This window comes from Paraburkholderia strydomiana (assembly GCF_046030495.1).
GTDB lineage: Bacteria > Pseudomonadota > Gammaproteobacteria > Burkholderiales > Burkholderiaceae > Paraburkholderia > Paraburkholderia strydomiana_A.
On record NZ_JAQQCJ010000010.1, the window covers coordinates 115,344 to 173,014 of the forward strand.

Below are 57,671 nucleotides of genomic sequence, written 5' to 3' on the forward strand. Positions count from 1 at the left end.
GGACATGGGCATCAACTATACGAAGGCCGGTCCATACAGCATCACGCGCGTGCAATCGGGCGGCGCACTGACGTCGAAGTTCGGTTTCTACGGACAGGAATATCTGGGTAATCAATGGACCGTGTTCTTCCGGCTGGAAAACGGATTCCTCGGCAACACCGGCGCGGTTCAGGATACGACGTCGTTCTTTAATCGCGCGTCCTATATCGGGATGCAGAATCCCATCTACGGGCAGCTGACCTTAGGCCGTCAATATACGTCGGCCGGTGCTGCGGCGCTCGGCGCGGATCCGTTCCTCGCCGTCGCGCACGAATCGGTCTATACGTATTTTCTCGGCGTCACGGATCTCGGTCTCGGTGCGAACGGCGACGCGCTCGGCCGCCTGCCCAACACGTTGCGCTATATCTCGCCGCGCTTCGGCCCATTCGGCTTCGACCTGAGCTACTCCCTCAAGGGCGATCAATCGATCGGGCCCGCCGTGCACCAACGCTCGGCAATGGTCTCTTATATCGACAAACGCGCGGTGCTGTCGATCGCTTTCGGCCAAAGCTGGTGCGACCCGTCGATGACGAGCAGTTGTGTCGGCGACACCCGAATCGCGCCGACCAAGCGCACCGACACCTATCTGGTCTCGCTGATGTACGACGTCGGCCCGTTCATCGCGCAAGGCGCCTATATCCGCTATGTGCCGCAAACCGCCGACACGGCTATCGCAATTCTGTATCTGCTCGGTTTGCAAAAATGGTGGGGCGTCAACTTGCTGCGCGCTTCGGTTGCGTATCGCGATACGACGAAAGCTCAGGACTACGCATACGGCTCGACCATCGGTATCGATCATTTTCTGTCGAAGCGAACGTCTGTTTACGGACGCGTCGGTCTGATGCGTAACGGGCCGAACTCCAGCGTCACCTACAACTACGACAGCGGCTCGCCCGCACCCGCTCCCGGACGCACCGTGTCGAGCGTGACGCTGGGTATCAACCATCAATTCTGATCGGATGCGCGGCCCTGTCGCGCATCCATTTTGCGTCACCCTACTGAGGAGATAATCCATGTCGAGCGAACTGGTTCACGATTTCATCGAGAGCAGAAAAGACAAGTACATCCAGCTATCGGACGAAATCTGGCAGTACGCGGAGTTGGGCTACACCGAACAGAAATCGGCTGCCGCGCATATCGCGTTTCTGAAATCGGCGGGCTTCACCGTGCGCGAGGGTGTCGCTGGTATTCCGACGGCGTTCGTCGCCGAAGCCGGCTCGGGTGGCCCGGTGATCGGCATTCTCGGCGAATTCGATGCGCTGTCCGGCCTTAGCCAGGAGAGCCTCGCGCTCAGTTGCTGCCCGTCGAACGAGATCGTCAACGGTAACGGCCACGGCTGTGGCCACCATCTGCTCGGGACAAGCGCGCATCTGGCGGCCGTCGCGGTCAAAAACGCGCTGGAGCGCAGCGGCATCGAAGGCACGGTTCGCTTCTACGGTTGTCCCGCGGAGGAAGGCGGCTGGGGCAAGACCTTCATGACCCGCGCGGGTCTGTTCGACGATGTGTCCGCCGCGATCACGTGGCACCCCGGCGTCGCGAACACGATCATGAATATCGAGAGTCTCGCGGTCAAACAGGCGTACTTCCGCTTCAAGGGTGTCGCCGCGCACGCCGGCGCGTCGCCGCACCTCGGACGCAGCGCGCTCGACGCGCTCGAACTGATGAACATCGGCACGAACTTCCTGCGCGAACACATGATCCCTGATGCCCGTGTTCACTACGCGATCACCGACGCGGGCGGCGTCGCGCCAAACGTCGTGCAGCCGAATGCGGCGGCGCTGTACATGATCCGCGCGCCGCGCAATCGTGATGCTCAGGAACTGTACGAGCGGGTCTGCAACATCGCGCGCGGCGCGGCGCTGATGACCGATTGCGAGTTGGAAATCGAGGTTCATTCGGCCTGTTCGAACCTGATGCGCAACACCACGTTGAACGAGCTGATGCACGCGAAGTTGAAGGAGTTCGGCGCGCCACAGTATGACAAGGCCGAACTGCAGTTCGCCGAGTCGATTCATCAAACGACGCGCCCCGACGAGATCGAAATGGCGGGACGAATGCTTGCCGCAGCGTGGCGCCAACCGAAGGCGCTGTTCGATGGCGTCGATGCACTCGACAACGACCGTCCGTCGAAGATGGGCGGTTCGACCGACGTCGGCGACGTCAGTTGGGTCACGCCCACGGTGCAGTGCATGACCGCATGCTTTGCGTTCGGCACGTCGCCGCATTCGTGGCAGTGGGTTGCCCAGGGCAAGAGCGCGATCGCGCACAAGGGCATGGTGCTCGCGGCCAAGACGATGGCCGCCACCGCACTGGAGTTGTACACCAGCCCGCTGCTGCTCGCGGCAGCGCGCACGGAACTGGCGGAGCGCCTCGCCGTTGAGCCGTACGTGTGCCCGATTCCTGAGAGTGTGAAGCCGCCTCTGCCGAAGGCAGCGGGCTAACCCGCCACAACGACGCGCCGTGAGCATTTTTGTCCCGCTAAGCTATGCCCTTGAAAGATGAACATGAGAACTGGGGGCACTGTGAAGTTGAGACAACTCGACGCGCTGCGTGCGGTCGCCGAGGCCGGCAGTCTGCATGAAGCCGCTCGCCGTCTGTTCCTGACGCAGCCGGCGATCAGCCGCTCCATCCGGGAGCTGGAAGTCGAACTGGGCATGCTGTTGCTGACCCGATCGGCGAATGGCGCCACCTTGACGCCATTCGCCCACCAGGTGCTAAAACGCGCACTCGTCGTGCAGCGGGAAGTCGGGCGTATCGTGGAAGACGCGCAGACAGCGCGCGGAGAACTCGGCGGGCGGCTCACGCTCGCGGTCACGCCGCCGGCGTCGACGCGCGCGCTCGCCGACTCGTTGATCGAACTGACCGCAGCGCGCCCGGACGTGAACTTGCAGGTGATCGAATGGCGCGCCGAGAATATCGCGGACGGTTTGCGAAACGGCACGATCGACGTGGCGATCTTTACGCAATACGGCGAGCCAAAAAACGCCACGTTCGAATGGATGCAACTCTACGATCTCGACGTGCAACTGACCATCGCGGCGTCCTATCAAGGTAGCGAAACGCTGTCGATCGAACAGCTTCACGCGCTTCCATGGCTCCTGCTGGATTCTCCCAACGACGAATCCGGCTTTGTCGCAACGCTGTTCGGGGCGCACGGTATGCCCCCGCCGACGCGCACGACGCGCTGTTCAGCGATGAATCTCTATCTGGACCTCGCGATGCGGATGGAGGCGATCACGGTATTTACGTCGCTGGCGATGCCATTGCTGTCCCAGCGCGTGGATGACGGCATGCTCAAATTGCTGAGCCTGAGAGAACCAATGCCCAGGATCGGCATGTACCTCGCCTATTCCAGCGGCGAACTGCTGACCGCCACCGCGCAGGATTTCATCCGGCGCCTGCGAACCAAGCTCGACGGCGATGACGAGGGACGCATGCCTGCCGGCATGCGCTACAGCGACACGCGCCTTGCCGTCGGCGTTCGCTAGGCCACGTGTCGGATCATCTCTCACGCACACCGCGCGAGAGATGATCCGACCATGAGGTGCCTGGTCGATGCTACATCGCGCTCGCAACAGCGTGCGCCGTTGCCGCCGACAACGTCCAGCCCAGATGACCATGCCCCGTGTTGTAGAACACGCCGCGCCGTTTCCCACGGCCCACCTTGGGCAACATGCTCGGAAGCATTGGCCGCAAACCCGCCCAGGGAATGACGCGCGAAGTCGATACTTCGGGAAAATATCGCCGCGTCCAGTCCACTAGCGGTGCGATGCGGTCCGAACGAATATCGCGGTTAAAGCCGTTGATTTCCGCCGTGCCCGCTACCCGGAAACGATCCGCGCCGAGACGGCTCGTCACGATCTTCGCACTGTCGTCGAGCAGGCTGACCCACGGCGCGTGCTGCTGACTGGTTTTGTCGTCGAGACAGACGGTGATCGAATAGCCCTTCACAGGATAGATATTCACGTGATCGCCGAGCATCGCCGCGAAGTCGCGGCTCTTCACGCCGGCGCAGACGACGATGCGCTCGAAGGTGAACGGCTGCGTTTCGCCTTCGAGATTGACCATCAGCGAAAAACGGCCTTCGGCAGGCTGCTCGATCGACGTGATCTGCGCGTCGTAATGGAATTCAACGCCGTGCCGTTCGCATGCCTGCGCGAGCCCGCGCGTGAACTTGTGAATGTCGCCGGTCGAATCGGACGGCGTAAAAAAACCGCCATAAAAATCGCCATGCAACGCGGGTTCGATGCGCTGCAATTCGCTTGCACTGACCGGGTTGCGCTCGAGGCCGCCTTCGCGCAGCAGGTCATTCACCTTGCTCGCGGCGTCGAATTCCCTGCTGGTCTTGTAGATATGCAGAATGCCGCGCCGTTCCAGATCGAAATCGATACCTTCTTTTTCAGCGATCGAAAACAGATGCTCGCGTGCGGCGAGCGCGAGCCGCACGGTTTCGACCGTATTCGCGCGATAGTGCGGAATCTGCCGCAGGAATTCGCCCATCCACGAATACTTGTGCCACGTGGGTAGCGGATTGAGCAGCAGCGGGGCATCGCGCGTGAGCATCCAGCGCAGGCCCTTGAGCACGGTCGCCGCGCTGTTCCAGACTTCGGCATTGCTGGCGGAAAGCTGGCCGCCGTTGGCGAACGAGGTCTCCATGGCGGCGTAGCGGTGGCGTTCGAACACGGTAACGTGATGGCCGCGCTGCGCGAGCGCATGAGCGGTCGTGACGCCGGTAATGCCGGCGCCGATAATGGCGATTCGTGACATGACATGGTCCAGAGTGGTTGAGCATCGCCGATGTCGATTTCGTGTTGACTGATTCGAAATCGGCGTCGATGCCCCATCTGTCCATGTACCTGAGAGTTTCTTCCCGCGCCGGGCAAGCAGGCGGGGAATCCCCTTCGGTGGGCGCGCGTGCGCCGCTCTCCAGATGTTCCTGCTGCGCGGTCCTTTTGCCTGAGAGTTTCCGGGGCGGTTGCTCCGTCGGCGTCGTCGCGAATCCTTGACGATCTCTCCCGCGCTGCATCGCAGAACGGCTCGACAATACCGGGCAAAAATATTTACCGCAAGTCTTTCGTGCAATGGTCGGCGGTCTGGATCAATCGGTCACCGCTCATAGCGAATGAGCAAGCGCGATCTCTCATTCATGCGCCAGTAATTCGGAAAGACCATTCGAGAGTCCGGCATTGAGCTTGGGTGGCGGTTTGGCGAAACTGCCGCTCTGCGCACGTATCGTTGCGAGACGGGTCAATACTTGCGCCTGGCACACCCCGCTCGATACGCCATCGACAACCGGCACCGGCAGAAGGTCCGCCACACTGCGCGCCAACCCTGCGAGCGGCGCGCCAGCCAGAATCAGCACGTCCGCGCCGTCTTCTTCCACCGCGCGGCGGCTCAGTTCGACGAGATAGCTGCCGTGATCTTCCCGGACCGTGGCGGGGTCACGCAGCGGGCGATCGAGATGACGGATTCCCGCCAGCCGGCTCAACATGCCGTAACGGTCAACGCATTCCCGATACCAGGCGGTGATGCGCCGCGAAATCGCAATGATCCCGATCCGCTGACCGAGTTGCGCCGCGGTCATCAGCGCGGCTTCGGTCATGCCGACAACCGGCACGTCGAGTACTTCCCGCAATTCGTGCAGACCGGGGTCGCCGAATGCCGCAATCAGCAGCGCATCGTATTGGCCTTTGCGTTCCCCGGCGATGCTCGCCACGGCGTGCGCACCGAGCAGCGCCTCGAAGCGGGTTTCGATGTAGGCCACACCGCTTGCCGCTGTCGCCATCTCGATCTGCACATCGGCTGACGCGACGCGGCGAGCTTCGGCTTCGATCAGATCGGTGACGCCGCGTGAAATGTTCGGGTTGACGATCAGCAGTTTCATGATGACTCCAGCCAGGTGTCGCCGCGCGGCAATATCGCCAATAGCAACGGTCATGGTGCGATAGCAGTGTCGAGGCGCGAGCAGACGCCGCGCGCACTCATCCAAAGATGGCCTGCAGATCGACCTCGGTGTCCTCGGGCAACGAGAGATCAAGCGTCGCCTCGATGTGATCGAGGTGTCCGACCGCCGCCGCTATCGCCGCCTCGAGTTCGCCCTTCTCCATCAGCCCGACGATTTCCGTGTGCTCGTGATTCGGACAGGCGGGCACGTTGGGGGAATCGAACAGCAAGATGATGAGACAGGTCAGCGAAGCGAGTTCGCGCATCAGCTTGGTCAGCGGCGGACTCGCCACCATTTCGGCGATCAGCAGATGAAATTCCCCGGAGAGGCGAATCACCGCGTGCTTGTCGCCCTTCTCGCGGGCCGCACGTTCCTTGGCGACATGCGCATGGAGACGCCGAAAATCCTCGGCCTTGCCACGCTCGACGAGGCTGCGGATCAGCGCCGGCTCGAGAATGCGCCGCGCCTGGAAAATATGGCGCGCGTCCTGCACCGACGGGCTTGCGATGAACGCCCCGCGATTCGGGATCGTGGTGACGATGCCTTCGTGCGTGAGCCGCGCCAGCACCTTGCGAATTCGCGTGCGGTTGACCTTGAACACGCTGGCGAGTTTTTCCTCGACGAGTTTGGTGCCCGGAATCAGCCGGTGCTCCATCACCGCGGTGAGGATGCGCTCATAGATCGCATCGGAATTGTCTTCCGCATCGAGGATCTGAGCGGCCGGCCGCGCCTTACGCGAGCCGAGGGATTCTTTGTCGATTAGCACGCTGGGTGTTCTCCACTGGCCAACGATGGTTTTGTGTCATTTCAATTGTACATTGTGACAAAAATAAATTTGATTGTGGAAACTTGCACCATTCATGTCACCAGGCACTTACAGCGAACCCAGTCCGCACGCAACAGGTGCGGAATGCGTTGATATAGCAATGTCTCAGCCTGCTCGACCCATCAACGAATGGGATTGCGCCCATTTTCCCCGCCTGCCCCATGCGCGCCGCCGCTCGCGGCTTTGAGCCCCATACAGACGTCATGTTTGAGCTTGCCGATGTTCTCCAAGTGATTCATTGGCACACCTGTTGCTTAGTTTTGTCACAAACATATTTCATTTTGTGACAAAACGGAGTCCACCTGATGCGATTTGCCCGTTCCTCTCTCGCCGTCCTGAAAAGCGCTGCGCGCGTGCTGTTTGCACCTCTACTGGTCGCCGCCGCGCTTGCGCCCGCGGCCGGCCACGCCAAGGATGCCGAACCGATCAACCTCGGCTATGCCAAGTGCGCGCACTGCACACCGTTGTCGCTCACCCCGCAGTACGCCACCGGCGTCAAGCTGACGACAACCTCGTTCAATACGGGCAACGACGTGCTGACCGCGTTGCTCTCGAAAAGCATCGACATCGCACAGGTCACCTATCTGCACTATGTCACGGCACTCGACAAGGGCTTCAAGGTAGTCGGCGTCTCCGGCCAGATCAACGGCGGCTCGCAGGTGCTGATCGCCAACAATTTGCCGGTGCAAGCGGGCGACTGGGACGGCTTGAAGAAACTCATCATGCAGTACAAGAAGGACGGCAAGCCGTTCCGCGTCGCCGCGTCGCGCGGTAATGCGCAGGACATTCATATGCGCGGCGCGTTCCTCACGCACGGCATCGACATCAACAAGGATGTGCAGTTCATCAACATCCCGAATCCTTCGGACCACGTTCAGGCGCTGCGCCGGGGCGAAGTCGAATTGATTACGTCGGTCGAGCCGTTCGCCACGCAAATCCGCGAGGTCAAGGCGGCCAAATTTTTTGCGTTTCCGTATGACCAGGCGGCCGGCAAGCTGACCAACCTGATCGTCACGCGCCCGGATGTGATCGAGAGCAATCCGCAAGGCGTGCTCGAAACGGTTCGCGCGATCGTCAAGGTGGACGACATGATGGCCGCGAACAAACCGCTTTTCGTCGACACGATCCAGAAGGTGACGGGGCTCGACAAGACCATTGCAGCGGGTGCGGTCGACAACCTCTATCCGGACTACAAAATGTACCGCACGTCCGCCATGTCGATTGCGAAGATGATGCACGACCTGAAGTACGTGAATTCGGACGTCAGCGATGCGGTGCAGAAGAATCTCGACTACAGCTTCCTCGAGAAGGTGACCGGCAAACCCAAGACCGAACTCGGTTACTGATCGGAACGCGCACCATGCCATCCCTGTTTTCCTCACGTTTCTACAAGCGGATCGAGCGTGGCATCGTGCCGGTGCTGCTGCTGGCCGGGTGGGAGGCGTTTTCCCGCTCGGGCATCCTGCCCGCCGCGTTGCTGCCGGCGCCGTCGCAGGTCGTGCTCGCCTGGGCCGACTGGATTTTCAGCACCGACGGCAACACTCAGACCTACTCCGGCCACTGGCTCTTCGATATCGCGGCCAGTTCCGGACGCGTGTTCGCGGGCTTCGCGATCGCCACGGTGCTCGGCGTCGCCATCGGCATGGCGATAGGCTGGTCGCGTTCGATCGAATCGCTGGTCGAGCCGACACTGCAAACGCTGCGCCCCGTGCCGCCCGTCTCGTGGATTCCGCTCGCGATCATCTGGTTCGGCATCGCCAACAAGCCGGCGATCTTTCTGGTCTTCATGGGGTCGTTCTTCCCCGTGCTGCTCAGCACGATTCACGGCGTGAAAACGTGCGACCGCAATCTGCTGCGCGCCGGCGCGATGACAGGCGGGACGTCGTCGATGCTGCTGCGTCACATCGTGTTTCCCGCTGCATTGCCGAGCATCTTCTCGGGGCTGCGCATCGCGATCGGTTCCGCATGGATGTTGACCGTCACGGCCGAGATGGTCGCGGTGAAGAGCGGCGTGGGCTACGTACTGTGGGATTCGTACTACTTCCTGCGCTACGACATCGTGATTGCGTCGATGGTCAGCATCGGTCTGCTCGGGTTCGTGAGCGACTACGTCATCAAGCGGATCGGCGGGCACGTTCTGCGCTGGCAACGCGGTTCCACTCTGCAAGCAAGGGAAGGTTGACAGCATGGCCCTCATCACAATCGACAACGTCTCTCGCACGTTCGAAGACAGCACGCGCAAGCAGGTGGTCACCGCGCTCGACAACGTAAGCCTCAAGGTCGAGCGCAACGAATTCCTGTGTCTGCTCGGCCCGAGCGGCTGTGGCAAGTCCACGCTGCTGAACATGATCGCGGGTTTCGACAAGCCTTCGTCGGGCACGGTGAGCGTCGGCGGCTCGGTGGTCACCGAACCGGGCGCGGACCGCGGCGTGGTTTTCCAGCAAGCGAACCTGATGCCATGGCTGCCGGTGTGGGAAAACGTCGCATTTCATCTGAAGATGCGGAACGTCCCCAAGCCGGAGCGCCGCGAACGCGCCCAGCGCTACATCGAGATGGTCGGCCTGAAGGGTTTCGAAAACCACTTCCCGAGCGAACTCTCCGGCGGCATGAATCAGCGCGTGGGTATCGCGCGCGCACTGCTGATGAACCCGGAAGTGATTCTGATGGACGAGCCGTTCGGCGCGCTCGACGAGCAAACCAAGATGGACATGCACGCCGAGCTGATCCGTATCTGGCGAGAGAGTCGCAGCACGATCGTGTTCGTCACGCACGGGATCGACGAGTCGCTGGCGCTGGGCACGCATGTCGCGGTGATGTCGGCGCGTCCGGGCCGCATTCGCGAACTGCTGCCGATCGAACTCGACCGTCCGCGCGATCCGACCAGCGCCGAATTCAACGACTACAAGCGCCACATCCTCGCGCTGCTGCGTCCAGAAGCGGTGACGGAGTTTGCGTGAGATGACGACCTTCATCACCGGCAGCAGCGGTTTCGTCGGTCTTGCGCTTGCCGAGCGCCTGGTCGCCGGCGGCGAAACGGTGATCGGCTTCGATCGCAGCGCGCCGCGCGCGCAAGCGTTGCAGGCGTTCGCCGCGCTGCCAGGGCGTTTCGTTGCACTGACCGGCGACGTGCGCGACGCCGACGCATTGCGCGAGGCGATGCGCATGCATCGGCCTTCGCGGCTCGTCACGCTAGCCGCGATCACCGCGGATGCACGGCGTGAACGGCAAATGCCGCAGTCCATCTTCGAGGTGAACGTGGGCGGTGTGCTCGCTGCCATTAGCGCGGCGGCCGATGCGGGCGTCGAACGCATCCTGCATGGCAGTTCCGGCTCGACGTACGGATCGAGCGGCCGCGCGCCGCACCCGCTCCTCGAAGACGTCACGCCGTTGTTGCCCGAAGGCCTGTACGGCATCTCCAAACGTGCCGCCGAGGACGCCGCGATGCGTCTTTGCGCATTGCGCGGCGTGCCGCTCGTGATCGGGCGGCTCGGCACGTGCTTTGGTCCCTGGGAAGCCGACTCGGGCGTGCGCGACACCTTGAGCGCACCGCTGCAGGTGCTGTCGAAAGCGCGGCGCGGCGAAACCGCCGTGCTGCCGCGCGCGGGCCGCCGCGACTGGCTCTATGTGCGCGATGCGGTCGCGGCGCTCATTGCGTTGCTCGAAGCGCCGCACTGGCCTCACAGCATCTACAACCTCGCGGCGGGTTTCGAATGGAGCGTCGCTGACTGGTGCGAGCGGCTCGCGCAACGCTATCCGACATTCACCTGGCGTATCGCGGAGCAAGGCGAGTCGCCGACTATCGACTACTTCGCCGATTACGACCGCGCGTCGATGGACAACGCGCGGCTCATCGCCGATACCGGTTTTGCGCCGCGGTTCGATCTGAGCGAAGCGGAAGCCGACTTCCATCTCTGGACAACCTCGCTGGGCGCATGAGCGTCTGCCCGCCACCGTTCGAGTAACGTCATGACTCCACCCTCTCCCTACCCGGCCGCGCGCCTGAACATGGCCGGCAAGGCCTGCATCGTCACCGGCGCCGCATCGGGCATTGGCCGCGCGATTGCGCGGCAACTCGCCGCAAACGGCGCGACAGTCGTGAATGCCGACATCACGACGGACGTGATCGAAGGCGGCGAACCGACTGCCGCATTGATCGCGCGCGATGGCGGCCTCGCGCACTTCATCGCTACCGACGTCTCCATCACGGCCCAGGTCGAAGCGCTGGTGGCACACAGCGTCGAACGTTTCGGGCGGCTCGACGTGCTGGTCAACAACGCCTGCGTCCGTCATGCAAGGCCGTTGCTGGAACTCGATGACGCGCACTGGCAACGTCTTCTCGACGTCAATCTGACGGGCGTCCTGCGCTGCTGCCGCGCCGCCGTCCGGCAGATGGTGCAGCAGGCGCCCGAAGGCGGCGTGCGCGGACGGATCGTCAATCTGTCGTCGCAGCACGGCATGATCGCCGCGCCGGGCGACCTCGGCTACGGCACGACCAAAGCGGCCATCGACTACATGACGCGCCAGATCGCTACCGACTACGCGCCGCACGGCATCGTCTGCAATGCGGTCGCGCCCGGCAAGATCCAGACCGGCGCGGGTGGCCGCGCGGTCGATCCGGAGGTCCTCGAGCGCGCAAACCGGCGCACGCCCTGGCCGCGTCCCGGCCATCCCGACGACGTGGCGCGCGCGGTCCTGTTCCTTTGTAGCGACATGTCGACCTTCACGACCGGCACCACACTGATGGTCGACGGCGGCTGGATGGCGGCATGAGCGTGACCGGTCCGCTGTGCGCGAGTCGCTCGATACGCATTCAGCGCAGTCCCGGACTCGCTTCTTCACTCCTCTCACATTTCAATAACGGTCTATGAGTCGACGCATCCGCCTGGGCATTCTGACGCCCTCCTCCAATACTTCTCTCGAACCACTGACGCAGGCGATGATTGCGGGTCTGCCTGAAGTCTCCGTCCATTTCTCGCGCTTTTCCGTCACGCAGATCGCGCTCAGTGCCGATGCGCTAGGCCAGTTCCAGCACGAACGCATTCTCGATGCCGCACGTCTGCTCGCCGATGCGCATGTCGACATGATCGGCTGGAGCGGCACGTCCGCCGGCTGGCTCGGCTTCGCTCAGGACGAAGCGCTGTGCGCCGCGATCACGGCAGCGACGGGCGTTCCCGCGAGCACGTCCGTGCTCGCGCTCAATCGTGCGCTGAAGGCGTTCGGCATCCAACGGCTCGGCCTTGTCTCGCCCTACCTCGCAAGCGTGCAGCAAAAGATCGTGGCGAACTACGCGTCGCTTGGCATCGATGCGGGTTGCGAAAGCCATCTCGAGCTTCAGGAGAATTTTGCCTTCGCGCTGGTCGACGAGGCGACGCTCGACCGCCAGGTGGCCGACGTCGTCGCGCGCGGCGCGCAGGCGGTGGCGACGTTCTGCACCAATCTATACGCCGCGCATCGCGTTGCGCACTGGGAAGCGCAGCACGGCGTGCCGGTGTTCGACACTGTCACCACGGTCGTGTGGGACATGCTGCGCCGCTGCGGCATCGATACACGACGTCTCGCCGGCTGGGGCCGGCTCGTTCAGGAAATTTGAAATGCAAGACTTCGATACCGTCATCCGTAACGCCCGCGTAGTCACGGCCGCGGACATTTTCACCAGCGACATCGGCATTCGCGACGGCCGCATCGCTGCGCTGGGGCTGCAACTCGGTGCCGGCGCGCGCGAAATCGATGCGGCTGGACGACACGTGACGCCGGGCGGCATCGACAGTCACGTCCATTTCGACCAGCCGACCGGCGACGGTTCGGTCATGGCCGATGACTTCCTCTCCGGCACCACGTCCGCAGCCTGCGGCGGCACGACGACGGTGATCCCGTTCGCGTGCCAGCAGAAAGGCCATACACTTCGCGAGGCAATCGACGACTACCATCGGCGCGCGGGCGGAAAGCCCGTAATCGACTACGCGTTCCACCTGATCGTCACCGACCCGACGCCCGAGATTCTGCGTAATGAGTTGCCCGCTCTGATCGCCGAAGGCTACACGTCGTTCAAGATCTATATGACTTACGACGCGCTCAAACTGAGCGATCGCGAGATTCTCGACACACTGTCGGTCGCGCGCAGCGAGGGCGCGATGGTGATGATTCACGCGGAAAATGCCGACTGCATCTCATGGCTGACCGAGCGGCTGCTTGCCGCCGGTCACACCGCGCCTCGCTATCATGCGACGTCGCGGCCCATGCTCGTGGAGCGCGAAGCAACGCATCGGGCCATCGCGTTTGCCGAACTGGTCGACGTGCCGATTCTGATCGTGCACGTATCGGGGCGCGAGGCGGTCGAACAGATACGCTGGGCGCAAAGCCACGGTCTCAAGGTGTATGGCGAAACCTGTCCGCAATACCTGTTTCTGACCGCCGATTCCCTCGGCTGCGACGACAGCTTCGAAGGCGCAAAGTGCATCTGCAGTCCGCCGCCGCGCGACCGGGCCAACCAGCAGGTGATCTGGGACGGACTCGAAAACGGCTCGTTCGAAGTGTTCTCGTCCGATCACGCGCCCTTTCGCTACGACGGTCCGGACGGCAAAAAAGCGCATGGCGAAGCAGTCTCGTTCGACAAGATTGCCAACGGCATTCCGGGCGTGGAGACGCGCATGGCTTTGCTGTGGTCCGAAGGCGTGCGCACTGGCCGCATCACGCCGCAAACCTTCGTTGCACTGACCTCGACCAACGCGGCAAAGCTTTACGGCCTTTACCCGCGCAAGGGCAGCATTGCGATTGGCGCTGACGCCGATGTCGTCATCTGGGACGAGAGCCGCACGTTCCCGGTGGAGAATGCAAGGCTGCATCACAACGTCGATTACACGCCGTATGAAGGCATGCATCTGAGCGCGTGGCCTGCGCTGACCCTGTCGCGAGGCGATGTGGTGTGGGATGGTGAGAAGCCATGTGGCGACGCCGGCCGCGGCGAGTTCGTGCCATGCGCACGGCCCGATCCGGCCAAGCCCCGCCGCCGCAAGACCGAACTGCCGCTGTAGCGCAGGCAGCCTCGAAGCTTGCCGGAGCCATTCAGCCGGCAAGCGCAGAACCCGATTGCGTCGCGCGCGAGGCCAAAACCGGCCTTGCGGCGCCGATAGCCGACGCAGGAGTGGGATGCCACGGGCGGCCGGGCGTTACTTCGGCTGCTATGTCCGCGCCACTGTGTCGGGCGATTTTTCCGACCGTACGCTGGCGAGTGATGCGCACCTTCACACCTGCGATGCAGACACCCGTGGGTTTGATCATTGTGCCCTATCGCGCGAGGAAGCTGGCAATGCAAGGGGCTTCTGTTAATCCGTCATCCCGCATAGGCGGCTTTCAGTGTGGCGATGTCGAGCTTCACCATTTTCAACATAGCCTCGAAAACGCGCCTGGCCTTTTCCGGATCGGGGTCGGCAATCATCCTGAGTTGATCGGTTGGCGTGAGCTGCCACGAGACGCCGAAGCGGTCTTTCAGCCACCCACACGCCTCGGGCGAACCGCCGCCCTCGAGAAGCGCTTCCCAGTAACGGTCGAGTTCCTCCTGATCATCACAGTTGACCATGAGGGATACCGAGTGGTTGAACGCGTCGGATCCGTCGGCGCTCATCGCGATGAAGGGCTGCCCAAAGAGAACAAACTCGACGACCTTCGTGGAGCCGCCGCTCGGCACCGGTGTGACCCGAGTGATGCGCGAGTCTGGAAAGATCGCCGCATAGAAGGCGGCGGCCTCCTCGGCTTGTGTGGAGTACCAAAGAAAGGGAGTGATCTTTTGAATCGCCATGGCAAATCTCCTGGCAGTGTTGGAAGGCGCAGCACCGGCCGCGTGCCACTAGTGGGACGACGAAGGAAGGCCATCACAATCGACACGGCGAGAATGAAAGTTTCACTTCAGCTCAAGGATCGGACCGGAGAAGCCATCTACGATCCTTGGCATCGGGTTGAGACCAGGCACTACGTGGTCCGTGACGAAGACGCGTACCAAGGCCGCCTCTTCGGAGCCTGCGGAGAACGCCAGATAACGGTCTCCGAAAACACAACGCCCCGTTGTCCCTCTTACTGGAGGCCCCGGGGCGTTTTCATTCGCTCAAGTCACTCTGCGATGCGTTTGAAACTGACGTAGTAATCGTCGGTGTAGTAGCAGTCGCCGGTCTGCTTGCGCGGTCCACCACATATGATGCGGCGCTGCCCGCGATCCTTCGAGCCGGGCGTGCGAACTGTGTACGTGTGGTAGTAGCCGCGCTCGTGCTGCGGCAGCAATGCCGCACTGTTGCGGAACAGGACGCCGTCTTCGCCAAAGGGGTAAGGGCCGCCCGCTTTGATCAGACGCAGTGTTTCGGCTGCTTCCCCAGGCAACTGCGCCTTGGTGACGGTGGCCAACGCGCCCGATGCGGCAGGTGCGACGCTCGCGGCCTGCCCCGGCTGAGCCGGCGCCTGGCCCGCGGATACGCCGGCTTCCGGCGTAGCGTTTTGCGATCCGTCCTTGCCGCATGCCCCGAGGATCGCGCTCAAGGCGAGGATGCAGGAGAAAGCCCACGCTCGCTTCATGAAACGGTGTCTCCGGGTTGACCAGCATTCGACGACCACGAACGATCTAAGGGTATCTCCAACGGCAGAGTGAATCAATGTCCGGCCGGAAATAGAAAGTGCTGGCGCCGCTGGCTCATTCGCTTGAGCCGATCACGGCGCAATGGCCGCAACGATAGCGGGCACGAGGGCCACGCTTGCACACAGCGGCGGACCGACCCAGCCAGCACGGCCGTAAAAACTGCCGAATTCATCGGCTATGCCCAATCCATCAGCATATCGTTCTGACTGCGCCTCGAATCGCCGACCCCGCCCCGCCGCGCCACGAGAGTTCGTAGTTTTCAGACGGACGGAACGACAACACACTCCCAAAACTACGTGAAGGCCAATTGTCGGACGATTTAATCGCTTCTAGAATTGACCCACGTCTTGCGCTCGACGGCCCGCATTCCGATCGAGTGCGAGCCAGCTCCGTCCAGACTCGGCAGGCGTCTGAGGAGCGGCAAAGAGGAACATGAAGTTCCAGCGGAAAATCTATCAATGAGCGAAACGGGCGACGAGCAAACCGCTTTATTCACCTTCGGCGATACCCAACTCGATCACGAAGACGCACAGGCGGCGGCGCAGACAACGCTGATTTCCGGCGGCCACGGGCTGGCCGGCATCGGCCGCCAGTTGCTCGAAGCGCCCGGCAGCGAGGAGCGGCAAGCGCTGATGCGCGAGGTGATTCAGCGCGCGGGGTTCGACTCGCTCTGCTATTGCCGCATCGTGCGGATCGGCGAATTCGTCAGCCGCGCCGCGTGGTTCGACACCTACTCGCCACCCGGCTGGGCCGAGCGCTACGGACACGAGCAGTTCTTCGGCATCGATCCACGCGTGACCTATGCATGCCGCTTCGAATGGCCGTTCGCGTGGGATCTGGAGTCGATGTTTTCCACGCCGATGGCCGAGCGCTGCGAAGTCTTCGCGCGCCGCTTCACACACGCGATGAAGCAGGCAGGCCTGCATAGCGGCGTGAGCTTCGGGCTCGCCACCGGCAACGCGCTCGAGCACTGCATCGTCACGCTGTCGAGCGCGCAAACGGGCCGTACAAGGATCGCCGACACCACGCTCGGCGAAGCGTACGCGATCGGTGTGGGCCTGCACGCGTTCATCGAGGCGCGCGCGCACAGCCTGATGCCATCGCTGACGGCGGAGACGCTCAACGACGTGCAGCGCTCGATCCTGCGCTTCGTCACCCAGGGCTTGAGCGATCGCGAGATGGCCGAATCCTTGTCGATGTCGGCGCACAACATCGGTTATCACTTGCGGCAACTGAAGAAAATCTATAACGCGCAGAACCGCGTGCAGCTTGCGTATATCGCGGGCTGTATCCTCGGCGACTGACGCAGTACGCTCGCGGCCGCTGCCTCGCAGACGGCCGCACCACCACCTGGCTACGGGAAATCCGGCGGCGCCGTCCGCCGCGGCCGAGGTGTGTCCATAACGACAACAGGGGGAGCGTATGACATTTGGAATGGCGGTTCTCAAGGAGCCTGCGGGCCTCGCGGTGTGCCGCATGGCGATGAGCGGCTACGATCCCGAACGGTCGGCGCCGGCAAGCGAAGCGGCGGGCAGCGCGCAGGCCGCCGATACCCCGGACATCTGCTACTACGACGAAGCGGAGTTGCTGGGCACGATCCGCCGCGACGAGTTGGGCGGCGAAACCCACATCGCGGCGCAGCTCGGCGCCGCCCGCAATCTCGACGAGAGAATGCGGCTCGTGCGCGGCATGCTGCGGCTGGTCGGCTTCAGCGAACTCGGCTATCTGACCGTGAAGCTCGACCCGCAGGGCCGCCCGGAACGGCTGTACGTGCCGCGCAGCTACCTGTCGGTGAATCTCGCGCCGCACTATTTCGCAGCCGGTTATCACCGCCACGATCCGCGCTTTAGCTGGGCGCTGGCCGACAACTCCCCGCACGTGTGGGATATGCGCCGGCTCGTCGAGGCGTGGCGCCGCGCGGGCTCACCGCCGGGCATGCGCGCGATGTTCGACGAAATGCGCGACGGCGGCATCGGCAGCGGCCTGATCTTCGGCCTGCCGATTCCGCACACGCGGCTGCGCTCGATCATCAGCTTCGCCGCGCCGAGCGAGCACGCAAGCTGGATCACGGACAGCGTCGTGGTGCAGTCCCTCACACTGGGCCTGTCGGTTCATCAGCGCTTCTCGGCGTATGTGCGGGCGATCAACCGGCGCGAATCGGCCGCCGAATTGTCCGAGTTGCAGATGCGCATTCTCGGCTTTCTCGCAGCCGGCCTGTCCGACAAGGAGATCGCGTTGCGCATGCACACCACCGCGCACAACGTCGACTACCATCTACGGCGGCTGCGTCAGAAATGCGGCGTGACCAATCGCACGCAACTGGCGTTTCTGGCGGGACAGTTGCCGACCTCGTGAAGTCACCGCGCGCCCGGATGAGGCGTCGCGTCGCCACCATCGTGCGCACGCCGATGCATGTCCGCGCCGGCCGGCCGTGTGCGCGAAGCTTCGCGGATCACCCTTCACGTATCGTCGCCGGTGGCCCACTTCAGCACTTGCGCGACCTCGCGGAAATGCGCACGGTCGATGAAATGCCCGAGCGGCACCTCCTCGTACAGCGTTTCGGCGAGGCCCGCATTCGCTACGGTCGGCCGCAGCAGGTCCCGCGCGACCGCGCGAATTCTCTGCGCGGCCTCGCCTTCGCCGCGCGCGACCACCATCGGCAGCGACGGCGCGCCGGTATAGCGCAGCGCCACCGCGACCCGCGCCGAATACACCACCGCCGATGCGCTGCCCACCACGTCCTGCAGCGAATTGAACTGCAATTCGCGCGCGAGTTGCGTGCGGCGTGAGCCCATCTGCGGATCGCCTTCGGTTTCGCGGTACTCGCGGCGGATTTCATCGGTGCTCATCCTGAGCTGGCGCATGTGCTGCCAGCGCTGGTGAGCGTAATCGAACGCGGCGAGCGCCGCGTACACCACCGCGGCCCAGCCGAACAGCAAGGCGAGCAACTTGCCGGCGATGCCGAGAATGTGCGCGGGTGCGGTAAAGCCGGCCTCGATCACCGCGCCGAGCGAACCGCGGATCACCGCGTAGATGATCGCGGCAAGCGCGAGCGTCTTGACCAGTTGCTTCGCCAGGTCGATCAGATTGCGCAACGAGAACATCCGCGCAAGTCCGGCGGCCGGGTTGAGCCGGTTCAGGTCGGGCCGGATGCGCTCCCATGCCATCAAGCCGCCTACTTGCGCGAGCGCGGCGGCCGCCGCTGAAATGCCGGCCACGGCGCTCACCGCGAGTACCAGCATCGCCAAGGCGCGCACCGCCGCGCTGATCAGAGGCATGAGCAGCGCGCCGGGATCGGGCGCGGCGATCAATTGCGCGGCGGCGTCGAGCAGCGAGTGCACGACGCGCAGACCGATCGGTCCGCCGCCAATTAGCAGCGCCAGCAGCGCGATGAACTGCACGGCCGCGACGAGATCGGCGCTGCGCGCCACCTCGCCTTTGCGGCGTGCTTCGCGCAGCTTGCGCGCGGTGGGTCGGTGGGATTTTTCGGCCATGCGGGCAAGGCGTTCAACGCGCGCGCATCGCTACAACGTCGCGCGCAATAGCGCAAAAAGCGGGCTATCCGGTGCAAGGAAGGCTTGCAACGAGCCGTACACGAAGTACAGGAACAACGCCATCATCAGAAACGCCAGCGAGCTCTTCACCGGCTGCGACAGCATGAACACATTCATCTGCGGCACCGCGCGGCCGATCAGCCCGAGACCGAGTTCGGCGAGCACCAGCACGAGGATCACGGGCGTGGCGAGTTTGACGGTGGCGCGCAGCATCGAGTCGGTCGCGCGGATCGCGAACTGGTCGAGCACGCGGTGCGCATTCGGCGTCAACGCGTCGACCGGCCACAGGCGGTACGACTCCAGGAACAGCGTGAGCATCAGATGCAAGCCTCCACCGGTGACAAACAGCGTGATCGCGAGAAAGTTGAGGAACGCGCCGCTCGGGCCGCCCTCGGCGCCCGACACCGGATCGAAGAACGCTGCGTTGCCCGAGCCGGTCTGGAAGTCGATCAGATGGCCGACGCTTTCGATCGCCCACAGCACCGCGCTGAACGTGAAGCCGAGCAGCACGCCGATCAGCGCCTCCTTCGCGAGAATCAGCATCCACAGGAGCGGAGGAATCGCGGCGAGTTCGGGCACATCGACGATCGGCGATGCAAACAGCGCGATCACGACGATCAGGCCGTTGCGCACGAGTCCGGTGAGCACGCGTTCGCCGAACACCGGCACGATCAGCATCATCGGCAGCAGGCGCGGCATCACGAGCAACAGCGGATGTAGCGCGGCCTGAATCGCGGCGAAGCTGTTATCGCCCATCGGTGTCCCGGTCGCCGCCGCGGGGACTCCACGGTTCATCGTTCGCCGTGTGCGCGTCGTCCAGCAGGCTCGCCGCCGCCGTGCCATGCCGGCGCAATGCCGCTTCGTCCGCTTCGTCATCCTCACGGGCTTGCTGCGCGCGCAGCGCGCCGCGGCCCGTATCGTTTGCGACCCGTTCGAGCTTGTCGAGACTCGCCTGCGCGCGATTGAGCCGTGTCTGCAGCTGCGCGAGCCGCCCCTCTTCCTGCCGATGCCGCTCGCCCGCACGCTGCGCCTCTTCATGCGCGAGTCCGGCCGCGCGCATTCGCGAGAGGTCCTCGAATACGGTGTCCTGCAGCGCGCGCGGCGACATGCGCGCCTGTCCTGCGTCGCTCGTCACGCGCTGCGCGAGCGCATGACGGGCCGCCAGTTCACGCACCATCCGCGCGCGCGCATCGGCGACCGACTGCGCCGTCTGTTCGGTCACGCGATGCTGGCGCATCCTGTCGATCGCCGCCTTGCGATGGCGAATTTCGCGCACACGGCGCAAGGCGTCGAGCGTGGCCTTAATGGCGTCGGGCGATGTCATGGAGCGTCGCTAGCGTTTCGTCGAACGGCGCGAGCGCGTCGGCGCGCTGCGAGAAAAAAGCTTCGAGCGGCGCCTTGGCGCGCAACGCGGCGTCCGCGAGCGGATCGGCGCCCTCGCGGTATTCGCCGATCTGCACCAGCAACTCGATGTCCTGATACTTCGATAGCAGCTCGCGCACGCGAGCGGCGTCGCTCACATGCGACCTGCCTGTCACTTGCGACATCACGCGCGACAGGCTCGCGAGCACGTCGATCGCCGGATAGCGGTTCGCGGTCGCGACCTTGCGCGACAGCACGATGTGGCCGTCGAGAATCGAGCGGACTTCCTCCGCGATCGGATCGGTTTCCTCGTCGCCTTCCACCAGCACCGTGTAGAACGCGGTAATCGAGCCGCGTTCGCCCTGCCCCGCGCGTTCGAGCAGTTGCGGCAGCACCGAGAACGTGGACGGCGGGAAACTGCGCCGCGTCGGCGGCTCGCCGGAGGCAAGGCCCACTTCGCGCTGCGCGCGCGCGAAACGCGTGAGCGAATCGACCAGCAGCAGCACGCGCTTGCCCTGATCGCGGAAATACTCGGCGATCGCGGTCGCCACATGCGCGGACTTCACGCGCTCCATCGCGGGGCGGTCCGACGTCGATGCGACGATCACGGCCTTGCCGCGCGCCTCCGGCGACAGGCTGTGTTCGAGAAACTCGCGCACTTCACGGCCGCGTTCTCCGACCAGCGCGATCACGATCACGTCACATTCGGCGCCCCGCGCGATCATGCCGAGCAGCGTGCTCTTACCGACGCCGGACGGCGCGAACACGCCGATGCGCTGCCCCACGCCCACGGTCAACAGCGCATCGATCGCCCGCACACCGGTGGCCAGCGGCGTATCGATGGTTTGCCGCAGCAGTGGATTGACCGGCTCGTTGTGCGCGGAAACCAGCGTGCCGCCGGCAATCTCGCCGCGTCCGTCGAGCGGCGCGCCGAGGCCGTTCAGCACGCGTCCGCGCAAGCTGGCGCCGACCGCGAAACGATGGCCGCGTCCCGACGGAATCACTTCGGTCGAAGGCGACAAGCCGTCGGTGGCGCCGAGCGGCGTCAGCAAGGTGGTCTGGCGCGCGAAACCGACTACTTCCGCGAGCATCGGCGGCGCGCCGGGCGTGCGCAGTTCGCAGATTTCGCCGAGCCTCGCATGCACGCCGGAGGCATTCACCAGCAGGCCGACCGCGCGGCTCACGCGGCCGCGCATGCGTACCGGGTTGAACTGATCGAGACCGTGTTCGAGTTCGGCGGCGAGCGCATGGCGATCGAGGCCTGATTCGGCATCGAAACCGTCGCGTGCGAGCCTGCCCAACGTATCGGTCAGGCTATCGGGCGACGGCGCGGCTTCGCTGTCCGCGCCGCTGAGCGGATCGAACGGCGCGTCGCTCATGACGTGCGTTGCCGGATCGCCGCGCGCAGCGCGTCGATCTGCGCATCGAGACCGACGTCGAGCGTACCGGATGGCGTCTCCACGATGCATTGCTCTTCACTCAGCCGGCTGTCCGTGACGATGCGAATGGGCGACGCCGTACCGGCCCCCGCCGCCATCCGTTCCGGCCACACCTGCTGCAACGCGGCCGCCACCGCGTCGCGGCGCGTGGGCGCCACCCGCACCACCAGAAACGCCTCGTCGCGCACCAGCGCATCGATGCGCCGTAGCGCCGCTTCGTACAGCACGTGCGGATCGCTCTCGCCGACGATCGTACGCACCGCCTTCACGACGATGCCGGCAATCGTGTCGCGCAAGCCGTCGAGCGTGCGAGCCGCATCGAGCGCGGCGCCGCAGGCCTGCTCGGCGTACTCGCGCTTGCCCTGTTCGACGCCTTGCGCATGACCTTCGCGCAATCTGCGCTCGTAGCCCTGCTGCGCTTCGTCGAGCATCCGTTGGCGCTCCGCCTGCGCGGTGGAGAGCAGCGACCCCGCGTCGAGCAGCGCCGAATACTCGCTCTGCTTGAGCACCTTGCGCTCGGAGAGTATCTGCAGGTTTTCGCTGGTGATCAGAAAAGCCAGTCCCATTGCGCGAGCCTCTCGGGTATAAGGCATAGAAAGATCAGTTCGGCCAGATGCTGCCGATGCACCGGACTCAGTCCGTACGCCGGCTGCTCGCTGACGCCGCGGGCAAATTTCAGGCGCATGCGTTCGATGATCGCGTCGCCCTCCGGCGCGACGAAGTCCAGCAGCAGACGCGCGCCGCGCTGACGGATCGCGTCGACGGCGGCGCGCGGCGTCTGGCGAAACGGTTCGAGGCTTTCGCCGATTGCATCGAACGGCGGCGCACGCTCGAGCACGAACGGCATCGCGTTGTAGCCGAACGCGTCGACCAGCGCCGAATGCGTGCGCCAGTTCGGCGCCTCCTGCAGCCACGCGCGATGCAGCATCAAACCGCAGTAGGCCGCGAGCGTCGTCAAGGCGCTGCGTTCGATCAACGCGATACGCGAGACCAGGCTGCCGAAGCCGAAGGCGTAGCGATCCGCGAGTCCGCTTTGCGCGAGCAGATGGCGCGCCAGCAGCGCGCGCCCGCGCACGCCGAACGCCGTGAAATCGCGGTAAGGGGCCGGCCAATCCAGCGGCAGCCAGCTCGGATCGATATAGCGGTCGAGCCGCAGATTGAATTCCACCGCAAGCCGATGCAGCCGCGCGGCGCGCGCCGGGTGGTCGGCGTGTGACGCGGCGCGGCTGCTTTCGCGCGGCGCTTCGCGTGCCGTATCGGCGTCCATCTCACTCGCCCCGCGTGGACGAACCCGTCGCCAGCGACGAGCGCGCGCCCATCGCATTGGCGATGCGCGAGCCGAACACACCGCGCCGCGCGCCGATCAACACCACCACCCCGAACGTGAGCAAAAGCAGCAGTGACGCGAGCCACGCGAACGGCGTGCGCAGCATCAGCAGGTTCGCCAGGCTGTCGCCGCCGAGTCCCGCCGGACGCTGGCTGGCCGCACTGTCGGCTTGCAGGAACAGCGACACGTTGTCGTACGAAAGGCCTTCGATGCTATGCGCCACGAGCTCCTTGACCATCGGCGCGGTCGCGTGAAGATCGATGCCGGGCCGGTACTTGATGTACACCGCCGCCGACGACGGCTTGATCTTGTCCGACAGCGGATCGTTCTCCGGAATCACCACCTGCACATGCGCGACCACCACGCCGTCCACGTCCTCGAGCGTGCGCGCGAGTTCCTGCTGCACGCCGTAGATGTAGCGCACGCGCTCCTCGGCGGGCGTCGCGACGAGTCCCTGTTGCTGGAACACCTGGCCGAGACTCGCAAGCGGCTGGCGCGGCAGACCGTGCGTGCGCAGCACCTTCAACGCGTCGCCCATCGAGCCGCCGTCGACGTTCACCTGCCATGCCGACGCGCCGTCGCGGCTCTCGACACTTTCCTTCGACGCGCCAATGCCCGCGTCGGCCAGCACCGAAACGACCTGATTCGCGTCCTTCTCGTCGAGTCCGGACACCAGCTCCTGCTCGCAGCCGGCCAGACACAACAGCAACACGGCCGCGCCGAGCCATCCGACAATTCTCGTCATCGCCTTTTCATCCTGTGCGCGGGCCTGCCGTGCTGACGCACGCGGGACGTCCGCGTTCGCTTATGCGCGGGCCGCGCGGGCACGCCTTGCGATGCACTGGGGCGCACCCTTCAAACGGCCCGCGTTCGGCCCTGCGTTGAGCCACGCATTGAGCCCTGCGTCTAGCCTTTATCCGGCGTCAACACCGAGCGCGAGCAATTGTTCGCCGCCTGCGCGGCCGACAGTGCGAACTGGCAGCCGTTGGCCGTCATCGACAGATCCCAGTTGTATTCCATCATGCGCGCCATATCCATGCCCCAGTCGCCGGTGGGGCGCAGCGCCTCGTGACGAATGTTGGCGAGATCGCTGAAGTGCCGCCCCAGGCCGTCGAGGTAGTTCACCACGCCGCTCGCCGATACCGGTGCCGACGCCGTGGCCGCGTCGACACTGCGCGCGCCGCCCATCTGCGCGGCGAATTCCTGGCCTTGCGCGGCGGGCGGCGGCCCGCCCTGAGGCTGCGCGGACGCGGTCCATTGCGCCTGCTGCGCGGACTCGGCGACCGACTTCTGCACTACCGCTTCAGCGCCGACCGGCGCTATCGCTGATCCAGTCATGTTTCAGCTCCGTGCTTGAAAACTGCATTTCAGGTCATGCCCGACTGCTGTTGCGAGGCGAATGCCTGCAGCCCGCGAGGGCGGCTTCGCCACCGCGGGTACGTCACCCGCGTGAACGAAGCGCCGCCGCTTAGCCCTGTTTGCCCCGCGAGACCTCCTTCAGCCCAGCCGGCCCGCGCTCGAATTGGCACCCCCTTCCGCCGAACTCATGTTGTTCAACACGCTGATGGTCTGGGCGTGCGCCTGCCCGACCATGCCGATCGACTGCATCTGCATTTGCTGTTCGAAGAGTTTCTCCTCGAATGCCTGCATCTGCGACGTGTTGTCCGGCAAATTCGACGAAGGGTTGGTGCCGGTGCTGGTTACGTTTGACGTGGTCATGATCGCTCCTTTGACTAACGAAATGCCGCTCGCGCGGCGCCTTGCCCTCGCACGCCCGACTGCGGCCTGCGAGACACTCCTGGAAATTCGCTCTGCCCGGTGCTGCAGAAAACGGGTGCTACGAACTCGGCATCGCGACACCCGCCGCGGCGGGTGCGGCCGAGGACGCCGCCGGCAACGATGCCGCGCCCGGCGACGGGACCTCATGCGGCCCGAGCGCCACCACGAACCGCGTGCCGTTGCGCTCGAACGTGACGCTGCCCGATCCGATCGACGCCACCATCAAGCCGCTCGGCAAGGTCGCGCCTTCGAAGAAATGCCGCCCGTCGCGCGTCACCACATAACGCGTACCGGTGTCGTCTCCGTACACGCCGGCGATGTCCACGGGCACCGCGCTGCCGCTCGCCGCGATCAGCGGGCCGCCCGCGTTGTCGTCATAGACAACCTGGTCGGTCACCTCGACCGCCGGCTTCGCGTCGCGCTTGAAGTTCTGCACGCGCTGCCACACCGCCCGCGTCGCGACGCCGCTGATCGTCATACGCCCGCGCCCCGTGTAGGCCACCTTCAGTTGCGTATCGCTCAGCGTCTGCTGCGCTGTCGCGAGCAGATCGTTGACGACGTACACATCACCGAGCGTCACGCCGTCGAAGCCATCGACGATCGCCGCCACCCGCGCACGGTCCCTGGCGTCGCGCACGTAACCGTCCACCGCGATCGCGTTGCCCTGCCCCGGCTCCACCGTCAGCTCGGGAAACTGCCGCAACGCGCCTTCCACGTCGCGCATCCGCTCGAAGCGGCTTTGATGCGACCACCAGAACGAGCCGCGCGTCGCGACGGCCACATAGCTGCCGGCCGCGATCGCGAACGCGCTCCACAGCGCCAGCAGCGCGAACATCAGGCGGCGGCTGCCGAGCCCGCCGAGCCACGCCGGCAACACCACCGACAGCCAGTGATGCGATTCGCCGTGACGCTTGCCGCCGACCGCGCTCGCCGCGCCCGCGGGCACCACTTGCGCGCCGGCCAGCCGCTCGATGCCGAACTTCACGTGCGCGACCGTCACCGTGTCGCCGGGCATCAGCGCGCGCCGCATCTGCGCGAGCGGCGTGCCGTTCAGCAGCACCGGCGCGCCGCCCTGGTTCTGCACCGATACCGCTATCGACCCGACGTGCAGACACAGTTGCCGCGCGGCGATCTCACGATCCGGCAGAATCACTTCGCAATCCGCGCCCGTGCCAACCCAGTTTTCACCGAGCTTGAGCAACAGCGTGCGGCCCGACATCGGCCCGTTCAAAAAACACAGTTGCCATCCGGACGCGTCAGGGGTGCTGCTGACCATTGCTGTCTCCCGCACCGGGCGCGGCAGGCGGTGCTGCTTGCGGCGGCATCGGTGTCGGCGTCACCTGGGGCGTCATGACCGGCGCAGTCGTGACCGGCGTGGCGGCCTCCGAAGCTGCGTTCGCACCCGCTCCATTCGCCGCCGCCGAACTCGCCGGCGCGGGCGGCGGCGCGATCGTCTGCGCGCGCGCGGTCAGCGAATCGTTCGACGGCGGCACCACCACGTTCTGCATCAGATCCGACGTGTAGTTCTCCGGCGCGCCCGTCGCCGCGTATTCAGCCGCGGGCGTGACCACGCGCGGCGTGATCATGTAGAAGCGCTCCATGTGCTGGCCGTTCTTGTTGGTGTACTTGAACAGATGGCCGATCCACGGAATATCGGAGAGCAGCGGAATACCGGTCTTGTCGAAGCTCTGCTCATCGCTGTTGAAGCCCGCGATCAGGAGGCTCTTGCCTTCGTCGATCATCGCTTTGGTGACGATGTTCCGCTGCAGGATCACCGGCACGTTCGACACCTGCTGGTTCGTCACTTCGCCATCCTGAATGTCGAGCGACATCATCACGCGCTGCGTGCCATCCTCCACGATCAGCGGCGTGACCTTCACGCTCTGGCCGGTCGTGATGCCGTACAGCGACGAGTCCTGGAAGCCCTGCACCTGCACGTAAAACTCCGTGAGGTTTTCGAGCACCGCCTCGGTGTTGTCGAGCGTCAGCACCTTCGGCTTCGAATACAGCTTGGCGTCGCCGGTGCGGGCCAGCGCGTTGATCCGCGCGAGCAGATAGTCGCGCAGCGACCCTCCTATCGACGCGGTCAGCGCGAGGCCCACCGGCGTGGTGGTGCCGGTTTGACCCGCCTCGGTGGTGCCGGCCGCGAAGGTGAGCGGCGGATTGGCGCCGTTGCCGAACTGGAAGTCGCCGTGACTCGTATGCAGCCGCCAGTCGACCCCCAACTGATCGAGCGACTGAAGGCTGATATCCATGATCGTCAGATTGATTTCAACGATGCGCGGCTTCACGTCGAGCTGCTGGATCAGCGGCGCGTAGCGTCCCATGTGATCCGGCGTGTCGCGAATCAGCACGGCGTTGATAGCCGGATCGGCTTCGATTTGCGGCAACTGGTCGGCGCCGCCGGACGCGTTGAGATCGCCGCCGGGGCCCTGACTCTGACCTTGGCCCTGGCCGTAGCCGTCCATATAGCCGCCGGCATTGCCGCCATTCATGCCCGCGAGCGGAATCTCGATGCGCGGCACGTTGATCGTATCGCCCGAACTCAGCTTGACCTGGCGGGTGGGACCGCCCAGGCGCATCGCGCCCGCGCTCGGCGCGTTGTTGCTCGCGCCGCGCCGGTAGAGCTTGCGCAGAATCGTCGCGACACCCGGGATCGTCACCTCCTTGCCCGAGCGATTGATCACGAAGTCCGCAGCCCAGTTGTACTTCAGCCGATACGCGCGGATCTCCGCGTGGTCGGTGCTCGACGCGCCGTTGCCCACCGAGTCGATGGCCTGACGCACCAGTTCCACGTAACGGCGCGGCCCGGACACGTAGACCGTGCTGTCGCGATCGCTGATCTGCAACGGGAAGCGCCTGTCGGTAATCTGCATCGACTGCATCGCCGCGGCCAGGTTCGACGCCGAGCCGCGCGGAATCGGCAGCACCTGGGTTTGCGCGTCGGACGCGCGTTCGATGTACAGAAACGAGCCGTCGTAGTACCACGTCAAGCCGTAGGTCGCGCAGACGCTATTGAGCGTGCGTGCCGGCGTGTCGTTGAAGCGCCCGCTGATGCTGCCTTCCACCTTCCCGTCTATCACCGCCGTGGTGCCCTGGGAGGCGGCGAGTTCACGCAGAAAATCGGCCAGCGGCCGGCCGTTCGCGACAATTTCGAAACTGCGGTTGCGCCACTGCAATTCCGCTGCATGCGCGCGCGAAAGCGGCACCAGCAGGCATAGCGCGAACATCAGCAATAGCGTGCCGCGCATGCGTATCACGAGAACCGGATGGATTGTCTTTTTCAAGTGAAAGCCCTGTGGCGAGTTGATCACGACATACCTGGCAAAACGACGAACACCCGTTCGAGCGCCTGGCGCGCGAAGATCAGCAACTCGCGTCCAGCCCAGCCCGCCAGCACGATTACCGTCACCATCACGACGATCATCCGCACCGACGTGCCGATGCTCGAGTCCTGCACCTGCGTGACGGCCTGTGCGATCGCGACGAACACGGCCGTGCCGGTCGCCACCAGCACCACGGGCAACGACAGCATCAACACGAGCAGCAACGCCTGGCGCGTGATGTCGAGAATCGCGGCAGCACTCATGCGGTTTCTCCATGATTCGGGCCTGGGTCCGGTCCGGGTTCGGTTCGAAGTCAGGGTCGAGGCTCATCGCGTGCTTCATGCCGGGTTCTTCACCCAGCCGATCGTATGCAGCCGAACGTCCTCTTCGATCTCCTGGTACGACAGCACCGGGACATCGGGCAGCATCGGCTCGATCATCGACTTCACGTAAAAGCGCACCGCCATCGGCACCAGCACGCCGACACGGCGCTCGCGACCATCGCGCGCCGCGCTGCGCAACGACTCCATCACCGCGCGGGTCTGTTCGCCGACGTTGTCCTTCACCTCGCGCGCGAGGCCGAGAAACACGCCCTGCGGCGTCTTCGTGATGGCCGCCTGCACGCGGTCCTGCAAGCTCTGTTCGAACAGCACGACGTCGAGGCTGCGGCTCACGCCGCAATAGCGGTCGGTGATCATCCGTTTCAGATCGACACGCACCTGCTCGACGAGCGCGATGGTGTCGTCGGGCTCTTTCGGTGCCCACGTAATGAGGCTTTCGAAAATCACTCGCAAGTTACGGATCGGAATGTGTTCGAGCAGCAAACGCCGCAGCACTTCGGTGATCCGCTGCAACGGCACGAGGCGCGTGAGTTCGGCGATCAGCTCCGGATGATCGCGGCGCGCCAGATGCACGAGCGCCTGGGTTTCCTGAATGCCGATCAGCGCGGCAGGATTGGCGCGCACGATCGACTCCAGGTGCTGCGCGAGCACCTGTTCATGCGTGAGCTTGCCGCTAATGCCCGTCTGCGTCGCGGCGCCGCGCGTTGGCGGCGTATGAGACCCGAGCCACACGGGTTGCGTAAATGGCCCGAACGGTTCGCCGGCTTCGCGTTCGAGATCGGCGGGCAGTGGCGAGCTGCCGTCCCACAATAGCAACCCGGGCCGCAGATAGCCGGTCGACGCGATCACGTCCTGCAACAGGATCCTGTAGCTATGCTGCGCGAGCGCCGGATCGAAGCGTAAATTCATGCGCGGAAACACCGGACCGAGATCGACGTCGACGCGCGCTTTCGCGTCGGATAGCGCCGCCTGCAATTGCACCAGGTTCAGATGCGCGCGCAGATCCCGGGCGAACACGACCGCGAGCAGCGCGGTCATGCCGAGCGGATGCACCTGCGAGCCGCCCGCGCCGAGGCCCCCCTCGCTGTCGGCGGGTGCATCCGCGAGCGTGATCAGATTCAGCGCCGGGATGGTTTTGCGCCGCCGCATCAGGAACACGCCGCCCGAGATCATCGAGCCTGCCAGTAGGAGAAACGACCACTTCGGGAAACCCGACACCGGCACGAAGGCCAGCACGATCACGCCCGCAATCAGAATCGCCCGCGGATGATTGGCGATCTGCGTGCCGATCTGTTCGCCCAGGTGCCGCTCCTGCGCATCGCGCGACGCGACCCGCGTGGTCACCACGCCCGCTGCGATCGACACCAGCAGCGACGGAATCTGCGAGGCCATGCCGTCGCCGACCGTCAGCACCGCATAACGGTGCAAGGCCTGCGACACGCTCATGTCGTGCATCAGCGTGCCGACTGCGATGCCCGCCAGAATATTGATGAACGCGATGATGATGCCGGCGATCGCATCGCCCTTGACGAACTTCATTGCGCCGTCCATCGCGCCATGAAGTTGCGATTCCTGTTCGAGCAGTTCGCGGCGGCGCTTCGCCTCGTCAGACGTGATGATGCCGGCGCGCAGATCGGCGTCGATACTCATCTGCTTGCCTGGCATCGCGTCGAGCGAAAAGCGCGCGCCGACTTCCGCGACCCGCTCGGAACCCTTGGCGATCACGATGAACTGCACGATCGCGATCACCAGAAACACCACGCCGCCGACCACGAAGTTGTTACCGACGATCAGCCGTCCGAAGGTATCAATGACATGCCCGGCATTCGCCTGCAGCAGAATCAGCTTGCACGACGCGATATTCAGCGCGAGCCGCAGCAGCGTGGTGAACAGCAGCAAGGCGGGAAACGAAGAAAAGCTCACGGCAGAAGGCAGATACGTCGACACCGTCAGCAGCAGGATGCTCAGCGCCAGGTTTAGCGAAATCAGGCCGTCGAGCACCACGGTCGGCAGCGGCAGAACGAACAGCGCGATCACCGCCGCGACGAAGAGCGCGAGCAGCAGGTCGTAGTTGCGCGCGAGCGGCAAGCGCGCGCCGCGTTCGCGCCAGCCCACGCCTTGCGCGCCATTCCAGAGCTTGTTGACCGTATCGAAAGGCATGAACGTGTGTCCTTCGCAAGCGCGCCGCTGTCGAGCGCGGCGTGCTGCGAGAACAGCGCTCCATGAAAGCCAATGGTGCAGTCAGTTTAATGACGGCGCGTCGTGCCGGCACCTGGAAAACTCGTGGGATCCGGTGGTTTGAGCACGCTCATTTCGCGTCGCACTACGGAACGTTGTAGTGTTCCGCGTCCGCGTTCGACATTACATTGGGATCACGCATCCGGACATGGAGGAGAGCTTGAAATCGAGCGAATGCGCCGAGGAGAGCTACGTGATGCTGGACGGCAGGCAGCGCTGTATCGCCGACCTCGCCAGCAAGCCGTTGCTGGCGGCGCGCTCCGCCGTCGCGAACGAGCTGAGCGGCGCGCGCACGCCGGCACAGCGGCGCCTGCTGATCAGCGCGATGCTCGGCGCGATCGGCTTCGACTGGCTGTGCTACTGGCGGCTCGCGCGCGCCCGCGATCTGATCACGCGCGCGCTTTATGTGCGCGAGTACGCCGCGCCGGGCTGGCCCGACCGCTACGTGGCGCAGCGCTATATCGAAGTGGATCCGCGCATCGCCTTTGCGTGCCGATACGAATGGCCGCTGGTGTGGGACCTCACGTCGCTCGCACAAGCGCCTTACGGCAAGCCCGCGCAAAGCGTCGAGCCGCGTTTGCGGCACCTGCTCGACGACGCGCATGAAGCCGGCATGCGCAGCGGCATCACGTTCGGGCTCGCGAGTCCTTCGAGCCCGCATCAGAGCGTGATCAATTTCAGCTGCGCCAATCTGTCCAGACACTGGATCGGCGACCGCGTGATCGGCCAGGCTTATGCGCTCGGTCTCGCGCTGCATGAATATCTGCTGAGCCACGCCGCCATGCCCGACGACGCGCCGCCGCGCGCGAAGCCTATTTCGCAGGTGCAGCGCCGCATTCTGAGCGCGCTGACCCAAGGCATGAGCGACCGGCAGATCGCCGATCAGTTGCAGATGTCCACGCATAACGTCGACTACCACTTGCGGCTTTTGAAGAAACGCTACGGCGCACAGAACCGCGTGCATCTCGCGTACCTGGCCGGCCAGCACGACGCGCGATGAACGCCCCCGCGATGATGCGCGAAGCCCAGGCGTTCGGCGGCGATACCGCGTTGCACGCGCTGACGGCGCGCGCGGCAACGATCAGCTTGCTGGGCGACACGACGCTGTTGCCGCGGCTTGTACCGGAAGCCGCGCGCGCCTTGCGGCGCGCCTATGCATGGCCGCGCCCGTTCGCGCTCGAAGCCGGCGGGGCCGCCTATGCGTTGCACTGGGATTTCAACGCGCGGCTCGCCGAGGGCGCGCCGCGCCGCTACCGCTTTCGCCTCGGTCCGGCATCCGGCTGGCTGCTGCTCGAGCCGCTCGCCGAACGGGAGTTGATCGGCGACGCCGCCGATCCGGCCGTACCCGATGCGATTCGCTGCGCACTGGTGGCCGATGCGTTAGCGCCGGTATGCAACGCGCTCGCACGGCTGACCCGCCACGAAGCCATGCTGCTCGCGCCCGAACACGCCGAAACACCGGCTGAAACAGACGGCGTCGCCGAGCTTCGTTTCTCGGTCAGCAAGGTGGGGCAGAACGGCAGCGCCGACTGGCGCACGCATGGCGCGCTGCAGTTCGACGACGCGCGCTTTCTCGCGCTCGCCTGCCCCGCGGATCCGCCGCCGCCCACGCTCGGCCCGCACGATTTCGACACGCTCACGGTGCCGCTGTCGTTCTGCATCGGGACGACGCGGCTCACGCAACAGGAACTGAAAGGCCTGCAGCACGGCGACATCATCGCGATCGAGCGCTGGAAGTCCGCCGGCGCGGGTCTCACCTGTCACGCGACGACGCGCGGCACACCCGGCATCAGATTGAACGCGTGCGTGCTGGGCGCCGCCATCACCATCGAACAGATTCAGGGGACAGCCGTGACCGCAGCCACGCCAACGCCGGATCAACACGCCTCACCCGGCGACGAGGACAACCCCGCCGCCGCGCTGCCGCTCGATTCGCTCGAAGTCACGACGAGCTTCGAACTCGAACGCCGCACGCTCACGCTCGCGCAACTCAAGGCATTGCGCCCGGGCTTCGTGCTCGAACTCGATCAGCCGCTGAATCAGGGGGTGATCCGCATCCTCGCGAACGGTACGCTGGTGGGACACGGTCATCTGATCGCGGTCGGCAACAAGCTCGGCGTGCGGGTCGCGGAACTTGCGCCGGGGGCCGCGCAATCCCCCGCGCCCGCCCACGCCTCCACGCAAGCTCATCCGACGGACGACCGGCACGATGGGTAATCTGCCGAATCCCGTCGCGATGGTGGCGCTGCTCGCGGCGCTCGGCATCGCTCCGTTCGCGGCATTGATGGTGACAAGCTACACCAAGCTCGTCGTCGTGTTCGGCCTGTTGCGCAGCGCGCTCGGCATCCAGCAGGTGCCGCCGAATATCGTGCTGAACGGCATCGCGCTGATTCTCTCGGTGTACATCATGGCGCCGGTCGGCATGGATATCGGCGACAACCTGAAGCAGCAGAATTTCTCGGTCGGCAGTCAGATGAACGTACAGGACGTGCTGCAACTGTTCGACGCCGCCGCGCCGCCGCTCAAGGCATTCATGATGCAGCACACGCAGGAGCGCGAACGCAGCTTCTTCGTGCGCTCGGCCACCAGTGTGTGGCCCGCCGCGCGCGCGAAGAATCTGCAACCGGACGACCTGCTGGTGCTGGTGCCCAGCTTCACGCTGAGCGAGTTGATGAAGGCGTTCCAGATCGGCTTCGTGCTGTATCTGGTGTTCGTAGTGGTCGATCTGGTGGTGGCCAATGTGCTGCTCGCGCTCGGCATGCAGATGATCGCGCCGACGACTATCTCCGTGCCCTTCAAGCTGTTGCTGTTCGTCACGCTCGACGGCTGGTCCGTGCTGATTCACGGCCTGATTCTGTCGTATCGCTGAGGCCGGCACCGTGACGCGCGCCGTACACCGGCTCACGCGGATAGCGGCCACGGCGCTCGCCGCCATGATGCCGTTCTGCGCCGCTGCGCAGCAGACCCCGGCAGTCCGGCAGAGCGATGCCGCCTCGGCCAGCTTCACCGAACTCGCGCGGACCTGCGCGCCGCATGTCGACACGCAGACCCTGGCGGCGGTGGTACGCGTCGAGTCGAGTTTCAATCCCTATGCGATCGGCGTGGTCGGCGGCCATTTGCAGCGCCAGCCGCGCAGCTACGCGGAAGCGGTCGCCACCGCGCATGGGCTCGAGGCGCGCGGCTTCGATTTCAGTGTCGGGCTCGGGCAGATCAACGTGCGCAATGTGCGGCGCTTCGGCGAAACCCTCGAGACGATTTTCGAGCCGTGCCGCAACCTGCGAGCAAGCGGTGCGATTCTCGCGCAGTGCTTTGCACGCTCGGCGAGGCAATCGCGCGACGAGCAAGGCGCGCTGCGTGGCGCGTTTTCCTGCTACTACAGCGGCAATTTTTCGACGGGTTATCAGCACGGCTATGTGGCGCGCGTGATTGCCAGCGCTTACACGAATGCGCGGCAAGCGGCGCACGGTTCGGATGCGGCAGCATTGCCGATACCGGTGGTGCCCGCTGCGGGCGCCGGTGCGCCGGCGGCTCGAACGGCTCGCGCGTCCGAATCGACGCCAACCGCCGCGGCCATGCAGCGTGTCTCGCAAGCGCAGGCGTCGAATGCGCAGCCGGTATCCGCTTCACCTGCAGGCGTCGCGCAGCGAGCCAGAAGCGCTTCGCGCGCATCCGCCGCCACGCAGGCATGCCGGGCGGCGGACGCGCGGCAATCCATCACGATACGTTGCGCCGATAATTCCAACCGCTGGTGCACGCGCTGCCTCGGCATGACGACGCTCGCCGCGCATTAGCGTCGGACCATGCCGGTAACACAACAGCAAGAGCGGCATCGGTCGACTCAATTCAACCGCAAACGTCCCGCCAGATAGGCCAGTTCGGCGCGATTGCCTACACCATACGTTTTGCGCAACAGCCGCAAGTGGTAATCGACGTTATGCACGCTCGTATGCAGCCGCAACGCAATCTGCTTGTCCGACAGACCGGACGCGACGGACAGCAGAATCTCGCGCTGCCTCTCGGAGATCGCCGTGGCCGTGGACTGCCGCGCGATGGTGCGCCGATAGCCGGCGGCAAGCTGATGAAGCGATAAGCAAAGGCTGAGCGTCTGCGCGAGGATGCTGCTGTCGATCCAGGCGTTGCTGGGGTTCATCGACGTGAAACTGACGATCACCTGCAGATCGGTCGACGGAACCGGCAGGCCGAGCATGATGCCCGAACGCATGCCGTCGGCGTCCATCTCCTGCAGGAAGCGATTGGCGCGCGGATCGCGTCCACGATCGCGGCATGCCCTGTTCAGTTGCGAGAGATCCCATACGACCGGCGGCGCATGCACGCGGCCGATCACGAGACGGGGATCGACTTCGAAATAGCGCTCCTGGAAGTAGTTGCCGCGAAATTGCGCGGGTATCAACCCCTCCATCATGAACGCGCGCGCCACCCTGTCGCCGACGACCTGCAGCGTCACGTAGGCGACCGTATTGAAGCCGATGATCCGCATGAGCCCCGCGAACAGCCGCATGCGCTCCGCCGGCGTGGCCGCCGACGCAAGCTCGCGGATCAGATGCGATTGCGCATCCGGGCGGCGCGCGCTGCGATCCGCCGCGAGATCGCGATCCGTATGCCAGATCAGTTCGGGCGGCGCCGCGGCGGGCTGTTCACCGGCCACACGGTGTTCAGGATCGGTCGGCTTCGGCTGTACCGAAGAAAAGCCATGCATTGGACTGCTCCGGTGAACCTGAGAGTCAGACGGCGGACGGTCCGCCCGCATCACACTCTCTCAGCATATCTTCGTGAATTGAAAGTAACATCGTCGGACTTCCAGGCGCTTGTCGAGTGAACCATGTTTGATACCGTGCTTCTGCGATCCTTCGTGACCGTCGTTCAGGAAGGCGGCTTCACGCGCGCGGCGAACCGTTTGCATCTGACTCAGTCCGCAATCAGCGCACACCTGCGGCGGCTCGAGGAACAGGCCGGAAAAAACCTGCTTTTTCGCACGACACGCTCGGTCACGCTGACGCCCGACGGCGAATTGCTGATGGGCTACGCCCGCGCCATCCTGGCGCTCAATCAGGACGCGCTCGCGCAACTGACCCGCGTGTCCACCCAGGGTCCGGTGCGCGTCGGGCTGTCCGAGGACATCGTCACCGCGCCGTTAATGGCGGCGCTGCACGCGTTCGCGAACCGCCATAGCGGCGTCACGGTCGACGTCAGGGTCGGCATTCCCGCGCACCTGCTGCAGACCATGGACGAAGGCGAACTCGATCTGGTGATCGGCGGACGCTGCCACGACGGGCGCCCCGGGCGTCTGTTGTGGCGCGAGCCGCTCGTCTGGGCCTTCGCCGAAGGCGCCGCGCTCGCACCCGAATTGCCGGTGCCGCTCGCGCTGTTTCCCGAGCCCTGCCCCTATCGCGAAGCGGCGTTGACCGCGCTGGCGCAGGCCGGCGTCGGCTGCCGCATCGCGATGGTCTGCCCGAGCAGCGCCGGTTTGCGCGCCGCGGCGCTGGCCGGGTTCGCGGTGATGCCCGCCGTGCGCGGCCAACTGGGCCACGGACTTCGGGCGCTGACCGGCGAGCCGCGGTTGCCCGCGCTACCCAAGGTCGAATTCACCGTGTTCGCCGCGCCGCATGCCGCGCCCGCCACCGTCGATGAAATCTGCAACGCGGTACTGCCGACGCTTGGCGATCCGAACTAATTCGGCCTCGCGGCACTTGCCCGGCTGCTGCCAGCATGACGCATCAAAAATCGCGCGCCAACGTGCGCGCGGCGCTGAGTGCGGCGGCGCGGTCCGGCTCGCCGTCCGCTCCGAAAAGGGTTTTCTCCACCACGACCGACTGTACGTCCGTCACGCCGACGAACTTCAGCCACATCTCCATGTAGGGCCGCTGCAGGTCGTATTCGCGCGCCGGTGTGAAAGACCCCGGCGACGCGTAGTCCAGCCCGCGTGCGTACACCACGGCCGCCTTCCTGCCGGCCAGCTTGCCGCCAAATCCGTTGCCGTCGAACGTGAACAGCACGTCTTTCTGCGAAATCACATCGATCAGATGCTTCAGGCGATACGGTATGCCGAAATTCCAGAGCGGCACGCCGAACAGCAGCTTGTCGGCCTCGTGAAACGGCGCGGCAAGCGCTTCGATTTGCCGCCACGCCGACGCCTGTTGTGGCGTCAGCGTGGCGCCGCTCAAACCGGCGTACTTCGCCGCCAGCGTCTCGCCATCGAACTCGGGCAGCGTGAGCGCCCAGATGTCCATGGTCTCGATCGCGTCGCCGGGATGCGCCGTTCGATAGGCGTCGAGAAACGCATTGCACACTTCTATGGATGCCGAATGCTGCTTGCGCGGCGAGCATTCGATGTACAGCAGCTTGGTCATAACCCTACGCTCCGCTCCTGGATGAACCCGAACACCGGGATCGGGACGACAGCGTCGCCCGATGCGTAGAGGGTATGACCTGAGTCCGGTCCAAACAAACGAAGAAAAGCGGCTCGATTAAGTGAGTTTGATGATGAATGGCGTCTGGCCCCATGAGGGGATTGCCTGAAGCGCACTATCTGAACATCTTTGCGATGAAATTAAAACTACGGATCTTCGCTGAAACAGGCGATTGAAACGGCGCACGACAAGCGAGCGCCCGTCATGCGGGACGCGAGGGGCGCGCGACGAACCGTGCGAAGCCGCACGAAGCCGCGCGCTAGTGTTGCGGCAACGGCACGTTCACGTGGTCGCCCGGCACGATCAGGTCGGGATCGCGCCCGTCGCGCGGCTGGCGCGCGCTGAAGGGGTTGCCGTCGAGCAGCGCCCAGTCGAACTGCGGATTCGGCGGCTCCAGCCTTGTGAGCGGTTCGCCGTTCGCGGCGGCGATGCCCCACAGCGTATCGCCGGGATGGACCGTCACTATGCGCACTTTGGGTGTCGGGGTGGGCGTGGGGGTGGGCGTGGGTGTCGGAGCAGGCGTAGGCGTCGGCGTCGGCGTTGCCCCCGACGGCCCACTGCCCGGCTTCTTTTTCTTGTCGTCCGGCGGCACCGGCGCGCTCTGGTTCTGGAACAGCGGCGCGGCGACCCCGATCACGCTCGACGCGAGCGACCCGATCCCGAGCGCGAGCAGCACGGCAGGCTTTTTCCGGAATTTCGAATGCGACTCGACCCGCGCCGGCAGGCTGTCGTCCACGTTCGTCAGCTTGACCGGCTTCCTGCGCGCGCTGACGGTGGGACGGCTGGCATCGCGCGTCTTTTCGAGCAGACTGTCGCTCAGATCGCCGGGCTCCTTGCGCGATACGACGTAGGCATCGGTATCGAGGAACTTGCCGTGCGAGCCGGTCACGGTCAGCGACTCGGTGCTGACTCTCTGGCGCGGCAGGAACCCGCCGTTGCCATCGGCTTCATGCCAGTACAGGCCGCCGTCCGCCGAATATTTTGCATACCCAACTATATCGCCGGTTTCCAGCTTGCCGGCAGTCGACGGACGGAACACGTAGATGTGGTCGCCGCCCCGCGCGACGTAGTTCGGATAGTTCGCAAGCGCAACATTGAGCCCGCTGGTCGCGAGATCGGTGACGATCGTCATGGGCGATCCATGACGTTGAGCGGTCGCTACCGCATCGGTGAGATAACCGGCCACGAACATGTTGGTGCTCAGGGGCGTCAGCACTTTGTCCGAGAGCTTCCTGATCCTGGAAGACGGCTCGTGCGGCACACCGCCCGCCCGGGCACTCGATATATCCAGCGAACCGTCGACAATCGAACTGCCGAAGCCGACGGTGTTGAACACCGCGCCCCATTTGCCGAGGCCGCCGACGGTGCTGATCTTGTGCACCGATAGCAGCATGCTGCCGCCCCAGGTCGCAATCACCGTCATCCGGATGCCGCCGCCCAGGCGGGTCGCCGAATGCAGACGGCTCACATCGGTCGTGGCAATGCCGCTTTCCTGCTTGACGATGTCGAAGTAGTCGTCGAGCGCGGTGTTCACCGTGTCCTGCGTGACGCCGGTTTGCGCTTCGCTTTTCGCCTGCTGCACGATGCCGAGCAGCGTCGACGTATGCGCCCTGACGCGCTCGATGGTCGCATCGGGCAGCCTGCGGGCGCGCATCCCTTTGCTCAGGAAGTTGAAGTGCGAGTTGATGATTTCGCACGCGTCATCCAGCCGGCCGTTGCGGATTTCCTCCAGCACGTGTTGCTGGAAGTCCTTGCCGAGCTTGAAGATGTTCATGAAGTAGCGCAAACCGGAAGAAGCCGGCCCGAGATACGGGTCCAGGAAACGCACGCTGCCGGCCCGGTCGTACAGGAACGCGCTGGTGCCTGCAAGACCGAACAGCCCCACGGCGCTCGCGGCAGTCTGCAGGTTCTGCACGGCCGAGCGATCGGACGCCTGGAACCACGTCACCTTGCCGTTCTTCACCTTGAAGTAGCCGAGCGGCGGACCCGCGCCGTCCGGCGCATAGGCGTACAGCCGCTCCTTCTTCGACACCTCGCCGTCGGCCACCATCTGCTTTGCCTTCGGCAAACGGAATTCATTGGCGTGGTCGAGCGGCGTTTGCAAAGCCTCGCGGACCGAGCCGGTGCGCTTCACGAAACGCAGTCCCTTGTAGTCGGCGGACAGGCTCAGATCGGCGGCACGCTCCGATGTCTGGACCCACGTCACCTTACCGTCCTTGCCCGCCTTGAAATAGCCGAGCGGCGCACCGGCACCGTCGGGCGCATAGGCGTAGAGGCGTTCCTGTTTCGGCACGTCGCCCGCCGTGCCCCACTGCTTTGCCTGCGTCAGCGTGATTGCGTTCGCCGGGTCGAGCGGCGCCTTCAGGCCCTTTCTGAGCGAACCTTCCCGCTTGACGAAATGCAAGCCGTTGAAGTCGTCGGTCAGAGCGGGACCCTCTTTGCTCGCGGGCAGCGAGATCGGCTCACGCGGCTTCAACGATTCGGGCTTCGGAAAGAACGCGGCGGTCACCGGCGCATTGTGTCCCGTTGCCGCCGCACCGCGTCGCAAGCGCTGCGCGGCCAGCACCGCCTGGGTGATGCGGCGGCGGAATAAACCCGCTTCGCCCTCAGGCAAGCCCGTCGCTTTTTTCCAGCCGAGGCGGCCGGTCATCACGACCTGGGGCGGCGCCTCCTGATACGCAGCCGGCAAGGCGGCCGGAGCGAACGGTTCGTGCGTGTATGGCGCGGCTTTTTCGCGCGCCGCGATCTGCCTCCTGATGTTGGCGATCACCACTCGCGCGGTTTTTTTGCGTTGCGTGAGACTGCCTTCGCCGTGCTCCTTCACCACGTCGAGAATCTTTTGCTCGAGCCCGTGATTGTCCAACTGGTCCTTGAGGAAATCGGCGCTGCGGCGGTACTCCCAGTCGCTCATCGAGCCGTAGGCCGGCGCGGTCTCGTCGCCGTTCTTGAGTTCGTCGAGCGCGCCTGCCACGTCGCTCAGCGGCTTGAACGGCGTCTGTTCGCCCATGTTGTCGAAACCCATCGCCGAGTCGAGGTCGATGAAGAACGCCGCCGGTGCGCCGTCGGCGGTAGTGAGCCCGATGTTGCCGAAGGTTTCACGGCTCGCCGGCATCGCGCTGCTGCGGTTGCCCGCCACCGACACGTTCTGCAACGCGATATGGCCCGCCGCCGTCGCGAACACGCCGTTGGTCATCGAACGCTCGGGGTCGCCGAGCACGGCTTTCGCGTTCGTGGAGGACACGTCGATCTCGGCAAACGGCGTCATGATGCCGTAGTGCAGGACGCGGGTGTCGGGGTGCCTGAACGTGACGAGCCGCATGTCGGTCGCGCTGCCGTCGCCGTACATCGCGCGCATCAACTGACTGGTGGCGACCGCATTGCGGGCTCGCCCCTCGCCGGTGTCGCCCGCAACGCTCGCTTTCCACATCTGCTTGACGAGCCACAAGCCATTTGGGAGACCGAACTTTCCGGTGGTGTCGCGCATCACGCTGCCGGGCCACAAGCCGCCCTGCTTGGTTTTTTCGTCGACCAGGCCGTGTTGCTCGACCGCCTTGGTCAGCGACGAAGGCCGGCCGGAGCGCCCCTCCAGATTCGCGCGCGCGGCCTGTTTCGACGCCGCGCTCTGTTTCGCCCCCGCGCTGCGTTTCGCGGCGGCACCCCCCGCGCCGCTTTCGGCCGCGCCGGCGACCGGCCATACCGGACGCCCGCCCACTATGCCGATCGCGCGCACGCCATTTCTGTTCACGGCGGCGAAGCCTTCGGGCAAGCCATATTCGTCGATGCCGACGAGCTTGCAGGTGGTCCGGCCGGTGGCCGGATCGCGCTGCGCGACGGCGAACATGTCGACGCCGGCGGGCTTGACCTGCTCGCCGTCGGCGGTCGTGATACGCACTTGCGTGTCGAGCGCATAGCCGAGGTCCGACATGCGCGCGGCTTGCACGGGCGTACCGCGCTCGACCGAATCGCGATTGGCTTTGACACGTGCGAGGAAGCGCTGCAACGTGGACGCCGGCCCGGTTTCGGCGGGCAGGCTGGCGGCGTCTACGTACACGTAGTTCGACGGCGCCTCGCTTTGCAGATGATCGAACACTCGCGTGAGTTCGGCTTCGCCGAGATGGACCGGCGCGTTCGCTGCGTTCGCGGCTCTGGTCGCGTTGGCCGGCGTCACCTCGTCGCGCTTTGCGGACTCTGTACCGCCGACAGCATCGCGACCGGCGTCGGGTTCCGTCTGCGTCACCGCTTCGGTCAACACGCCCGGCGCGGATTGCGCCGCGTTCTCGACGTTGCCGTTTGCCTCTTGCACCGCCTGCGAACTCGTGGCCTGTTCACGCTGATAGACATGAATCTCCGGCACGAAGTCCTGCTCGGGCGCCTCGGGCAGATGCAGGTACAGACGCGTCGCCACCTGCGGGTCGTTGGCTGGCACGGCGATATGCCCGGCGGGCGGATGCAGGAGCAGCGCGCCCGTGCCGCGTATGCTGTTCTCCGTCATCGATGCGATCACCGGCGCCTGCAGTTCGTACGCCAGTTCGCGCGCCCATGGAAAATCGCCTGAGCCGAGATAGCACCCGGTCAGCAACACGCCGTCGCCGGGTTGGTAGGCGGGATCGTTCATCAATTTGCGCACGAACGCTTTCGGCGAGATCGTCTGGTTGTTCGCGCTCACCGCGGTGGTATTGTCCTCGGCGAAATTGGCGGGTGTCGAACCATGCGATTCCGCGATGCTGAAACCGGACACTTTCAGATACTTGCGCGCCGCCGCGTGTCCGAGCAGGTTGACCACACGCGAGCCCGGCACCGGGCGCAATTCGAGCGCGTTCAACCTGATCGGCTGCGCGCCGCCCGGCGAGAATTTGCCGCTCACATCCGGCTCGATCTCGAAGCGCGCCAGGCGTCGCGCCGGATTCGGATCGACACGCCGCCAGCCTTGCGCGTCGCTCTCGCCAAGCCGTCCATACACTGGCGCCTGAATCAGGTCGGAGAACTGCTGCAGCAGCGCCGCGTCGCTGCCGCTGTGCGCGCCGTCGAGCGCGACCGGCGTGCCAGGCGCATAGCTGAACTGCGCGAGTTCTTCCAGCGCGACGGTCATGTCGAGCGCGCTCGCGGCCGAGCCGCTGCGCGGATCGACGATCGCGCCTTCGCGCGTCGGCACGCCCCATACGTAGACCTCGGCGGGGGCGCGGGCGCGGGTCATCGGCTGATCCGCGCCGGCGCCCCATACGTGGGTCACCAGACGCGGCTCGACATCATGCCAGTCGACGGCTTCGTCTCGTGGGGTCGCGGGTAAGGCCGATGCATCGGCATTGCTTCGCGAGCCGTCAGCGCTCAGGGCGCGTTGCGGTTCGTCGCGCGCAGCGGTCGCAGCGGGTTTCTCGCCGCCGAAACGCAGATAGCCGGCCTCCGGATCGAGCGCGTCCAGTTGCAAACCGGGATTGCGCAGATCGACGCCTGAACCGTCGGCCGTCACGAACTCGGCCTTCACGTCGGTCAGGCCAGCGGCTTCGAATTGAGCGACGGTGTCGTCGATCGCGGCGCGCGGGTTGGGCTCATCGAGCAAGCCGCTCGCCTGCCTCAACGTGACCGAACCGCCGGGCTGCGTCACGCGCGCGACGTCGCCGAGCACGCCGGGGCGCTGCGTCAACGCATCGACGAAGCGGGAGCCGAGCGCGACCGAGCGATAAGTACCATCCGGAATCGGCGAGAAATCGAACGCGGGATTGTCGAGCGGCAGGTCGGTGACTTGCGGCGTGGGGCGCTGCGCTGCTCGTTGCGTCTTCGGCGTCGTTTGTTGCGTCGTTTGTTGCGTCGTTTGTTGCGTCGTTTGTTGCGTCGTATCCTGTGCCGCTTCTTGCGCCGTGCGGCCAGCTTGCGGTTCGAAATCAGCCGGGCGAGCGCTCGCCGCCCCTGTCGCATCGGCAAGCGCCTGCGCGCCGGCCGGCCGGTTCACGGGCTCGGCCCGGAACGCCTTCATCAATACCTTCGACGAGTCGACCTGACCGGTCAACGCGCTGCTGCCGCGTACCGTGACCGTGCCGTCGGGCTTGATCAACAGAATGTCGGGCGGCGCCCACACGGTGACCGGCCGCTGCGCGCGCTGCGCGAGCTGTTCGGCGAGCCGCTGCGCGAACGTGCTGGTGGAGCGGCCATGCGCGCGCGCCGACGCGCGCGTCGGGTCCGCGTTCGTCGAGCCCGAATAGCACGAATAGAGCGTCACATCCTGGCCGTCCGCGAGCAGCGGCGCGAGGCCTGCCGCCACATCGTCGACCGTGACCGGCAAACCGTCCGGCCCCTGCATCTCGTTGGCCGAGATGCCATGGCCCAACACCACGTGATGATCGGGCGGCGCCATCACGCCGCTCGCGCCGCGCGCATGCAACGGATCGCCAGGCGGCACGAGCGAGGTGTCGACCGGGCGCAGAAACTCGGGATGGTCGCCGGCGGCAATGCCGGTTACGTCGTCGTAGCCGTCCTGCCACACCGGCGCCTTGCCTTGTGGACGAGTCGTCAGAATGCCGGCGCCGCCCGGCATGACGGTGCGTTGCGTGTAGTCGAGGTTGGTGCGGTGAATGACCGTGCGTCCGCCGCCGTCGAAATAGCTGTCGTCCAGTGGGCTTTGCCGCCCTCCCGCCGTCTCGCTGCCGGTGGTTGCGCTGCCTTGCGCGGCATCGCCGTCCGCCTGCGCGTTCTGCTGCCGCGCGGCCCATTCGTCGCGCGTGAAGATCGCGGTGGGTTCGAGCACGAGCGGTTCGGCCGCGTCGGCGGATTGGGCGAGTTGGGTGCCGGACACCGTCTCGGACTCGCTAGTCGGCGACAAGCGCGGTGTATGCAGCACGCCGTCGTCGACCTGGATCGTGTGCGGCGAAGGTGACAGCACGCTTTGCGGCATACCAGCGCCGGCGTTCGCTTGCGCGTTGGCCTGCGCATTGGCCTGGACCGTGCGCGCATCGGCCTGGCGGCGCGCGTGCTGATCCGCTTCGCGCTGGGTGTCCGCATGACCGCGAGCGGCGACGAAGCCCACGCCCATCAAGCCCGCCGACGACGCGAATTGCGCCCAGTCCTCGCCGGTCGCCGCACCGTTCGACGTCGCCAGCCGATGCCCCTGCAACACCAGCGAACCGAGGTTCGTCGTCAGCGCGCTCACGCCGATGCCGCGCAGCGCGAGCGCGGCGGGATTGGCCACGCGCAGCGACGCCACCCGTCCGAGCAGTTGCACGAGCCGCTCCAGATGCAGCCGTTCGAGCGGCGTGAGCCGCGCATTCCAGCGGGCGAGCGTGGCGGCGTCGAGCGACAGGCCGAGCGGCGCTTCGGTCGCACGCGACACGCTCCTGAAGAGGCTCAGCGAACGCGCGCGCGCCGCTGGCGAACCGGCGACCCAACGTTCTAGCGCAGCCGGAGCGGCCTCGAACTCGCGCAGCGAGCGCGCGCCGTTGCTGGCGGCGCTGGCTGCCGCCGCTTGCGCCGGCGTGGCGTCGTGCGCCAGTTTGACAAAGCCCGTGGCATCGGCGAACGCGCGGTCGGACATGCCCACGCGCGCCATGATTTTGGCGGTGCGGCCCGCCAGTCCGCCGACACCCGCGACGCCGCCAAACGCATTGGCGCCCAGCGCCAGCCAGTTGGCGCCGCTGCCCCAGCCGCCTTTGGTGGTCGCCATGGTGTGCAGCGTCTGAACCGTGCCGACCGCCGCGCTCACCGCGAAGTACGCGTCGGCGAGATCCGATAGCACGATGAGCCACAGTGCCGCGGTCTCCGGCTGCACCATCGTGGTCAGCAGGCCGGCGGCAACCGTGACACCGATCTCCAGATCGACCTTCAGATGGTCCCAGTCATACCAGTGATCGTCCGGCTTGTAGGTGGTCCAGTAAGCCTGGCCGCTCAGCAACGCGCCGTCGCTGCCGAGCACCCAGTGCGGCTGCGCCATCAGCAGGCCCTTGTCGAGCCCGGTATGCGCCTGCCAATCCGAATAGCCGTGGCGCACGGTCGTATCCGCCGGCCCGACCTCGATTTCGTTGCCGCGCGCGTCGATGCCTTCCATCACCGCGGCTTGCAGCGTCGCCGCGTCGTCCTTGCCGGGCTCGCGCTGGTTCCACCACTGGATCGACAGCGACGTGAGCGCGACCGGCGCAAGTCCGCTCGGCCGGCTGACGCCCTCGCCCGTCATCAACTTGTTGACGATCTCGCCGAGCGTGGTGTGCTTGTGGCTGGTTTGGTCGTACACGACCTCGTTGGGGTCGTACTCGGCGAACTGGCCGAGCGCGAGCGCCTGTTCATCCTGCAAGGAGCCGGGCGTATGCGTCGGGCCGTTGCTGCTCTGCGCCGCGCCGACCGCGTTGAGCAGGTCGTCGTAACTGGTCACCACCTGCATGCCGTCCTGCGCGCCCAGCCCGGCCACATGGTTGCCGGCCGTCACCACGGTCGTGACTGTCGGGCCGGTCGGCCACGGCGCGTCGGCTGCCAGCTTCACCTTCGGATCGTTGACGTCGATTGGCTTGACCGGTTTGCCGGCGTCCTTGAAGCCGGTCTCACGCGCGATTTCCTTGCCGACGTCGCTGTTCGGATCGTCGTCGAGCATGTCCTGCGCGAGCTGCATCGAACCGTCTTTCCTGTCCTTGACGTCGCCGAGCCCGAACCCCTGGCCTTCCACGACCGCGACTTCCCCCGCGGCGATCACGGTCTGGTTGTAATCCGACGACGTATCGATGCTGCCGAAGCCGCCCTTGTCGAGCGGCTTTTTCATCAGCGCTTCGATGCCTTGGCGCAGCTGCGTCATCTGCGGATTGGCGGCGCCGCCGCCGGCTGCATAGATGCGTGACACCGCGTCGAGATCGTTGGCCTTGGCCGTCCATTGCAGCACGTCGTCATGGTTGGCGTCGCCCGCGAACTTCGCCTGGTAGAGCGCGGCGGCGAGATCTGCGCTCGTCGAGGCGTGCATGAAGTCCGCGACCGCATTCAACCTGTCTTGCGGATCGTCCTTGCCGCGCACCAGCGAATCGATTTGCGAAAAGAGCGCCTGCGTCTGCGGATCGCGCACCGCGCCGTCGAGCAGTTGCGGATAAAACACCGTGCCGGCATAAGCGGACAGTTGTTTGCCTTCGGCGGCGAAGCGTGTCTTCGCGTCATCGCTGCCGTCGTTGCCCGCGGTGCACGGAAGGAACGCCCCCGCACCGACGATCGTCTTCAGCGCATCGCTTTGCAAGCCGGTGATGGTCGCGTCGCTCATCACTTCGTCGTAGAGCGGGTCGCCTTTTTTCATGCCGCCGAGCTGCCGGCTCAACGCATTGGCGGCCGCGACATCGCCCGCGCCCGCGCCGCCGCTGTGCTGCTGCGCGTAGCGCGTCTGCTGGATCACCTGCTGTGCGCCGAGCGCGAGCTGCAACTGGTTGAACGCGGCATCGAGCGCCTTGCTTTGCTTCGAATCCTCGCCGGTGTATTGCGCCGCTTCGATCTGCGGCGCGAGCACCTCGGTTTCGAGCGCGAACTGCGCCTTCCACATCATGTCGATGTAGTCGGGATCGGTTTGCCACGCGCTGTCGGTGGGCGCGCGGCCGGCGGCGGCGTTCAGCGCAACGCCGAGGTCGTCGTGATAGGTTTGCAGCGCTTTGGCCTCGGCCTGTTGCAATGTGGCGTTTTTCGGATCCTTGGCCAGCGCGGCCTGCGCGTTCTGATACTTCTGGTAATCGTCGTTCACCTTGCCGGCGGCGCTGTGTAGCGCCTTTTCGTCCGGCTTCAGGTCATGCGTCATGGCCTGGGTGGCCTTGTCGAGCGCTTCCGGCTGCAGGACGCCGAGCGCCGCCAGTTCCTTCGACGCCGCCTGGATCGGGTCGCTGTCCTTGCCGGTGGGGTCCTTGTAGTAAGCCGACAGATATTTCGGCGCGTCCGCGGTGAGCGCAGCTTGCGCAAGCGCATTGTCGGCGTGGGCCTGACCGCCGAGATAGGCACGCGTCGCGACAAGCGCCGCTTTCATGCTCATGCCTTCGCTGAGCAGTTGCGACAGGTAATCGGAGGCCGACACCGTGCCGGGCGCCGGATCGCCTTTTTTCAAAGGCGCATCGGGTGCGGCCGCCACCTTGCCGCCTTGCACGGCATCGGTCGCGCCGCTGAGCGTGCGGGCGTCGAACAGCTGCATGGTCGACAACTCGCTCGCAGCTTGCGCGACGGGGTCGATCGTGTCGACCTTGGTGCCGGCTTTCAGCTTGCCGGCGTTGTCGGTGAGCCACTGACTGCCGTCGGCCTGTGCTTTTTGCAACAGCGCGGCCTGTGCCCAGGTGGCGTCGCTGATTTCCGGATGGTCCTTGCGCCCTTGCGCGAGCGCCTTGTCGAGACTTTGCTGATCGACGGGACCACTGCCGAGTCCGCTGCTCAACGCCTGCTGAGCCTTGGCCAGTTGCTGCGCGTCCTGCGGTGCGGTTTGCACCGGCGCGGGACTCGGCTTCAGTTCGAGCGGCGTCTCGAGCTTTTTCGCGAGCGCGCTGTTCGGGTCGCCGTCGATGAGCGCCTGATAGGCCGATAGCGACGAGCCGTCCACCCGCGCGAAACTCACCGTGTCGAACGACGTTTGCGCGTAGTTGGCGCCCGCTTTCTTCAGCCGCTCGATCTCGTTCAACTGCGCGTTCAACTGCGTTTTCAGCGCCTGCATGACCGGCTGCGCGTCGGCGCTTTTCGGGCCGCCGAGCGCGTCGACGATGTTACCGAGCGGGCCGTAGAACTTGTCGCGGTCTGCGATGGATTCACCCATCGTCGGCGTGTCGATCTGCCCGCCGTTCCTGATCAGACTGTCGATCTTGCCCTGCAGATTCTGCCGGTACAACGCGACGGCCAGCTCCGGCGACGCCTGCTTGACGCTCGTCAGCAGGTTCGCGATGTCCCGCAGGTTATCCGGCGTGCCGGCCTGCTGGATGTCGTGCTTCGTGACCGCGGAATTGAGCGTCGACTTGAGCAGATCGTCGTATAAGACCGTGTTCCGATAACCGGATAGCGCCTCGCCTTCGGCCTTTAGCGTGTCGGTCGCGTTGCCGCCGTGCGCGCCTTCGACCTCGTGCAACGCGGCGGCTTGCAGCGCCTTGGTGCGCGCGTCGCCGGTGACTTCGGCGTAGAGCGGATCGTCGCTCTTCAGACCTTGCAAACTCCGCGTCAGCGACTGCGCCGCCTTCAGATTGCCGGGAGCATCGCCCGAGCCGCGCGCCGCCTCGGCTGCGTCGAGTATCTCGGCGGCTTTCAGGGCGTGCAGCACCCCGGCATCCGGCGGCGCGTCGGTTACGCTCTTTGCGGTGTTCGCATCCGTCGCGGCCTGTTCGGCCTGCCAGCGCCGGTCGATCTGCAACAGGTCGCCGCGCCAGTCGTCGCCGGTCTCGCCGGCGGCGGCGTTCAGTTCCTGGGAGAGCGCCTCGTGGTAGGCCGCTTCGTCCTCGGCGATCTGTTGCGCCGATGCATGGCTCGCCTTGTCCTTCTGCAAGCTCGCGTACGCGCCTTGCGCCGCCTTCGCGGCGGCCGGCAGAGCGGCGGCGGGTTTGACGTCGACCGTCAACGCCTTGAGCGCCGCCTGCTGCACCGGGCTCGTGAAAATCTTCAGATCGGCCAGTTGTTGCGCGGCGGTTTTCAGTGGGTCGCCACCGCCGTTGCTCTTCGGGTCCGCCACGATCTGGTCGCCCTTGATCGCGAGCGCCGCTTCGTCGAGCGCCGTTTCGTTCTGCTGGTTGCCGCCTAGCTGAACGCGCGCCGCGTTGACCGCCTCGGGCAACGTCATACCGCCGTCGAGGCCCTTCTGGATCGCCACGCGCGCGTTCGCCGCGCTGACCGGCGCGCTCGCGGCGTTGCTCTCGACGACGAGCGGACTATCGCTCAGGGATTTGGCCGCGGCGTCGAGCGTGGCGTTATCGAATGCGTGCGTGAGACCGACCTGGCTGGCCGCTTCGGTAATCGCGTCGACTTTCGGCTCGTGCGCCTGCGGCGCGTGCTGATGCGCCGCGTTGTATTGCGCCTGCATCAGGATCACGGCGCGCGCGAGCGCTTCGCGGGTCAGTTGCGCGTTGGCTGCTTCGGCCTTCTTGACGGCGTCCTGCAACGCCGATGCATCGCCCGGCGACTTGTCGCCCAACGCCTTTTGCACCGCCTGCTGCGCGGTGGACACGTCGTGCGCCGTCGGCGGGGGCGGTGGCTTGGGTGCTACGCCGCCGCCTCCGTCCATAGCCATCAGCATCGTCGTTCTCCGGGTCGAGCGGCACCGCCGCACCATGCCGGGCGCGCGCGCAGCAGCCAAGCTGCCCGCACGGCGCCTTCTGGAGTCTCAGGCTAGGCGATGGGTTGAATGCCGTCCATACAGGAGATTCGTAGTCCCGCCGTGAATCGTGGGGCGCGCGCTGAAGGGGCTGAAAGCGCGCCGCCAGTCGGCGCGAAGTCACGGCGTTTGCAACGTCCCGTCTTTCAACCTCGTCTGCGTCCACGTCGTGACGCTGTTCTCGCACGGATATTTCGCCGCCTCGGCTTCGTCGATGTCGACGCCGAGCCCCGGCTTGTCATTGGCGTAGACGTAGCCGTCACGGAACGCGGGCAGTCCCGGGAATACGTCGAGCAATGCGGCCCTCGGACCTTTGAGATCCTGGATCACGAAGTTGGGCGGCTCGGTCCCGGACCACTCCTGCACGCCGAAATTGCGCGAAGCCAGATCGATGTGGATGTTCGCCGCGTGCGCCATCGGCGACATGTCGCCGGGTCCATGCCATGCGGTCCTGACGCCGAATTGCTCGGCGAAGATCTGCAGCTTTCGCCCCGCGGTAATGCCGCCGATCTGACTCAGATGCACCCGGATGTAATCGATCAGCCGCTCGGTGATCAGAAAGCGCCATTCGTGCGGATTGTTGAAGAGTTCGCCCTGAGCCAGCGGCGTAGTCGTCTTCGCGCGCAGTTGCCGCATCCATTCGCCTTCTTCCAGCGGGATCGCGTCTTCGAGGAAGAACAGATCGTACTGTTCCAGTTCGCAGGCGAAACGGATCGCTTCGACCGGTTTCAGACGTTCGTGCACGTCGTGACACAAGGCGACATCGAAGCCGATCTTGCTGCGAATGCCGTCGAACAGTTTGAGCGTCTCGCGCATGTACTTCCTGCTGTCGAGATATACACCGTCGGCCGAACCCGACGGCGCGCCCGAAGGTGCCTTGCCATAACCGCCACCGCCATAGCCGCCGCTCTGACAGCGAATGTGCGTGATGCCCTGCTCACGATACTTCTGGATGTTCTCGCAGAGTTCGTTGAGGTCGCGGCCATCGGCGTGCCGGTAAATCGGCACGCCTTCACGGCACTTGCCGCCGAACAGCTGATACAACGGCATATTCGCCAGCTTGCCCTTGATGTCCCACAACGCCATGTCGACGCCGGAGATCGCGTTGTTCTCGATCGGCCCGTTGCGCCAGTACGCGTTCTGATGCATCAGTTGCCAGAGTTCCTCGATGGCCTCGGCGTCGCGACCGATCAGCAATGGCCGGAGATACTCCTCGATCAGGCACTTCACCGCGACGTGCCGGTAGGCGAACGTCGCGCATCCGAGACCGACCAGACCCGGCTGGTTCGTCTCCACCTTCACGACGATCAGGTTGATGCCTTCCGGCGCGGTCAGGACGACCTTTACATCGGTAATCAGGGTTGCCATTTTCAGCCTGCTAAAAACGAATCAAGGAAAACAAAGCGGCCCACGCGGTGCTTCACGTGCGATGCAACGACAACGGCGCTTCGTGCTTGGCGCGTTGTTCGGAACGCGCGGGCACGGTGATCATCAGGATCACGGAGAGCAGCAAGCCGGCCGCCATAAAGATGTAGGAAGCCGCCGGGCTGCCGGTCACGCCGTTCAGATAGCCCACCACCCACGAACCCGCGAATGCGCCCAAAGCACCACATGCATTGATCAGGCCGATCGCGCCGCCCAGCACGTTGCTCGGAATCAGCTCAGGCACCAGCGCGAAGAACGGGCCATACGGTGCATACATCGTGGCACCCGCGACCACCAGCAGCGCGAACGAGATCCAGAAATGCGAGCCGCCGATCAGGTACGAGGCGACGAACGCAACGGTGCCGACGAGCAGCAAAGGCCATACGAACAGCTTGCGGTTACGCGTCTTGTCCGAGAGCCACGACGCGAGCAGCATCAGAATGATTGCCGCCAGATAGGGCACCGCCGCGAGCCAGCCGACCGAGACGATATCGATCGTCGACGCGGCCTTGAGAATCGACGGCAGCCACATGATGAAGCCGTACACACCGATGCTCCACAGCGCGTGAATCGCGCAGAACTTCATCACGATCGACGAACGGAATGCCGACTTGTAGTCGCGCACCGGTGCGATATGCGCCTGCTCGGCCTTCAGGCGTGCGTCGAGTTCGATCTTTTCCGCGTCGCTCATCCACGGGGCGTCGGCCGGACGATCTTTCACCGTGAACCACCACACCACGGCCCAAACGAGCGCCGGTGCGCCTTCGAAGACGAACATCTCGCGCCAGCCGAAGCTGCGCACCAGATAGCCCGACACCACCGACATCCACAGCACCGTCACCGGGTTGCCGAGAATCAGGAACGTATTGGCGCGCGAACGCTCGCTGCGCGTGAACCAACGGCTGATATACATCAGCATCGACGGCATGACGGCGGCTTCCACCACGCCGAGGATGAATCGCAGCGCCATCAGCATCGGAATATTGCTGACCATGCCGGTGGCCGCCGCGCACACGCCCCACAGAATCAGGCTGAAAAAGATCAGTTTCTTGACGCTGTTGCGCTGCGCATAGATCGCCCCGGGCACCTGAAACAGGCAGTAGCCGAGAAAGAACAGCGAACCGATCAGCGACGACGTGCCGTGCGTGATGCCGAGATCTCTGTCGATCCCGGCCGCCGCGGCAAAGCCGTAGTTCGCGCGATCGAGATAGGCGAGGCTGTAGGTGATGAAGATGATGGGCATCAGATACCACCATCTTTGGGGTGCTACGGGCTTGACGCTTTCCATGATGTCTCCGGATCGGGTACGGCGCATCCAACAATTGACTACGCGATTGACTGCGCGCGAGTTGTTTTCTTGTTCTGCTGTGCTCGCGCGGACCTGCGTTCGAAACGGCTTCAGAGCACGGCCAGCCAGCCGCCGTCCACGTAAATGATCTGGCCGTTCACATAGCTCGAGGCGGGCGACGCGAGATACACCGCCGTACCGACGAGTTCTTCCGGCTTGCCCCAGCGTTGTGATGGGTTGCTGCTCTTCACCCACGCGTCGAACGCCGCGTTCTCGATCAGCGGCTTGTTCATGTCGGTCAGGATGTAGCCCGGACCGATCGCGTTCGCCTGGATGTTCGAGACCGCCCACTCGGCGCTCATCGCACGCGTCAGCATCTTGATGCCGCCCTTCGCCGCCGTGTACGCGCCGACGGTCGCGCGCGCTGCCTCGCTCGTGAGCGAGCCGATGTTGATGATCTTGCCGCCCGTGCCGCGCGCGATCATGCGGCGCGCGGCCTGCTTCGCGACGATGAACGCGCTGGTCAGGTTCGTGTCGATCACGCGCTGCCAGTCGTTCAGTTCAAGCTCGACGAGCGGCTTGCGGAACTGGATGCCGGCGTTGTTCACGACGATGTCGATCTGCACGCCGTCCTTGTCCCACTGCGCGAAGGCCTCGGCGACGGCCGCTTCGTCGGTGACGTCGAAGGCACGGCCCTGCGCCTTGTAGCCCGCGCTGGCAAGCTTGCTGACCGATTCAGCGACCGTGTCCGCCCGCGTGCCGTTGAGTACGACGCTGGCCCCCGCTGCCGCCAGTCCCTCGGCCAGCGCGTAGCCGATACCACGTGCCGAACCGGTGACAAGCGCCGTGCGGCCGCTCAGATCGAATAGATGAGTCATGCTGGGTCCTCTGTGTGATCAGGAAAAAGGCGCGAGTGCGCCCATCGCGACGGTGCTGCGCGTCGCGTTTCAAATGGGTTGGATCCACTGTTGGCGAAACCGGACTGCGTCAGGTCAGGCCGCCTGGTTGTTGGCGGTGCGGTTCTATGCGGCGCGGTCCTCGAAATCCTGCTCGGCGCGTTTAATCAATGTCAGCACTGCCTGCTCGGCGGCTTGCGGATCGCCCTGCTCGATCGCGACGCAGAGCGCCTCGTGCATCGGCAGCGAACGGGCCGGGCCGCCCTCGATTTCGGAACTGAGTTCGAAGCTGGTGCGCAGGATCGCCGACAGCGCGTTCTGCATCTGCTGGACGAACTGGTTGTGACAGGCGGCAAGGATGGCGCCGTGAAAAGCGAGGTCGGCGGGAACATATTCGCCCTGGCCGGCGACCGCACGCTCCATCGCCTTGAAGGCGCGGCGCACGGCGATGCGATCTTCCGGCGTCGCGCGTTTCGCGGCGAGCCGGGCCGCGTTCGGCTCGATGATCAGGCGCAACTCCATCAGATCTTCGATGAGGCCCGGTTCGATCGCGCCGGCGCGCGCCCGCCAGGTGATCACGTCGGGATCGAACAGTTGCCATTGCGCGCGCGGCAGCACGATGGTGCCGTAACGGCGGCGCACCTGCAGCATGCCCTTGGCCGAGAGCGACTTCATCGTCTCGCGGATGGTGATGCGGCTCACCTGCATCTGCTCGGCGAGAACGGGTTCGGCCGGCAGGATGTCACCGGGCATGAACTTGCCTGAACAGATCTGCTCGCCGAGCTGATTCAGGACCTGCCTGTGTAGCGTTGCCACGATTCACTCTCTAGGTCATACGTATGATGTAGAAAGATAGGCGCGGCAAATCGTTTATGCAACCAGGGTTGACCCGGTAAGCGAACTCGCGAGGTGGGGATCGGGCTTCCAGCCAGCCTGTGCGTTCGCCTTGCGCCGGGTCGGACTGCCGTTCGACACACATCGGCTGAGACTTGCAGCCCAGGCTGGGCTACGACGGATTTTCCGGACTGCAGCGTCATCGTTTTGCAGGCTGGTTAATCGACCGCTTGCTGAAGGACAGGCTGCTTGTTCGAAGGAGGCAGGCAGTTGATGCCTTGGGTCAAACCACCTCTCTGCGGGCCATTTTCTTCATGTGAGCACGCGGCAGCAACGGCAACGGCTCGACTTTCCCGACCACGAACAGATACGACAACGCGCCGACCACGCATAGCGAGCCCGCGACGATGAGCGGGATCACGAACGAGCCCTTCGTGATCGCCAGCATGACGCCTGTGAACGTCGTGATAAAGATCCCTGCGAGGTTGCCGGCGAAGTTCTGGATGCCGCCAAGCGACGCAACGTGGGCCGGCGTCGGGGCGACTTCGCCGACCAGCGTCCAGACGTTCGCGCCAGCGAACGACAAGCTCGCGTAAGCCAGCGAGAACAGCGCAAGGCACGCCCAGATGCTGTCGACGTACGCCGACAGCGCGATCGACGATGACAGCAACATGCCAAGCACCAGACATGTCTTGCGCGCGGCCGTCGCGCTCCATCCGCGCTTGAACAAACCGTCGGACACCAGGCCGCCAAGCCAGCCGCCGGGAATCGCCAGCAGCGCCGGGAGCATGCCCCAGGTCCCTAACGACGCCAGCGAGAAACCACGCGCCTGCAGCAGATAGCTCGGAAACCAGGTGATAAAAAAGTAGATCGCGAAATTCAGGCAAAACAGGCCGATCATCATTCCCCACACCGTCCGGTAGCGAAACAGGTCGAGCCATGAGACCGAGCCGGCGGTATTGGGGGTGGCTAGCGTGGCAGGCAGCCCGCGCTGCGCGAGCAGCGCATCGACCGCATCCGGTGCAATGGCACGGTAGCGCTCCGGATCGCGATAGATGAACCACCAGGCCGCAGCCCAGACAATTCCGAGGCCGCCCGTGATCACGAACGATCCACGCCATCCGACGACGGAGATCAGCCAGGCAACCAGCGGCAGGGACAGCGCCGACCCCACGCGCGAACCGCTGTCGAAAATACTGCTCGCGAGGCCTCGTTCGCTTCGTGGAAACCAGTTGAAGGCCACCTTTGCAAACGATGGAATCGCCGCGGCTTCCCCGACCCCAAGCATCAGCCGAACACCCACGAGCTGCGCAAGACCACGCGCCGCCCCTGTCGCGATCGTGAAGGCCGACCACCAGCCCACGGCCAGCGCGAGACTCACGCGCACACCGACCTTGTCGATGAACCAACCGGCGGGAAGCTGCAGAAAAGCATAGGTCCAGAAGAACGCGCTCAGCACGAGCCCCATGCCGACCGCGTCCAGACCCAGCTCCGCGCGAATGCTCGGCGCGGCGATCGCCAGGTTGGCCCGATCAACGAAGTTGATGACGTTGGCGAGGAAGCACATAAAAATCATGGTCCATCGGATGCGTGGCATGGAAGTCTCCGTCGTGGCTATTTTTGTTACGCCAGTTGAACCGTTCACTGGCGTCTTTGTTGAAAGACAGATGGTGAGAATCGAGTTTCAGGACAGCTTCTCGATGGCTTCCCACAAGCCGTTGATATAGACGGCGCCCAAAGCCCGGTCGTACAAACCGTAGCCCGGCTTGCCGGTTTCGCCCCAGATCATGCGGCCATGATCCGGGCGGAAATAGCCAGTGAATCCCGTGTCGTGATAGGCCTTCACGATCGCGGCGATATCCAGCGAACCGCAACTGGACAGGTGGGCGGACTCTTCGAAATCGCCCTCGGGCGTGATCTTGACGTTGCGGATATGCGCAAAGTGGATGCGCCTCATGGCGCCGAACTCACGCACCAGCGCTTCCACGTTGTTCTGCGGTCCGGCGCCAAGCGAGCCGGAGCACAGCGTCAACCCGTTAGCTTCCGAGTCCACGATCCTGACGATCCGGGCAAGGTCGTCACGGTTCTTCACGATGCGGGGCAAACCGAAGATGGGACGGGGCGGATCGTCCGGATGAATGGCCATCTTCACGCCGCTTGCTTCGGCGACCGGAATGATCGCTTTCAGGAAATACTCCAGATGCTCCCAGAGCCGGGCTTCGTCGACTTCGCGATAGTCGGCGAGCAAGGCCTTCAATTCTTCGGGCTTGTAGCTCGAATCCCAACCAGGCAGCGCAATGCCGTTGTTCGGGTCGATCTCTTCGATTTCCTTCGTGCTGAACGCGAGGCAGGTCGAACCGTCTTCCAGGGTTTTCGACAGTTCCGTGCGGGTCCAGTCGAATACCGGCATGAAGTTGTAGCAGATCACCTTGATGCCGGCGGCCCCGAGGTTGCGGATGGTCTGCTGATAGTTCGCGATAAGCCGATCACGGCTCAGTTTGCCGAGCTTGATGTCTTCGTGCACGGGCACGGACTCGACCACTTCGAATCGGAGACCGGCCTGCTCGATCGTCGATTTCAAGGCCGCTATCTTTTCCGCGGGCCACACCTCGCCGACCGGTTCGTCGTAAATCGCGGACACGATATCCGTCATGCCAGGAATCTGGCGAATGTATTGCAGCGTGACGGGATCGGACTCGCCGTACCACCGGAAAGACATCTTCACGACTTCACTCCTTTCATTGATTGCGCGGACCTTGATGCATCGAGGACGTCAACGCAGTGAGCCCCTGATGGCTGCGGATTATGATTGGTTGACCACTTTCATACGATAGTGGTTTACCAGTGTGCCACCTCGCTACCCGCGTATTTTCGGTACTTCCAGCGATATTCAGCATTTCTGATGCCGGACAGAATGTGCTGCCTTTCTGAATTGGTGTACCATTTTTCGGATGAACGCGAAGTTCGCTTTCGATACGTCAATTCACGAGCAACTCAATGACTGACCTCTCCCTCCAACCGTTCAACCAGAGACAGGATGCAGAAGGCGCGGACCGTTCCTACCTCGGCCTCGCGAAGCAGATTCACGCGTTGATCGCGGCGGGAGACTTCGCGACGGGATCGAGACTGCCTTCTGAGCGCACCCTGGCGGACAAATTCAACGTCAGCCGCACGCAGGTGCGCGAAGCGATCATTGCGCTGGAAGTCCACGGTGTCGTCGAGGTGCGCGGCGGTTCAGGGATCTATGTGGCGACAGACCTGGGCGCGAGACCCGTGACTTTCGAGTTGCCACGCGGCCCGGGGCCGATCGAAACGCTGCGGGCACGGGCGTTGATCGAGTCCGAAGTAGCGGCCCTCGCAGCCACCGAGCGCAAAGACAGCGACCTCGATCGAATTTTTTTCGCGCTCACTACGATGCGCGAGAACATGCACGACAAGCAGGCCAACGACGCCGCGGACCGGCAGTTTCACCTGTGTATCGCGCAAGCCACCGGCAATACCGTGCTATTGCACATGGTCACCGCGATGTGGGACTGCGCGCGCAGCGATCCGCTGTGGGAAAAGATCGAGGAGCACTTTCACACGACGGCTTTGCGGGAGGCGTCGCAGGAAGACCATCAGCGGATCTTCGCCGCCATCATGGCCCGTGATCCAGCCGCGGCTCGTGAGGCGATGCAAACCCATCTGGCGCGCGTGGTCAGCGAGTTTACGCAAGCCTGGCGTTGAAACTACTC

Annotated in this window: 45 protein-coding genes and 1 riboswitch (1 of these 46 only partly in view); of the genes, 18 read left to right on the plus strand and 27 right to left on the minus strand. The window is 64.8% G+C overall.

Annotation, left to right across the window (positions count from 1 at the left end; translation table 11 throughout):
• From PQQ53_RS15465 to PQQ53_RS15475, 3 genes are all read left to right on the plus strand, one after another.
• Positions 1-994, plus strand: the 3' portion of a protein-coding gene (locus PQQ53_RS15465; protein ID WP_408324723.1) for a porin. 221 nt of this gene lie to the left of the window's left edge; the window shows 994 of its 1,215 coding nt (coding positions 222-1,215); its start codon lies off the left edge, out of view; it ends in the stop codon at positions 992-994.
• 58 nt (positions 995-1,052) lie between these two features.
• The gene (locus PQQ53_RS15470) at positions 1,053-2,480 is read left to right on the plus strand and encodes a M20 family metallopeptidase (protein ID WP_408324725.1); all 1,428 of its coding nucleotides are present in this window, start codon (positions 1,053-1,055) and stop codon (positions 2,478-2,480) included.
• Positions 2,481-2,561: 81 nt separating this feature from the next.
• On the plus strand, positions 2,562-3,527 hold the full coding sequence (locus PQQ53_RS15475; RefSeq protein WP_408144680.1) for a LysR family transcriptional regulator: 966 nt from the start codon (positions 2,562-2,564) through the stop codon (positions 3,525-3,527).
• A 70-nt stretch (positions 3,528-3,597) separates the two neighbouring features.
• On the opposite strand, the gene PQQ53_RS15480 is transcribed toward PQQ53_RS15475, so the two are convergent.
• From PQQ53_RS15480 to PQQ53_RS15490, 3 genes are all read right to left on the minus strand, one after another.
• Positions 3,598-4,806 carry a D-amino acid dehydrogenase gene (locus PQQ53_RS15480; protein ID WP_408324727.1) on the minus strand — a complete coding sequence of 403 codons (1,209 nt, stop codon included), beginning with the start codon at positions 4,804-4,806 and terminating at the stop codon, positions 3,598-3,600.
• Positions 4,807-4,973: 167 nt separating this feature from the next.
• Positions 4,974-5,067, minus strand: a riboswitch (glycine riboswitch).
• Positions 5,068-5,179: 112 nt separating this feature from the next.
• Entirely contained in the window at positions 5,180-5,923 is a 744-nt protein-coding gene (locus PQQ53_RS15485; protein ID WP_408144685.1) for an aspartate/glutamate racemase family protein, read from the minus strand.
• Between the two features lie 97 nt (positions 5,924-6,020).
• Positions 6,021-6,749, minus strand: coding sequence for a GntR family transcriptional regulator (locus tag PQQ53_RS15490; RefSeq protein ID WP_408324730.1), 729 nt, complete (start codon positions 6,747-6,749; stop codon positions 6,021-6,023).
• Positions 6,750-7,114: 365 nt separating this feature from the next.
• Between PQQ53_RS15490 and PQQ53_RS15495 the strand changes: the two genes are divergently transcribed.
• From PQQ53_RS15495 to hydA, 7 genes are all read left to right on the plus strand, one after another.
• On the plus strand, positions 7,115-8,155 hold the full coding sequence (locus tag PQQ53_RS15495; RefSeq protein WP_408144688.1) for an ABC transporter substrate-binding protein: 1,041 nt from the start codon (positions 7,115-7,117) through the stop codon (positions 8,153-8,155).
• A gap of 14 nt (positions 8,156-8,169) precedes the next feature.
• Entirely contained in the window at positions 8,170-8,991 is an 822-nt protein-coding gene (locus PQQ53_RS15500) for an ABC transporter permease (protein ID WP_408153576.1), read from the plus strand.
• Positions 8,992-8,995: 4 nt separating this feature from the next.
• Entirely contained in the window at positions 8,996-9,766 is a 771-nt protein-coding gene (locus PQQ53_RS15505) for an ABC transporter ATP-binding protein (protein ID WP_408324733.1), read from the plus strand.
• A gap of 1 nt (position 9,767) precedes the next feature.
• Positions 9,768-10,745 (plus strand): NAD-dependent epimerase/dehydratase family protein, encoded by a 978-nt coding sequence (locus PQQ53_RS15510; RefSeq protein ID WP_408153580.1) that lies wholly within the window; start codon positions 9,768-9,770, stop codon positions 10,743-10,745.
• A gap of 30 nt (positions 10,746-10,775) precedes the next feature.
• Positions 10,776-11,579, plus strand: a complete 804-nt coding sequence (locus PQQ53_RS15515) for an SDR family NAD(P)-dependent oxidoreductase (protein WP_408324735.1) — start codon at positions 10,776-10,778, stop codon at positions 11,577-11,579.
• Positions 11,580-11,673: 94 nt separating this feature from the next.
• Positions 11,674-12,399, plus strand: coding sequence for a maleate cis-trans isomerase family protein (locus PQQ53_RS15520; RefSeq protein ID WP_408144698.1), 726 nt, complete (start codon positions 11,674-11,676; stop codon positions 12,397-12,399).
• A 1-nt stretch (position 12,400) separates the two neighbouring features.
• Positions 12,401-13,840, plus strand: coding sequence for a dihydropyrimidinase (gene hydA, locus PQQ53_RS15525; RefSeq protein WP_408324737.1), 1,440 nt, complete (start codon positions 12,401-12,403; stop codon positions 13,838-13,840).
• 299 nt (positions 13,841-14,139) lie between these two features.
• On the opposite strand, the gene PQQ53_RS15530 is transcribed toward hydA, so the two are convergent.
• Both PQQ53_RS15530 and PQQ53_RS15535 read right to left on the minus strand, forming a co-directional pair.
• Entirely contained in the window at positions 14,140-14,604 is a 465-nt protein-coding gene (locus PQQ53_RS15530; RefSeq protein WP_408144702.1) for a VOC family protein, read from the minus strand.
• 308 nt (positions 14,605-14,912) lie between these two features.
• Positions 14,913-15,368, minus strand: coding sequence for a ribonuclease (locus PQQ53_RS15535; RefSeq protein ID WP_408324739.1), 456 nt, complete (start codon positions 15,366-15,368; stop codon positions 14,913-14,915).
• A 519-nt stretch (positions 15,369-15,887) separates the two neighbouring features.
• Between PQQ53_RS15535 and PQQ53_RS15540 the strand changes: the two genes are divergently transcribed.
• The gene (locus PQQ53_RS15540; RefSeq protein ID WP_408153586.1) at positions 15,888-16,733 is read left to right on the plus strand and encodes an autoinducer binding domain-containing protein; all 846 of its coding nucleotides are present in this window, start codon (positions 15,888-15,890) and stop codon (positions 16,731-16,733) included.
• 130 nt (positions 16,734-16,863) lie between these two features.
• A complete protein-coding gene (locus tag PQQ53_RS15545; protein WP_408144707.1) occupies positions 16,864-17,784 on the plus strand; it encodes a helix-turn-helix transcriptional regulator in 921 nt (306 codons plus the stop codon).
• Between the two features lie 104 nt (positions 17,785-17,888).
• Here the strand turns inward: PQQ53_RS15545 and PQQ53_RS15550 are convergent, their stop codons facing one another.
• From PQQ53_RS15550 to sctV, 13 genes are all read right to left on the minus strand, one after another.
• Entirely contained in the window at positions 17,889-18,923 is a 1,035-nt protein-coding gene (locus PQQ53_RS15550) for an EscU/YscU/HrcU family type III secretion system export apparatus switch protein (RefSeq protein WP_408324740.1), read from the minus strand.
• 30 nt (positions 18,924-18,953) lie between these two features.
• Positions 18,954-19,778: a type III secretion system export apparatus subunit SctT gene (gene sctT / locus PQQ53_RS15555; protein WP_408153590.1), complete on the minus strand. Its 825-nt coding sequence runs from the start codon at positions 19,776-19,778 to the stop codon at positions 18,954-18,956.
• The gene (locus PQQ53_RS15560; protein WP_408324741.1) at positions 19,729-20,307 is read right to left on the minus strand and encodes a hypothetical protein; all 579 of its coding nucleotides are present in this window, start codon (positions 20,305-20,307) and stop codon (positions 19,729-19,731) included. The genes sctT and PQQ53_RS15560 overlap by 50 nt, the downstream gene beginning before the upstream one ends.
• Positions 20,285-21,724: a FliI/YscN family ATPase gene (locus PQQ53_RS15565; RefSeq protein WP_408324743.1), complete on the minus strand. Its 1,440-nt coding sequence runs from the start codon at positions 21,722-21,724 to the stop codon at positions 20,285-20,287. Before PQQ53_RS15565 ends, PQQ53_RS15560 begins: the two co-directional genes overlap by 23 nt.
• Complete coding sequence (gene sctL / locus PQQ53_RS15570; protein WP_408144717.1) at positions 21,721-22,350, minus strand: type III secretion system stator protein SctL; 630 nt, start codon at positions 22,348-22,350, stop codon at positions 21,721-21,723. The genes PQQ53_RS15565 and sctL overlap by 4 nt, the downstream gene beginning before the upstream one ends.
• On the minus strand, positions 22,332-23,051 hold the full coding sequence (locus PQQ53_RS15575) for a SctK family type III secretion system sorting platform protein (protein ID WP_408324744.1): 720 nt from the start codon (positions 23,049-23,051) through the stop codon (positions 22,332-22,334). The genes sctL and PQQ53_RS15575 overlap by 19 nt, the downstream gene beginning before the upstream one ends.
• A 1-nt stretch (position 23,052) precedes the next feature.
• The gene (gene sctJ, locus PQQ53_RS15580) at positions 23,053-23,856 is read right to left on the minus strand and encodes a type III secretion system inner membrane ring lipoprotein SctJ (protein WP_408144721.1); all 804 of its coding nucleotides are present in this window, start codon (positions 23,854-23,856) and stop codon (positions 23,053-23,055) included.
• Between the two features lie 161 nt (positions 23,857-24,017).
• A complete protein-coding gene (locus PQQ53_RS15585; RefSeq protein ID WP_408144722.1) occupies positions 24,018-24,449 on the minus strand; it encodes a hypothetical protein in 432 nt (143 codons plus the stop codon).
• Between the two features lie 159 nt (positions 24,450-24,608).
• On the minus strand, positions 24,609-24,830 hold the full coding sequence (locus tag PQQ53_RS15590) for a hypothetical protein (protein WP_408144724.1): 222 nt from the start codon (positions 24,828-24,830) through the stop codon (positions 24,609-24,611).
• 118 nt (positions 24,831-24,948) lie between these two features.
• Positions 24,949-26,166: an FHA domain-containing protein gene (locus PQQ53_RS15595; protein ID WP_408324746.1), complete on the minus strand. Its 1,218-nt coding sequence runs from the start codon at positions 26,164-26,166 to the stop codon at positions 24,949-24,951.
• Positions 26,147-28,141, minus strand: coding sequence for a type III secretion system outer membrane ring subunit SctC (gene sctC, locus PQQ53_RS15600; RefSeq protein WP_408324830.1), 1,995 nt, complete (start codon positions 28,139-28,141; stop codon positions 26,147-26,149). The genes PQQ53_RS15595 and sctC overlap by 20 nt, the downstream gene beginning before the upstream one ends.
• A 59-nt stretch (positions 28,142-28,200) precedes the next feature.
• Positions 28,201-28,479, minus strand: coding sequence for a flagellar biosynthetic protein FliQ (locus PQQ53_RS15605; RefSeq protein WP_408144728.1), 279 nt, complete (start codon positions 28,477-28,479; stop codon positions 28,201-28,203).
• 75 nt (positions 28,480-28,554) lie between these two features.
• The gene (gene sctV, locus PQQ53_RS15610; RefSeq protein WP_408324748.1) at positions 28,555-30,717 is read right to left on the minus strand and encodes a type III secretion system export apparatus subunit SctV; all 2,163 of its coding nucleotides are present in this window, start codon (positions 30,715-30,717) and stop codon (positions 28,555-28,557) included.
• A 238-nt stretch (positions 30,718-30,955) separates the two neighbouring features.
• Between sctV and PQQ53_RS15615 the strand changes: the two genes are divergently transcribed.
• The 4 genes from PQQ53_RS15615 to PQQ53_RS15630 are packed head-to-tail and all read left to right on the plus strand — an operon-like array spanning position 30,956 to position 34,586.
• Entirely contained in the window at positions 30,956-31,795 is an 840-nt protein-coding gene (locus tag PQQ53_RS15615; protein ID WP_408324750.1) for a helix-turn-helix transcriptional regulator, read from the plus strand.
• Entirely contained in the window at positions 31,792-33,012 is a 1,221-nt protein-coding gene (gene sctQ / locus PQQ53_RS15620; RefSeq protein WP_408324752.1) for a type III secretion system cytoplasmic ring protein SctQ, read from the plus strand. Before PQQ53_RS15615 ends, sctQ begins: the two co-directional genes overlap by 4 nt.
• A complete protein-coding gene (sctR, locus tag PQQ53_RS15625) occupies positions 33,005-33,664 on the plus strand; it encodes a type III secretion system export apparatus subunit SctR (RefSeq protein WP_408144736.1) in 660 nt (219 codons plus the stop codon). Before sctQ ends, sctR begins: the two co-directional genes overlap by 8 nt.
• A 10-nt stretch (positions 33,665-33,674) precedes the next feature.
• A complete protein-coding gene (locus PQQ53_RS15630) occupies positions 33,675-34,586 on the plus strand; it encodes a lytic transglycosylase domain-containing protein (protein ID WP_408324754.1) in 912 nt (303 codons plus the stop codon).
• A 47-nt stretch (positions 34,587-34,633) separates the two neighbouring features.
• Here the strand turns inward: PQQ53_RS15630 and PQQ53_RS15635 are convergent, their stop codons facing one another.
• Complete coding sequence (locus PQQ53_RS15635) at positions 34,634-35,512, minus strand: helix-turn-helix transcriptional regulator (RefSeq protein WP_408324756.1); 879 nt, start codon at positions 35,510-35,512, stop codon at positions 34,634-34,636.
• Between the two features lie 123 nt (positions 35,513-35,635).
• Here PQQ53_RS15635 and PQQ53_RS15640 point away from each other — a divergent pair, with 123 nt between their 5' ends.
• Entirely contained in the window at positions 35,636-36,487 is an 852-nt protein-coding gene (locus tag PQQ53_RS15640; RefSeq protein WP_408144741.1) for a LysR family transcriptional regulator, read from the plus strand.
• A 43-nt stretch (positions 36,488-36,530) separates the two neighbouring features.
• Here the strand turns inward: PQQ53_RS15640 and PQQ53_RS15645 are convergent, their stop codons facing one another.
• The 8 genes from PQQ53_RS15645 to uxuA form a co-directional block, all read right to left on the minus strand.
• Positions 36,531-37,163: an FMN-dependent NADH-azoreductase gene (locus tag PQQ53_RS15645; protein WP_408144743.1), complete on the minus strand. Its 633-nt coding sequence runs from the start codon at positions 37,161-37,163 to the stop codon at positions 36,531-36,533.
• 319 nt (positions 37,164-37,482) lie between these two features.
• A complete protein-coding gene (locus PQQ53_RS15650; protein ID WP_408324757.1) occupies positions 37,483-49,416 on the minus strand; it encodes a DUF8616 domain-containing protein in 11,934 nt (3,977 codons plus the stop codon).
• Between the two features lie 198 nt (positions 49,417-49,614).
• Positions 49,615-50,862 (minus strand): enolase C-terminal domain-like protein, encoded by a 1,248-nt coding sequence (locus PQQ53_RS15655; RefSeq protein ID WP_408144746.1) that lies wholly within the window; start codon positions 50,860-50,862, stop codon positions 49,615-49,617.
• Positions 50,863-50,914: 52 nt separating this feature from the next.
• Complete coding sequence (locus PQQ53_RS15660; protein ID WP_408324759.1) at positions 50,915-52,207, minus strand: MFS transporter; 1,293 nt, start codon at positions 52,205-52,207, stop codon at positions 50,915-50,917.
• Between the two features lie 110 nt (positions 52,208-52,317).
• Positions 52,318-53,085, minus strand: a complete 768-nt coding sequence (locus PQQ53_RS15665; protein WP_408144748.1) for an SDR family oxidoreductase — start codon at positions 53,083-53,085, stop codon at positions 52,318-52,320.
• Between the two features lie 144 nt (positions 53,086-53,229).
• Complete coding sequence (locus PQQ53_RS15670) at positions 53,230-53,919, minus strand: FadR/GntR family transcriptional regulator (protein WP_408324760.1); 690 nt, start codon at positions 53,917-53,919, stop codon at positions 53,230-53,232.
• Between the two features lie 301 nt (positions 53,920-54,220).
• Positions 54,221-55,534 (minus strand): MFS transporter, encoded by a 1,314-nt coding sequence (locus PQQ53_RS15675; protein ID WP_408144752.1) that lies wholly within the window; start codon positions 55,532-55,534, stop codon positions 54,221-54,223.
• An 87-nt stretch (positions 55,535-55,621) separates the two neighbouring features.
• Positions 55,622-56,662: a mannonate dehydratase gene (gene uxuA / locus PQQ53_RS15680; protein WP_408144754.1), complete on the minus strand. Its 1,041-nt coding sequence runs from the start codon at positions 56,660-56,662 to the stop codon at positions 55,622-55,624.
• 272 nt (positions 56,663-56,934) lie between these two features.
• Here uxuA and PQQ53_RS15685 point away from each other — a divergent pair, with 272 nt between their 5' ends.
• The gene (locus tag PQQ53_RS15685; RefSeq protein WP_408144756.1) at positions 56,935-57,663 is read left to right on the plus strand and encodes a FadR/GntR family transcriptional regulator; all 729 of its coding nucleotides are present in this window, start codon (positions 56,935-56,937) and stop codon (positions 57,661-57,663) included.
• Positions 57,664-57,671: the final 8 nt, after the last annotated feature.

Bases quoted from the DNA above. Each gene is read 5' to 3' on its own strand.
- PQQ53_RS15605 (WP_408144728.1), bottom strand. From the start codon at position 28,479: ATGAGTGCTGCCGCGATTCTCGACATCACGCGCCAGGCGTTGCTGCTC.
- PQQ53_RS15645 (WP_408144743.1), bottom strand. From the start codon at position 37,163: ATGACCAAGCTGCTGTACATCGAATGCTCGCCGCGCAAGCAGCATTCG.
- sctR (WP_408144736.1), top strand. From the start codon at position 33,005: ATGGGTAATCTGCCGAATCCCGTCGCGATGGTGGCGCTGCTCGCGGCG.
- PQQ53_RS15530 (WP_408144702.1), bottom strand. From the start codon at position 14,604: ATGGCGATTCAAAAGATCACTCCCTTTCTTTGGTACTCCACACAAGCC.
- PQQ53_RS15560 (WP_408324741.1), bottom strand. From the start codon at position 20,307: ATGACATCGCCCGACGCCATTAAGGCCACGCTCGACGCCTTGCGCCGT.
- PQQ53_RS15535 (WP_408324739.1), bottom strand. From the start codon at position 15,368: ATGAAGCGAGCGTGGGCTTTCTCCTGCATCCTCGCCTTGAGCGCGATC.
- hydA (WP_408324737.1), top strand. From the start codon at position 12,401: ATGCAAGACTTCGATACCGTCATCCGTAACGCCCGCGTAGTCACGGCC.
- PQQ53_RS15505 (WP_408324733.1), top strand. From the start codon at position 8,996: ATGGCCCTCATCACAATCGACAACGTCTCTCGCACGTTCGAAGACAGC.
- PQQ53_RS15655 (WP_408144746.1), bottom strand. From the start codon at position 50,862: ATGGCAACCCTGATTACCGATGTAAAGGTCGTCCTGACCGCGCCGGAA.
- PQQ53_RS15545 (WP_408144707.1), top strand. From the start codon at position 16,864: ATGGCGGTTCTCAAGGAGCCTGCGGGCCTCGCGGTGTGCCGCATGGCG.
- sctV (WP_408324748.1), bottom strand. From the start codon at position 30,717: ATGCCTTTCGATACGGTCAACAAGCTCTGGAATGGCGCGCAAGGCGTG.
- PQQ53_RS15675 (WP_408144752.1), bottom strand. From the start codon at position 55,534: ATGCCACGCATCCGATGGACCATGATTTTTATGTGCTTCCTCGCCAAC.
- PQQ53_RS15665 (WP_408144748.1), bottom strand. From the start codon at position 53,085: ATGACTCATCTATTCGATCTGAGCGGCCGCACGGCGCTTGTCACCGGT.
- PQQ53_RS15685 (WP_408144756.1), top strand. From the start codon at position 56,935: ATGACTGACCTCTCCCTCCAACCGTTCAACCAGAGACAGGATGCAGAA.
- PQQ53_RS15635 (WP_408324756.1), bottom strand. From the start codon at position 35,512: ATGCATGGCTTTTCTTCGGTACAGCCGAAGCCGACCGATCCTGAACAC.
- PQQ53_RS15650 (WP_408324757.1), bottom strand. From the start codon at position 49,416: ATGCTGATGGCTATGGACGGAGGCGGCGGCGTAGCACCCAAGCCACCG.
- sctQ (WP_408324752.1), top strand. From the start codon at position 31,792: ATGAACGCCCCCGCGATGATGCGCGAAGCCCAGGCGTTCGGCGGCGAT.
- PQQ53_RS15540 (WP_408153586.1), top strand. From the start codon at position 15,888: ATGAGCGAAACGGGCGACGAGCAAACCGCTTTATTCACCTTCGGCGAT.
- PQQ53_RS15660 (WP_408324759.1), bottom strand. From the start codon at position 52,207: ATGGAAAGCGTCAAGCCCGTAGCACCCCAAAGATGGTGGTATCTGATG.
- PQQ53_RS15485 (WP_408144685.1), bottom strand. From the start codon at position 5,923: ATGAAACTGCTGATCGTCAACCCGAACATTTCACGCGGCGTCACCGAT.
- PQQ53_RS15480 (WP_408324727.1), bottom strand. From the start codon at position 4,806: ATGTCACGAATCGCCATTATCGGCGCCGGCATTACCGGCGTCACGACC.
- PQQ53_RS15590 (WP_408144724.1), bottom strand. From the start codon at position 24,830: ATGACCACGTCAAACGTAACCAGCACCGGCACCAACCCTTCGTCGAAT.
- PQQ53_RS15595 (WP_408324746.1), bottom strand. From the start codon at position 26,166: ATGGTCAGCAGCACCCCTGACGCGTCCGGATGGCAACTGTGTTTTTTG.
- sctL (WP_408144717.1), bottom strand. From the start codon at position 22,350: ATGGGACTGGCTTTTCTGATCACCAGCGAAAACCTGCAGATACTCTCC.
- PQQ53_RS15495 (WP_408144688.1), top strand. From the start codon at position 7,115: ATGCGATTTGCCCGTTCCTCTCTCGCCGTCCTGAAAAGCGCTGCGCGC.
- sctT (WP_408153590.1), bottom strand. From the start codon at position 19,778: ATGAACCGTGGAGTCCCCGCGGCGGCGACCGGGACACCGATGGGCGAT.
- PQQ53_RS15470 (WP_408324725.1), top strand. From the start codon at position 1,053: ATGTCGAGCGAACTGGTTCACGATTTCATCGAGAGCAGAAAAGACAAG.
- PQQ53_RS15640 (WP_408144741.1), top strand. From the start codon at position 35,636: ATGTTTGATACCGTGCTTCTGCGATCCTTCGTGACCGTCGTTCAGGAA.
- sctC (WP_408324830.1), bottom strand. From the start codon at position 28,141: ATGCGCGGCACGCTATTGCTGATGTTCGCGCTATGCCTGCTGGTGCCG.
- PQQ53_RS15515 (WP_408324735.1), top strand. From the start codon at position 10,776: ATGACTCCACCCTCTCCCTACCCGGCCGCGCGCCTGAACATGGCCGGC.
- PQQ53_RS15550 (WP_408324740.1), bottom strand. From the start codon at position 18,923: ATGGCCGAAAAATCCCACCGACCCACCGCGCGCAAGCTGCGCGAAGCA.
- sctJ (WP_408144721.1), bottom strand. From the start codon at position 23,856: ATGACGAGAATTGTCGGATGGCTCGGCGCGGCCGTGTTGCTGTTGTGT.
- PQQ53_RS15500 (WP_408153576.1), top strand. From the start codon at position 8,170: ATGCCATCCCTGTTTTCCTCACGTTTCTACAAGCGGATCGAGCGTGGC.
- PQQ53_RS15575 (WP_408324744.1), bottom strand. From the start codon at position 23,051: ATGGACGCCGATACGGCACGCGAAGCGCCGCGCGAAAGCAGCCGCGCC.
- PQQ53_RS15565 (WP_408324743.1), bottom strand. From the start codon at position 21,724: ATGAGCGACGCGCCGTTCGATCCGCTCAGCGGCGCGGACAGCGAAGCC.
- PQQ53_RS15510 (WP_408153580.1), top strand. From the start codon at position 9,768: ATGACGACCTTCATCACCGGCAGCAGCGGTTTCGTCGGTCTTGCGCTT.
- PQQ53_RS15520 (WP_408144698.1), top strand. From the start codon at position 11,674: ATGAGTCGACGCATCCGCCTGGGCATTCTGACGCCCTCCTCCAATACT.
- PQQ53_RS15585 (WP_408144722.1), bottom strand. From the start codon at position 24,449: ATGACTGGATCAGCGATAGCGCCGGTCGGCGCTGAAGCGGTAGTGCAG.